This window comes from Arthrobacter sp. CAN_A212, from assembly GCF_015752345.1.
Taxonomy (GTDB): Bacteria; Actinomycetota; Actinomycetes; order Actinomycetales; family Micrococcaceae; genus Arthrobacter_D.
The window spans coordinates 1-56,843 of sequence record NZ_JADOUT010000009.1 but is presented as its reverse complement, the minus strand read 5'-3'; the positions used below and the strand labels follow the sequence as shown (position 1 = coordinate 56,843).

Below are 56,843 nucleotides of genomic sequence, written 5' to 3'. Positions count from 1 at the left end.
ACAGATCGAGGAGCCTCGCGGCGGCGGGCCGGGTGGCCCACTCCTCCACCCAGTGCGACCGGACCACCGCCTTGCTGACGGCCTGCGTGGTGATGCCCAGTTCGGCGGCGATCAGCTTCTGCTGCCCCCGGGCACCGGGAGTCAACAGGTCAAGGACGTTCCACTCGGCGTCGGTCCGCGTGAACACAATCTGACCCAGCAGACGGAGCACTGCCTCTGCCTCCGCCGCAATGCTCGAGTCGGGGCCCTCGACGGCCAGCGGGATCCGCTCGCCGGTCTTCTGCGCCCTGGTCACCGCGCGCCGGGCGTAGACCAGCCCATACCCCTGCGCCTCAAGGATATTTTCCGGGAGCGGCGAGTGCAGCCCCCCGACGCCGATTCCCACATGCCACCGGCGGTAGCGCAGGGCTGTGAGGGCGACGTCAACCGCTGTCGTGGCGCTGTCCACCACGCCCTGCAGTTCATCACCGGTGGAGCGCTGGAAGGGCACCACCGTTTCGACGTTCCGCAGACCACGCAGCAGGTCGGCGACGAGGTCTCCGACCTCGCGGGAGTCCCGCTGATTGATGGTTAAAACGTAGAGCATGGCTTCAGTATGCCTGAAGCCATGCTCTAAAACGCTCTAATCAACCGGAAAAGGTTGTTTTGATGGGGCTAGCGGCCCTGTGGGGTGGCAGTTGCGTTCTCGACGTCGGCGTCGACGTCCCGGCCCTGAGGCTCGTCCTCTTCCCGCTGTTCCCCAAGATCCTGGAACCGCTTCAGCGAGGCTTCCACCTCGGCTTCGGCAGCAGCGCGGTCGGCCCAGTCGGCTGCCTCAACCCATTTGCCGGGCTCCAGGTCCTTGTACCGCTCGAAGAAGTGCTTGATCTCATCGAGCAGGAACGGCGACACATCCGAAAGATCCTTGATGTGGTCAAAGCGCGGGTCGGTGGGCACACACAGCACCTTGGCGTCACCGCCGCCGTCGTCGGTCATGTTGAACACGCCAATCGGGCGGGACTCGACCAGCACGCCGGGAATCAGGTCGAAATCCTGCAGCATCACCATTGCGTCCAGCGGATCGCCGTCCTCACCGAGGGTGTTCTCGAAGTAGCCGTAGTGGGTGGGGTACTGCATTGAGGTGAAGAGGACACGGTCCAGGCGCAACCTGTGCGTGTCGTGATCGATTTCGTACTTGACGCGTGATCCTTTGGGGATCTCGATGGTGACGTCGAGGTTCATGGCACACTCCTGTGGAATCCTTGGGGCAGCGCGCGGCGGGAGGCCCAGGGGCTGCCGCGTCGGTCTAGTCTTAAACATATAGGTTTGGGACGCATCCCGTGGGCTCGAACCAATTCTTTGCTCTCGCCGATTGGGGATTTTCATGGCGCGTAGCGCGCGCATGATCACTGCAGCGCTGCTGGTTGCCGTGTTCGCGGTCCTCGCCGTGCCACTGGGCTTCGCCGCCGTGCCCACGGTGGTGCGGGCGCTGGAAAAGCCCGAGCCCACACCCGCGCCCACCACTCCCGCAATCCAGCTGCCACCGGCCGAGCTGACTCCACCCGCCGTCGTCGGCACGCTGGAACCCACGGCACCGGCACCCGACCACGAACTTCTGGCCGCTGTGCTGGACGCCGAGCTTGTCCTCGACGGCCCCGGCGAGATTTCGGCCATCGTCATGGACGCCGACTCGGGAGAGAGCCTGTTCGAGCGCGGCTCCGACAAACCCCAACTGCCTGCATCAAACCAGAAGCTGCTCACCGCCGCTGCCACGATGAGTACACTCGACCCGGAGCATCGGCTCACCACCGCTGTGGTCGCCGGAGACCGGCCCAACGAGCTGGTGTTGGTGGCCGGTGGGGACGTCCTCCTCACCTCCCGGGCGTCGAACCCCGACGCGGTCGTCGGCCACGCGGGGTTGCAGACCCTCGCCGAGGAAACCGTCGCCACTCTTGACCCCGCCGACTCGCCCTTCACCATCACCGTCGACGACACCCTGTTCGTCGGCCCCACCCTCAACGCCGGCTGGCTCCCCGGTGACATCGCCGCCGGGGAGATCGCTCCGATCTACCCGTTGGCCATCAACTCCTCCTGGGTCGACGAGTCCGCATCCGGGGGCACGCGGTCCCCGGATGCGGCTCTCGCGGGGGCGACCGCCTTCCGCGACGCCCTTGCGCTCGCCGGTGGCGACGCCGGGCTGGAGTTCGCGGCGGAGGTGACCCGTTCCCAGACACCAGCGGAGGGAGGTGAGCAGCTGGCAGCCGTTGAGTCGGCAACTATCGCCGAACAGGTGGAGCACATGCTCCTGACCAGCGACAACTATCTCGCCGAGACCCTCGCCCGCCTGGCGGCACGGGCCAGCGGGCAGCCCGCATCCTTTGGCGGGGCCACCGAAACCATCGACCGGGTGCTGGGCGAGCTGGCGGTGCCCACCGAGTCACTGGTGGTCAGCGACGCCGCAGGTCTTTCACCACGCAACGAGGTCTCCCCAGCCCAGCTCGCCGCGGTCCTGCGGGCCTTGGCGGTCTCCGGTGATCCGGCCCTCACTGCCGTCCTGTCCGGGTTGCCGGTCGCCGGGCTGTCGGGCACCCTGCAGGAGAGGTATGAACCGGATGCACCGACGGCGGCCGGAGCAGGGCTGGTGCGCGCCAAGACAGGGACCTTGAACGCGGTGACCGCGCTCAGCGGGTACGTGGTGACCGCCGAAGGTCGCCTGCTGGTGTTCTCGTTCCTCGCCGGCGGACTGGAGGGGAACACCGGTGAGGCGCGTGCGGCAATTGACCGGGCGACAGCCGCCCTGGCAGGGTGCGGCTGCCGATAGCTGCCGCTTTCCTCACAGACTAGTGTGATCGAATGGTCCCCATGGAGAGCAACCTTTCATCCACCGTCCGACAGCCAGCCCCACAGCTGATCAACTGGGATCTCGCGGCATCCAGTGCAGCGAAGCTCACCCCCGCGGGACCGCAGGTAAGCGCCCGGGAAATCGAGGCAGTGGTCGCGGACCTGAGGGCAGCGGCAGACGCTTCAATCGGGTATGTACACCAGATCACCGGCCTTGACGCGGCCAAGGACCTGGGCGACTCCGACCTGCTGATCGTTGACAGGGCGTCGTGGGCCAAAGCCAACACCCAAAGCTTCCAGGCCCTGATGGCACCGGCACTGGACCACCTGGCACGCACCAGGAAGGACCAGCTCACTACTGCCAGCGCAGCGCTGGGTGGGACAGTCACGGGGGCCCAGTTCGGCGCCATCCTGGCGTTCCTCTCATCCAAGGTGCTCGGCCAGTACGATCCCTTCGGCCCCGCGAGGAACGGCACCGGCGGCCGCCTGATGCTGGTGGCCCCGAACATTCTTGCGATCGAGCGGGAGCTCAACGTTGACCCAGCCGACTTCCGCCTGTGGGTGTGCCTGCATGAGCAGACCCACAGGGTCCAGTTCGCCGCCGCGCCCTGGCTGAAAGACCACATGCTCGCGCATATTTCCGAGCTGACTGAGGGACTCCTCGACAAGGCGGATGGGCTCTCCGAGCGGTTGGCGAAGGCCGCGAAGGGGCTGACCGCCTCCGGTGGATCGGCCGATGCCAGCCCGGCGAAAACCGGTGAGCACGACAACGGAATACTCTCCCTGCTCCAGGACCCCCAGGACAAGGCGAGGATGTCCCACCTCACAGCCGTCATGAGCCTTCTTGAGGGGCATGCGAACGTGGTGATGGACGCCGTCGACGCCAGCATTGTCCCCAGCGTCAAGACCATCCGCCGCCGGTTCAATGCCCGGGGGAAGTCCCGCGGGCCGCTGGAAAAATTCCTGCGGCGGCTCCTGGGGCTCGATGCCAAAATGCGTCAATACAGCGACGGGGCAAGGTTTGTGCGCCGGGTCGTCGACCGGGTGGGGATGGAAGGGTTCAACAGTGTGTGGGCCAGCGCCGACCACCTTCCCACCGAGGAGGAAATCCACGCCCCCGACAAGTGGATTCAGCGGATGGGACTGCGCGGCAGTGATTAGGCGGCCCCGGCTCAGCCCGGTGGTGGCCAATGCGCGGAACCTGCTGAGGCGCGCGCTGGAGGCCAGCAACACACCCCCGGGATCGCTTGTGCTCGTGGCCTGCAGCGGCGGCCCCGACTCGTTGGCGCTCGCGTCGGTTGCCGCCCACCTTGCGAAATCCGGCGAATACCGGGTGGGCGCGGTGGTGGTGGACCACGGACTCCACCCGGAGAGCGCCGACGTTGCCGTTGAGGCCGCGCGGAAACTTACCAGTCTGGGACTCGACCCGGTCACCGTCCGCGCGGTCACGGTCGACCAGCGCGGGATGGGCCCTGAGGCTGCGGCCCGGACGGCCCGGTTTGAGGCGCTCGACACCGCCGCAGAAGAGGCCGGTGCCTTAGCGGTGCTCCTCGGCCACACGCTCGACGACCAGGCGGAACAGGTACTGCTGGGCCTGGCCCGCGGTTCGGGTACCCGATCCCTCGCCGGTATGCCTGCCCAGCGGGGCATCTACCTCCGGCCCTTCCTGGGGCTCCTGAGAGAAGAGACAGTCGAGATTTGCCGGTTCGAGGGGCTCGAACCCTGGCAGGATCCTTCCAATTCCGATCCGTTCTTCGCCCGCTCACGGGTCAGGACCGAGGTATTGCCCTATCTGGAAGACCAGTTGGGCCCCGGCGTGGCACGCGCGCTGTACCGGACGTCCCGGATCCTGGCTCAGGACGCCGACTACCTGGACCGGCTGAGCCTGGAAAGCTTCGAGCAGCTCCAGGTGAGGGACGGCGCCGACCTCCTCCTTCCCGAGGATGCACTGCGGTCCCTTCCCGCGTCCCTGCGGCAACGGATCCTGGCCCTCGCCGCAGTCCGGCTGGGCGGCGAACAGCCCAGTTTCGAGCGGATCCGAGCCGCGGAGACGCTGCTCGAGCGACGCGGCTCCGCCGGGCCGGTGCAGCTGGGTGGCTTTGTCAGCGTGCACCGCCAGGTGCGCGGGAAATCTGTTCCCCAAGGGGACCCAAGCTATGGCAGTCTTGTCTTTAGAAACAACCGCGCGCCCTCCTCAGTCGCAGGCGCCGCCCCATCCAAACCCTCAGGAGCAATTGGTGGATTCACAGGACGTCCAGGACGACCTTAAGCATGTTCTCTACACGAAAGAGGAAATCCAGCAGCGCGTTGCCGAGTTGGCGGCCCAGATCGACAAGGATTACGCCGGCCGTGACCTTCTGATTGTCGGCGTCCTGAAGGGCGCTGTCATGGTGATGGCGGACCTGGCGCGGGCGCTGCACTCCCACGTGACGATGGATTGGATGGCGGTGTCCTCCTACGGCTCGGGCACGCAATCCTCAGGGGTGGTCCGCATCCTCAAGGACCTCGAGACGGACCTCATGGGCAAGCACGTGCTGATCGTCGAAGACATCATCGACTCCGGTCTGACCCTGTCCTGGTTGAAATCCAACCTTCAGTCGCGGGGCCCGGCCTCAGTGGAAATCTGCACGCTGCTGCGGAAACCCGAGGCCGCGAAGGTCAGCATTGACGTGAAGTATGTTGGCTACAACATTCCTAACGAGTTCGTGGTCGGGTACGGCCTGGACTTCGCCGAAAAGTACCGCAACCTTGACTTCATCGGCACCCTCGCCCCGCACGTCTACGAGTAAGCCCACCCGCTGGACGGTTCGGCTACCGGCCAATCTGTCCGCCCATAGGGAACTTATGGGTGATTTGGTGCGTGGTTGAGTGCAGACAGTGTAAAGCTTTGTCTAGCTTTTGTTGCGCCGTTCGCGCGACACCGCAGTGACTGAGCACCGCAGTATTCGAGCACCGCAGGAATTGCTTGTTAGCAGGAGGGACAGGGTCTGCAGCCCTGAGACGAATGAAATTTAAGAACCTTTTCAAGGGGCCCATCTTTTGGATCGTGCTCGCCGTCGCGGCGTTGCTGATCATTTTGCCCAACCTGTTCAGCACCAGCAGCTCACGGGTGGATACCAATGTGGGCCTCGACCTCCTGAATGACAACCAGGTGGAACAGGCGAAGATTTACGACGGCGACCAGCGGGTCGACCTCACCCTGCGTGAGGACTACGAAGACATGGGCCGGAGCGTCCAGTTCTTTTTCAGCACCGCCCGGGCCGAAGACGTGGTGGCAGCAATCAACACCTCCGACGTCGACGGCTTCACCGACCAGCCTGCCGAAAGCAACTGGTTCACCGGTTTCCTCGGCCTGATGCTGCCGCTGCTGATCATCGGTGCCATTTTCTGGTTCCTGCTTTCCCGTATGCAGGGTGGCGGGTCAAAGGTGATGCAGTTCGGCAAGTCCAAGGCGAAACTCGTGTCCAAGGACATGCCCCAGGTCACCTTCAACGATGTTGCCGGTGCCGACGAGGCGGTCGAGGAACTGCACGAGATCAAGGAGTTCCTGCAGGAACCCGCGAAGTTCCAGGCTCTCGGCGCCAAGATCCCGAAGGGCGTCCTCCTGTACGGCCCACCAGGGACCGGCAAGACCCTCCTGGCCCGGGCCGTGGCTGGCGAGGCAGGGGTGCCGTTCTACTCCATCTCCGGCTCCGACTTCGTCGAAATGTTCGTTGGCGTGGGCGCTTCCCGTGTCCGTGACCTGTTTGAACAGGCCAAGGCCAACTCCCCGGCGATCATCTTTGTCGACGAAATCGACGCCGTCGGCCGCCATCGTGGCGCAGGCGTCGGTGGCGGCAACGATGAGCGTGAACAGACACTGAACCAGCTCCTCGTCGAAATGGACGGTTTCGATGCCACCTCCAATGTGATCCTGATTGCCGCCACCAACCGGCCCGACGTCCTGGACCCGGCGCTGCTGCGCCCCGGCAGATTCGACCGGCAGATCGGCGTCGAGGCACCGGACATGCTGGGCCGCGAGCACATTTTGACGGTGCACTCCAAGGGCAAGCCGATGGCGCCCGGAGTGGACCTGAGGTCCGTCGCCAAGAAGACCCCCGGGTTCACGGGCGCCGACCTGGCGAATGTTCTCAACGAGGCTGCCCTGCTGACCGCACGCTCCAACGCGCAGCTGATTGACGATCGAGCCCTCGATGAGTCGATTGACCGGGTGATCGCGGGTCCGCAGAAGCGCAGCCGGGTGATGAAGGAACTCGAACGCAAGATCACCGCCTATCACGAGGGCGGGCACGCACTGGTAGCCGCAGCCCTGCGCAACACGTCGCCGGTCACCAAGGTGACCATCCTGCCGCGTGGACGGGCACTGGGCTACACCATGGTGCTGCCCAGCGACGACAAGTACTCAATCACCCGCAACGAACTGCTGGACCAGTTGGCGTACGCAATGGGTGGGCGGGTTGCCGAGGAGATCGTGTTCCACGACCCGTCGACCGGTGCGTCCAATGACATTGAGAAGGCAACCGCCACCGCCCGGAAGATGGTGACCGAGTACGGAATGAGCGAGCGGATCGGCTCGGTGAAGTTGGGCCAGGGCAGCGGGGAGCCCTTCCTCGGCAGGGACATGGGCCACGAACGGAACTACTCGGACCATATCGCCTACATCGTCGACGAGGAGATCCGCCGCCTGATCGACAACGCCCACGACGAGGCGTACGAGATCCTGACCGAGAACCGGGACGTGCTGGACCGGGTCGCGCTGGAACTGCTGGAGCGGGAAACCCTCAACCAGGCCGAGATCGCCGAGGTCTTCACCGAGATCCGCAAACGCGATATCCGCGACGTCTGGCTGTCCAAGGATTCCCGCCCGGTGCATGCCCTGCCGCCCGTGGTGTCGAAGAAGGAGCGCCAGGAAGCCAGCGAAGCCGGGGAACCAGCCCCGGAGACTGTGGCACCGCAGGATCAGATAGCCGACGCCCAGCTTGTTGGCGACTTTGATGTCCACGGATCAGAGTTGCCTTCCCCCGAGACCGGTGACGCGTCGACCGGTGGGACGGGCGCCGGCGGACCCCGCCCCTAACGGGCGGACCGGGGGCAACGCGTAGGATTACTTCAGTGACAGATTTTGACGATGAAGTATTCTCCGCGGCCCTCGTAGCGGCTGGGTCGCCGGTGGACCAACCGAGAATCGAGCGCGCAGTGCGCGAGATCCTTGCCGCCATCGGTGAAGACCCTGACCGCGACGGCCTGGTGGAAACCCCGAAACGGGTGGCGAAAGCCTATGCGGAGTTCTTCGCCGGGCTGCATCAGGACCCGGCGGAGATCCTTTCCACCACCTTCGAGATCGACCATGAAGAGCTGGTCCTGGTGAAGGACATCCCGTTCTACTCGACCTGCGAACACCACCTCGTTCCGTTCCACGGTTCAGCCCACATCGGGTACATCCCCTCGGCTGAGGGTAGGGTCACCGGGCTGAGCAAGCTCGCCCGGCTGGTGGAGGTGTTTGCCCGGCGCCCCCAGGTGCAGGAGCGGCTCACCACCCAGATCGTCGAGGCACTCATGACGCACCTGCAACCGAAGGGTGCGATTGTGGTGGTGGAATGCGAACACATGTGTATGTCCATGCGCGGCGTGCGTAAACCTGGCGCCAAGACCGTCACGTCGGCGGTCCGCGGCCAGGTGCGGGACCCCGCCACCCGCGCTGAAGCCATGAGCCTGATACTCGGAAGATAGGACCACATACCGATGGATTCACTTGCAGCGGCGCCGGGAACCGGGCCCGCCACCTCCCCCCTTCCCGTCCTGCGGGTCTCGAAGGTAGCGAAAACCTTCAAAGACCTTCCGTCCGGCCGTTCCCTGGTCATGGGGGTCCTGAATGTCACCCCCGACTCCTTCAGCGACGGCGGCCGTTTCGCCAGCACCGACGATGCCATCTCCGAGGGCCTCCGGATGCACTACGCGGGCGCAGACATCATTGACGTGGGCGGCGAATCGACCCGACCCAACGCGGATCAGACGAGCCCCGACGAGGAACAGCAGCGCATCCTGCCGGTGGTCGCTGCACTGGTGAAGGCGGGAGCACTCATCAGCGTGGACACCATGCACGCCTCGACCGCAGCCAGGGCGCTGGACGCCGGGGCCGCCCTGGTCAATGACGTGTCCGGCCTGGACTACGACCCGGCCATGCCCACCCTGATCGCCGAACGCAACGTCCCGTACGTGCTGCTGCACCGTCGAGGCACCGCAGCGACCATGGGTTCACTCGCCCAGTACGGGGAGGTAGTGGACGAGGTTATCGCCGAACTGATGACGGTCCGGGATGCTTTTGTCGAGGCCGGAGTGGATCCCGGGATGATCATCCTCGACCCCGGTCTGGGTTTTGCGAAGAACGAGGAGCACAACTGGGCGATTCTGCGCGCCGTGGACCGGTTCACGGCGCTGGGCCACCGGGTCCTGATCGGGGCGTCTCGCAAACGCTTCCTCGGCACGCTGCTCACCTCGGCTGGAAAGGCCGCAGCACCCCAGGAACGCGATTCGGCGACCGTTGCCGTCTCCGCTCTCGCGGCAGCCGCGGGCGCGTGGGGGGTCCGGGTGCACGACGTCGGCCCCAACCTGGATGCCGTCAAGGTTTCCGCCGCGTGGACCGACTAGGCCGGGCCAATGACAACCGTCCAGCAGGACACCATCACGATCACCGGCATCACTGCGGTCGGTTTCCACGGCGTATTCGATTCCGAGCGCCGGGACGGCCAGCCGTTCGTCGTCGACGTCGTCCTGCACCTGGACCTCCGCGCAGCCGGAACCACCGACAATCTGGAAGCGACCGCCCACTACGGCGACGTGGCCGAGCAGGTGGTTGCAGCGGTCACCGGTGAACCGTTGAACCTCATCGAAGCGCTGGCCGATCGAATCGCGGCCGGCCTGCTCGCCGGGTTCCCGGCAGAATCGGTCCAGGTGACCGTGCACAAGCCAAAGGCCCCCATCCCGGTGCCCTTTGGGGACGTCTCCGTCTCCATTGTGCGCACCCGGATCGGTCAGGGATCGTTGTGACCGACAGGGTGCGGTCAGTGCTGGCGCTGGGGAGCAACCTCGGCGACAGCCATGGCACCCTGTCCCTCGCCGTCGCGGACCTCGTGGACAACCCGCGGGTCCGGCTGCGCGAAGTCTCACCGGTGGTACGGTCCACCGCTGTTGGCGGCCCGGAACAGCCCGACTACCTCAACATGGTGATCGAGGTCGAAACCGACCTCAGCCCCTACGAGTTTCTTGCCCACTGCCAGGCCGTCGAGAATTTACACCGCCGGACCCGGGACGTCCGGTGGGGCCCACGTACGCTCGACGTGGACATCATCACCTTCGGCGACTACACGTCCGACGACGAACTCCTCACCCTCCCTCACCCCAGGGCAGCCGAGCGTGCCTTCGTCCTGCAGCCGTGGGCGTGGATGGACTCCACGGCGCGGCTCGGCGGACGGCTGGTGACCGAACTGGTCGGCGGTACCGCCGACCACGCGGAAATCCGGCCCTACGAGGGGGCCGATACGCCGTGGGCACTGTAAAGTTCAGCTGGCTGGCCGGCTTCGGTGTGGTCGCAGCGATCGCCGGCTGGGTGGTGAACTGGTGGGCCAACCGCAACGGTTTCCCGCCGCCGACCCTCCACCTGAGCTCACTGCTGACGGTCGCGGCCATCCTGACCATCACGCTGATCTTTGGCTTCCGGGTGCTGCGCTGGCGCAACGGCCGACGCGACCGTGTGCTCAACCCGATCCTCGCCGCCCGCACAGTCGTCCTGGCGCAGGCCACCGCCTACGCGGGCGCGCTGAACACGGGGTGGCACCTGGGCATCCTGGTGGACCAGCTCTCACTGGTAGCGGTGCGCGGTGTCACCGGGTCGCTGTGGGGGACCCTCGTGCTGGCTGGTAGCGGTATCGTGATGATCGTCGTCGGTCTGGTGGTGCAGGGATTCTGCCGGCTCCCGCCCGACGACGAAGCGGACGGTCTCGACCGCAACGGTAGGCGGAATGACGAGGGGGAGTATGCGTAAGGAACCAATTGACCCGGATGGGCTGGAGTGGAAGCGGGTATCGCCGAAGTATCTGACGGTCCGGCTGCTCGGCTGGGTGGTTGGCACGGTCATCAACCTCGCGATCTTCAGCATTCCCCTGATCCTGGTCCTCACCGACGTCTGGTGGGGTTTCCCGCCGCTGTGGGTTGCCTGGGCCCTGCCGATCATCACCCTGGTGGTCTCTGTGTGGCGCGGAGTCCTCATTCCCCGCCAGGTCGCCGCGATCGGCTACGCGGAACGCAATGAGGATCTTTTGATCCGCACCGGTGTCTTCTACCAGCGCACCATGGTGGTGCCGTACGGCCGGATGCAGTACGTCGACGTTGCCGTAGGTCCGATCGACCGGGCCTTCGGTCTGTGCAGCCTGAAGCTGCACACCGCCTCCCCGGGCACCAACGCCTCCATTCCGGGGCTGCCAGGCGACGAGGGCGCCCGCCTCCGGGAGCAACTGTCTGCCCGCGGTGAGGCGAAGCTGGCCGGACTGTGACCACCCACGATCAGGCGCCACCGGACGGCCCCGCCGCCCCGGATCCGACCCTCCTGGCAACGTCAGAGGACCAGTGGAGCCGCGTTCACGTCATTTCCCCGCTGGTACGCGGGTGGATTGCCCTGCTGGCCATCGCCTTCTTCGCCGGGCGGGACCTCTTTGAAGGCGCCCTGGTGGGCGAAGAGTCGCCGGGCCTGTCCGACGGCGGCGTCCGGCTGCCCTGGACAATTGCCATTATCGCCGGCGTGGTGGTGTTGGTGGCGGTGGGCTTCATGCTGTCCTGGTATTTCACGCGGTACCAGGTAACCGAACATCATGTGAGGGTTAATTCGGGCGTGGTGTTCCGCCAGAACCGGCAGGCGAGGCTGGACCGGGTACAGGCGATCGACGTCGTCCAGCCGTTCCTCGCGAGGGTGTTCGGACTCGCGGAACTGAAGTTCGAAGTGGCCGACGCCGGGGAGTCCGCGGTCAAGCTGGCCTTCCTGAAACTCAGTGACGCCCAACGTCTTCGTGCAACCATCCTCGCCCGTGCCGCGGGGGTCAGTATCGACCCCGAGCATCCGGAGGACATCCAGGAGGCGCCGGAGCGGGAAGTACTGGCGCTGAAGCCGGGCCGGGTGATCGCCTCAACCCTGCTTTCCGGGACAACCATTTTTCTCATCTTCGGGGTGGCGGCGGTGGTGGTGTTCGCCGTGACCCTCGATGCGGCGGCCCCGCTCGCGGTCATCATCCCGCTGGGCCTTGGTGTAGCGGGTGGCTACTGGAGCAGCATCAAGAACGGGTTCAACTTCCGGGCTGCCATCTCCCCAGACGGTATCCGGGTCCGATACGGCCTGCTCGATACCCGGACCCAGACCGTCCCACCCGGCCGGATCCAGGCCGTGGGAATCAGCCAGTCACCACTGTGGCGTGCCAAGGGCTGGTACCGGATGACCGTGAACGTGGCGGGGTACGGGATTGCCGCCACCGGTGACGCCCAGGCGCGGGCCACGCTGCTGCCGGTCGGAACCCGCCAGGACGTCCTGCAGCTCCTTGCCCTGGTGCTCCCGAATCCTGGTATCGACGAGCCGGTCGAGGTTTTCACCGCCGGGATGGAGGGCAGGGACAGCCTCGCCGGATTCCTGACCACCCCGCGGCGGGCACGCTGGATCGGACCATTTGAATGGCGGCGTAACGGATTTGCCGTCACCGATACAGCGCTCCTGATCCGCTCCGGGTTTTTCTGGCGGAAGCTCGCTGTGGTGCCGCATGAGCGTACCCAGTCCCTGGCCCTGCAACAGGGTCCGGTGTACCGGCGTTTTGGGGTCGCCGACCTTCTGCTCCACACCACTCCTGGACCGGTCAGCCCACGAATCCAGCAGGTTGATGAGGAGACCGCCTGGCGGCTCTTCCACGAACAGGGCATCCGGGCCGCCGAGGCGCGCCGTCGGAGTGTGCCCGAGCAATGGATGAGACCCGTGGAGGTGGCCGAGGCGACGCTCATGCCACGCGCGCCGTCGTACACGGACCCCGACCCCGGGGAAGCCTCCGCTCCTCATCCGGTGGAAGCTCACGATCCTCACCCGGTAGAAGAGCGGCCCGCTCCGGCGGAACGCAGTGGAGACACCCCTGATGGCCAACGCTAGCGGGAGCCGACGTCCAGGCAGGCTCGGGGTCGGGATCATCGGCGCCGGGAAGGTGGGGGCGGTCCTTGGGGCCGCGCTGCGCGCTGCCGAACACGCCGTGATAGGCGTCTCGGCTGTCTCCGAGGCAAGCCTCGAACGCGCAGAGATGTTGCTGCCCGGCGTACCCGTGCTGACCATCCCCGAAATCATCGAACGGTCCGAGCTGGTACTCATCGCTGTCCCGGACGATGCCCTGCCCGACCTGGTGGACGGCCTCGCCAAGCTGGGGGCCTGGCAGCCCGGGCAGCTCGTCGCCCACACCTCCGGCCGGTTCGGTATCTCGGTACTTGAGCCGGCCCGTGGAATGGGTGCCATTCCGCTCGCTCTGCATCCCGCCATGACCTTCACCGGTATGAGCCTCGACCTGGCCCGGCTGCCCGATTGCAGTTTCGGAATTTCGGCACCGTCAGCGGTGCTCCCCGTTGCGCAGGCGCTCGTGGTGGAGATGGGCGCCGAACCGGTGGTGATCGACGAGGCCCACCGGCCGCTCTATCACGCGGCGCTGGCGCACGCCTCGAACCACCTGGTGACGATCACCGCCCAGTCAACGCAGCTCCTCACGGACATCGGGGTCGAGCAGCCGCACCGGATGCTCGGTCCGCTGATGAGGGCGTCGCTGGAAAATGCGCTGTCTGCGGGAGAGGGTGCCCTCACCGGGCCGGTCGCCCGGGGGGACACCGGAACAGTTGAAGCCCACCTCTCAGCGCTTGAAGACCACACGGCGGCGGACATTCGGGCCGCCTACCGTTCACTGGCTATTGCCACGGCGCAGCGCGCGGTGGACCGCGGGCTGCTCAGCGAGGCACAGGGGAGCGCCATCACCCGGGTGCTCGCTCAGTCCCAGGAGGAAACTGATGAGTGAAACCGTGATGCCTCGCGTGGTGAAGACCTCGGCTGACCTGAGGTTGGCCACCTCCGAACTGCTCGGCGGGCACCCGGCGACCAACCATGCCGATCAACAGCGAAGCCTCGGGTTCGTTCCCACGATGGGCGCCCTGCACGAGGGCCATGCGGCGCTGGCGCGGGCTGCCCGGCGGGACAACGAGGTGGTCGTCGCTTCAATCTTCGTGAACCCGCTGCAGTTTGGTGAGCCGTCAGACCTTCAGCGCTACCCGCGGCAGCTGGAAAAGGACCTTGAACTACTGGCTGGCTGCGGGGTCGATCTGGTGTTCGCTCCCTCGGAGGAGGAGATGTACCCGGCCGGCCCACCACTCGTCACGGTGAACTCCGGCGAGCTGGGGCAAAAGTTTGAGGGCGCAGCCCGACCGGGACACTTCGATGGAATGCTCACCGTGGTGGCGAAGTTGCTGCACCGGGTAGCTCCAGGAGTGGAAGCAGCCTATCGGTGCTACTTCGGCCAGAAGGACGCGCAACAGCTGGCACTGATCCGTCGGATGGTCAACGACCTGGATTACCCCGCCGAGATCATCGCGGTTCCCACTGTCAGGACCCCCGCTGGATTGGCCCTCTCCAGTCGGAACCGGTTCCTTGAGGCGGACGAGGAGAACGCCGCCCTGGTGCTGTCCCGTGCCCTCCGCCTGCTTGTCGACCGGGCCCGGCGCCACGAGCCGTTGGATATCGACTCAGCCGTGGCGTTGGTCACTGGCCAGCCAGAAGTCAGCCTGGATTATTTCGAGGTCGTCGACCCGTCGACCCTTGAGCCGTTGGCATTCAACTGCAAGGATAAGCCCTTTACCGGGGAGGCACTTGCCCTTGTTGCGGCCAGGGTGGGTTCGGTCCGGCTGATCGACAACGCTCCCCTGGGGCAGTAGGCCCGGCCGTCAGGCGCCCACCAAATGCGTGCGGCGGAGCCTAGCCGGTACCCTTATATATCGTGACCACAGATAATTCCAGCACCGCAGTAGACTCCGTCGTGAATGATGGCGTGGGCAACGCCGACGAGACCACCGAACAAATGCGCATCCGCATTCAGAAGCGCGAGCGGCTGATTGACCGTGGCGACGAAGCGTATCCGGTCAAGCCGGAGCGGACGCACTCCCTTGCACAGCTGCGGGCCGATTTCGGTCACCTCGAGGCAGAGGAGACCGCCGGTGAGGTTGTCTCGGTGGTAGGACGGGTCGTGTTCGTTCGCAACACCGGAAAGCTCTGCTTTGCCACCCTCCAGGAGGGAGACGGCTCCCGTCTGCAGGCCATGCTCAGTCTTGCCGAAATCGGGGAACAGTCCCTCGCCGACTGGAAAGCTCTGGTGGACCTCGGCGACCACGTCGCGGTTCATGGCGAAGTGATCAGTTCCAAGCGTGGGGAACTATCCGTCATGGCCGACGGGTGGTCGATGGCGTCGAAAGCACTCCGCCCGCTACCGACCCTGCATGCCGGTGTCAACGAAGAGACCCGGGTCAGGCAGCGCTATGTCGACCTGATGGTGCGTGCTGAAGCCCGCGAAATGGTGCGCACACGCGCAGCGATCGTGCGTTCAATCAGGGAAACATTGCACTCACTTGAATATGTTGAAGTGGAAACACCAATACTTCAGCTGGTCCATGGCGGCGCTGCTGCACGACCGTTTGATACCCATCTGAACGCCTTTGACCAGAAAATGACGCTCCGCATTGCGCTTGAGCTGTACTTGAAGCGGGCTGTCGTAGGCGGAATAGATAGGGTCTATGAGATCGGCCGTATTTTCCGGAATGAGGGTGTCGACTCCACCCACAGCCCGGAATTCACCATGCTGGAGTGCTACGAGGCGTACACCGATCAGTTCGGAATGGCGGAGCGGATGAAGGAAATCATTCTGAATTGCGCCGACCTCCTTGGCTCCCGGACCATTGAAACCGAGGCCGGCATCATTGACCTCGACGGCGAGTGGCGGTGGCTAGGGGTGTACCCGGGTCTTTCGGAGGTAGTGGGGCAGGAAATCACGCCGGACACCACTAAGGATGAGTTGCGGGCTATTGCCGAAAAGCATGAGGTGCAGGTTGCGCCGGAATGGGGCAGCGAGAAACTTGTTCTTGAATTGTTTTCGGAATTGGTTGAACCGACCCTGATCCAGCCGACCTTCGTCTATGACTACCCGCCCTCCGCGCAGCCCCTCGCCCGGCCACACCGTGAGGATCCCCAACTCATTGAGGCGTGGGACCTCATCATTGGTGGCATGGAACGCGGGACCGCATTCTCCGAGCTGATCGACCCGGTCATCCAGCGCGAGCGGTTGGTTGAACAATCACGCCAGGCAGCAGCCGGTGACGATGAGGCGATGCAACTGGACGAAGACTTCCTGCGGGCGTTGGAGTACGGGGCTCCGCCCATGGGCGGAATCGGCCTGGGCATTGACCGGCTGGTGATGCTCTTCACCAATGCGGGTATTCGGGAGACCATCCTCTTTCCCATTCTGAAACCGGTTGGAGATAGTCATGCTTGAGTATGTTGCGGTATTGCTCCCGTCGATTGCAGTAGGAGTGATTTTTTTCTTTGTCATGCGTTCAATTTTCAACGCAGATCGCACCGAACGTGAGGCAATGGCCAAGGCTGATGAACAGCATGAGCAGCCGGACTCTGAAGCAAACGCCGCACCCGCTGATGAGGATCGGCCCGAGCCGTCACGGTGATCGCGGTTCTGCCGGTATTCCGACAAAAGTTTGTAAACGTCTTCTTTGTCCTGTGCTTTGACGATTAGTGTGCGACAGGCACATAATTAGGTGGACATAACAATTCACCAAAAAACGCAGGAGCAAACTGTGGCACAAAAAGTAAAGATCCTCCTGATCGATGACCTCGACGGTGGAGAAGCGGATGAAACTGTACGTTTTGGACTTGATGGTGTGCAGTATGAAATTGATCTTTCAAAATCACACGCGAAAGAACTTCGCGGCGCATTGAGCAATTACGTCTCCGGCGCCCGTCGAAGCAGCCAGGTCAAGGCGAGGGTAGCTACGCCAGGCCGGAACCAGGAGGCAGCCCAGGTTCGTGAGTGGGCGCGGGCGAATGGTTACAACGTCTCGGCCCGAGGCCGTGTCAACAGCGAAATCGTCGAAGCGTACCGCGCCGCGCAACGCTAAAGAGTCACCGGGCTGCGTCCCTGAGGGGCGCAGCCTCAGGTGGGTGTGATATCTCGCCTGTGGCGAACACGCTCCAAAAGCCAGTGCAGGACACGTAGCATCGAATTACGCGTTAGCTAGGAGTGTGCCCCATGTTTGAGAGATTTACCGACCGCGCCCGTCGTGTTGTTGTGCTGGCCCAAGAAGAGGCCCGCATGCTCAACCACAATTACATCGGCACCGAGCACATCCTGCTCGGTCTCATCCATGAGGGAGAAGGCGTCGCCGCGAAGGCGCTGGAGTCCCTCAGCATCTCCCTTGGCGCCGTCCGCGAACAGGTCCAGGAGATCATCGGCCAGGGGCAGCAGGCCCCTTCAGGCCACATCCCGTTCACCCCACGGGCGAAGAAAGTCCTCGAGCTTTCCTTGCGTGAAGCCCTGCAGCTCGGCCACAACTACATTGGCACCGAGCACATCCTGCTCGGCCTCATCCGCGAGGGTGAGGGTGTTGCGGCCCAGGTGCTCGTCAAGCTTGGCGCGGACCTGAACCGTGTCCGTCAGCAGGTCATCCAGCTGCTCTCCGGTTACCAGGGCAAGGAGCCGGCTTCGGTCGGCGGCCAGCAGCAGGAAGGAACGCCGGCAGGATCGGTTGTGCTTGACCAGTTCGGCCGTAACCTCACCCAGGCAGCCCGCGAGGGCAAACTCGACCCGGTCATTGGACGCGCCCTGGAAATGGAGCGCGTGATGCAGGTGCTGTCGCGCCGCACCAAGAACAATCCCGTCCTCATCGGTGAGCCAGGTGTCGGCAAGACAGCTGTGGTTGAGGGACTCGCCCAGGCAATTGTCCGCGGAGACGTCCCCGAGACCATCAAGGACAAGCAGCTCTACACCCTTGACCTCGGTTCACTCGTCGCCGGCTCCCGGTACCGCGGTGACTTCGAGGAGCGTCTGAAGAAAGTACTCAAGGAGATCCGCACCCGCGGTGACATCATCCTGTTCATCGACGAGATCCACACCCTCGTCGGGGCAGGGGCCGCCGAGGGAGCCATCGACGCCGCGTCGATCCTGAAGCCCATGCTCGCCCGTGGGGAACTGCAGACCATCGGTGCCACCACCCTCGACGAGTACCGCAAGCACATCGAGAAGGATGCCGCCCTGGAACGTCGGTTTCAGCCCATCCAGGTGCAGGAACCCTCCGTCGCGCACACCATCGAGATCCTCAAGGGCCTGCGGGACCGCTACGAGGCACACCACCGCGTATCGATCACCGACGAGGCGCTGACCTCGGCCGCAACCCTGGCTGAACGCTACATCTCTGACCGGTTCCTGCCGGACAAGGCTATCGACCTGATCGACGAGGCCGGGGCACGCCTGCGCATCCGTCGGATGACCGCGCCCCCGGAGCTGAAGGAAATCGACGATCGGATCGCCGACGTGAAGCGCGAGAAGGAGTCGGCGATCGATGCGCAGGACTTCGAAGGAGCCGCTTCGCTGCGCGACAAGGAGCAGAAACTCCACGATGAGCGGATGGAGAAGGAGCGCCGGTGGAAGTCCGGTGGCCTCGACGACATTGCCGAGGTGGATGAGGAACTCATCGCCGAAGTACTTGCCAACTCCACCGGCATCCCCGTCTTCAAGCTCACGGAAGAGGAATCTTCACGACTGCTCAAGATGGAGGACGAGCTGCACAAGCGGGTCGTCGGCCAGAATGACGCGATTAAGGCCATCTCGCAGGCAATCCGCCGGACGCGGGCAGGCCTGAAGGATCCGAAGCGCCCCGGCGGCTCGTTCATCTTCGCGGGCCCCACCGGCGTCGGCAAGACCGAACTTGCCAAGGCGCTTGCTGAATTCCTGTTCGGCGACGAAGACGCACTGATCACCCTGGATATGTCCGAGTACTCGGAAAAGCACACGGTGTCACGCCTCTTCGGTGCCCCTCCCGGATATGTCGGCTATGAAGAAGGTGGACAGCTCACCGAGAAGGTGCGGCGTCGTCCATTCTCAGTGGTGCTGTTCGATGAGGTAGAGAAGGCCCACGCCGATCTATTCAACTCGCTGCTCCAGATTCTTGAGGATGGCAGGTTGACTGATAGCCAGGGCCGGGTGGTGGACTTCAAGAACACCGTCATCATCATGACCACCAACCTGGGTACCCGGGACATCTCCAAGGGCGTCATGACCGGTTTCCAGTCCGGCACCGACACCACCACCACCTACAACCGGATGAAGGCGAAGGTGACGGAGGAGCTCAAGCAGCACTTCCGCCCAGAGTTCCTCAACCGTGTTGACGACACGGTGGTGTTCCCGCAGCTGACCCAGGACGAGATCGTCGAGATCGTCGACCTGTTCCTGGAACGGCTGGGGAAGCGGATGGCGGACAAGGGTATGAGCATCGAGCTCACACCCGCCGCGAAGGTGCTCCTGGCCACCCGGGGGTACGACCCATCGATGGGTGCTCGGCCGCTACGCCGCACCATCCAGCGCGAGATCGAGGACCAGCTTTCCGAAAAGATCCTCTTCGGGGAACTGAAGTCCGGAGAACTGGTTTCGGTTGACATTGAGGGTGAGGGAGATGAAGCACGCTTCACCTTCGTCGGCCACGGTGCTCCGAAGGAACTCGAGGACGCACCGGCAGCGATTGAGGCCACGGTCCCCGAGTAGGCTCGGGCCCACACGCGAAACGCGATGAAAGCCCCTGGCCGGCACGAGAGTGCCGGCCAGGGGCTTTTTCGTTGCCAGGAACACCCGCACCCATCCAGACTTGTGTGCCTGAAGCAACCTATTACTCTCTCAGAGAATTTCCTGTGAACCACACCACAAGCGGTGGTACAGATAGGTCCATGACTTCCGAATCGGCTCCGAACACCACCGCTTTGCCCGAGACCCCCTTCCACGATCTGGATCACTTCATCGCGATCCCCCGGCTGGGAGGATTGGCTATCAGTCCCGACGGCTCCCGGCTGGTGACGACCGTCGCGACGCTGAACCACAAGAAGACCGAGTACAAGACGGCGCTGTGGGAGCTCGACCCGACCAGTGAAAAGCCCGCCCGGCGCCTGACCCGCAGCAGCAAAGGCGAGTCGGGGGCAGCGTTCCTGGCCAGCGGAGATCTCCTGTTCACCTCCACCCGACCCGACCCGGACAGCAGCGCTTCGGACGCCGGCAAGGACGCCACCAATGCGCTCTGGCGGCTCCCTGCGGCCGGTGGGGAGGCGCGGGTGGTGCTGTCACGTCCGGGTGGCGTCAGCGGCATCCTCACGCCCCGGCACGCCGAGGGGGCGGTCATCATCGCCGACGTTCTGGCGGGCTCAACCGACGAAACGGACGACGGCGAACGCCGGACCGTCCGCAAGGACGCTTCGGTAGCAGCCATCCTCCACTCCGGCTATCCGGTCCGCTACTGGGACGCCGACCTGGGACCCGCCGAGCCGCGCTATTTCGCCCTCGAGGCTGACGCTTCGAACGAGCGCCTTCCCTCAACCGTCGACGCCAGCGCTCAGGCCCGGCTGCGCGACCTCACGCCCGCTGCGGGGCAGGCGCTCCGTAACGCCGCCCAGGTGGTCAGCCCGGATGGGTCAGTCGTGATCACCTCCCTCAGTGTCCCCACGGGGCTCGGCAGCCTCCGCAGCGTCCTGGCACGCATCGAGGTCCGGACCGGCGAACGAGCTATCATCCTCGATGATCCCGGCTACGATTTCTCCCCTGGACCGATCAGCCCCGACGGGACCACGCTGGTGGTCCACCGTGCCCGGCGGACCACCGCCAGCGTGTCGGCGCAGCAGACCCTTGGCCTGCTTCCCGTTGCGGGTGGAGAGCTCACCGACCTAGCCGCCGACTGGGACCGCTGGCCAGCCCCCGCAGCCTGGCTGCCGGACGGCAGCGCGCTGCTCGCCACCGCAGACGAGGAGGGCGCGTCACCCGTGTTCAGGATCGCTGTTGATTCCGGCGAGGTGACCCGGGTGACCGGTGATAACGCCTCCTACACCAACGTGGTCCTGTCGCCCGACGGCGGTACGGCCTACGCGCTGCGCAGCTCCTATGAGTTCCCCGCCGAGGTTGTCAGGATCGACCTCTCCAGCTCGACGGTAGTGGCACTGAGCGGACCGGTGGAGCGGCCAGCGCTCCCAGGGCGGCTGGAACGGGTGGAGACGACCGCCGAAGACGGCCAGAAAATCGGATCCTGGCTGGTCCTCCCGGAGGACGCCAGCGCAGCCACACCAGCGCCGCTGCTGCTCTGGATCCATGGCGGCCCGCTCGGCTCCTGGAACGCCTGGACCTGGCGTTGGTCCCCGTGGCTGCTCGCAGCCCAGGGCTACGCCGTGCTTCTCCCCGACCCCGCCCTGTCGACCGGGTACGGACAGCACATGATCGACCGGGGCTGGGGTCAGTGGGGCAAGGCGCCCTACACCGACCTGATGGCCGCCACCGACGACGTCGTATCCCGTCCCGACATCGACGAGACCCGCACCGCGGCGATGGGTGGATCCTTTGGCGGCTATATGGCCAACTGGATTGCCGGGCACACCGACAGGTTCACCGCGATCGTCACCCACGCCAGCCTGTGGGCGCTCGACCAGTTCGGACCGACCACTGACGCGTCCTACTACTGGGAGAAAGAAATGACGCCCAGGATGGCGTCGGAGAACTCACCCCACCACCACGTCGACCGCATCGCCACGCCCATGCTCGTGATTCACGGCGACAAAGACTACCGGGTTCCCATTGGGGAGGGCCTGCGGCTCTGGTATGAGCTGCTGTCCAAATCCCAGCTGGCGGTCGACGAGGAAGGCAGGACCGAACACCGCTTCCTGTACTTCCCCGACGAAAACCACTGGATCCTCAAACCGCAGCACGCGAAGGTCTGGTACGGCGTCGTTGAGCACTTCCTGGCGCACCATTTACTGGGCAGGGATCTGCAACTGCCGCGGGAGCTCGGTCTGTAGCAGTACCGGCGCCGCTAGACTTCGGTAGTGAATTCTTCCTTCAGGATCCGGCCCGCCCGCACCGCCGACGTCCCAGCGATCAAGGCACTGGTGGCGCCGCTGGCCGACAACCGGGTGCTGATGGCCAAGGAGACGGTCGCCTATTACGAGGGTCTGCAGGAATTCCGCATTGCCGAGGACGACGACGGCGTCCTCGGCTGCGGCGCACTGCACGTCATGTGGGAGGACCTGGCGGAGATCCGCACCCTCGCCACGTCGCGCGCCGCACAGGGCCGCGGTGTCGGCACCGCGCTGGTGGAGTGGCTGCTCGCCGATGCCCGCGACCTCGGCGTCGAACGTGTCTTCTGCCTGACCTTCGAAGTGAAGTTCTTCCAACGCCAGGGATTCCAGGTGATGGCGGATCAATCAGCGGTGGACCCCACGGTCTATTCGGAGCTCCTCCGCTCCCACGACGAGGGCGTGGCGGAGTTCCTCGACCTCGCCAGGGTTAAACCCAACACCCTTGGCAACACGCGGATGATCCGTCAGCTCGGGAATCAACCGGCGGCAAAGGTGGCATCCCGGCCCGTGGATAGATAAGCTAAGGGGGCTTGGCATCTATGACGATGCGACAAGCGGATCCCGAAACCGGGGTCCAACCGAGCGAAAGTAGGTCACACTATGGGTGCAGACGACAAGGCAGCAAACTCCGGCGAGAAGCTGGGCGGCAAGATCAAAGAAGGCGTTGGCAAGCTCACCGGCAACGAAAAGATGGAAGCCGACGGTCACAAAGACCAGGCCTCGGGCGACATCAAGAATGCTGGCGAGAACGTCAAGGACGTTTTCAAGGGTGACAACCGCTAGTTCTGGTCCGCGCCGGTATCCGCAAGACTATTAATTGTCGGCGGAAGCCAAATCGAGGATTCTCCCTGTGGGAGGGGCCGAGCTGTTTCAGCTCGGGGCCCCTCCCACAGTCAGTTAAACGTCCAGGTACCTGCGCCGGCACGCCAGTGCCTTCACCTGAGCTGGACCAGTAGTTGCCCCTATAGGCAAGGGGTTGGGCTGAGGGTAGGGTTCAGACAAGCCCAGCAGGTCCGGCGGGCCCGTCAAACCCAAGATATCCATGCCCGTTCACCGAGGAGCCGCCATGAAAAAGCTAATCAACGATCCCAGACAGGTGGTCACTGAGTCAGTGGAAGGGTTCGGGGCTGCGCACGCGGACCTGGTCAGGGTCCACCCGGATCCCCTGTTTATCACCCGCCGTGACGCGCCCCGTCAGGGAAAGGTGGGACTGGTCTCGGGTGGTGGCAGCGGCCACGAACCCCTGCATGCCGGGTATGTGGGGATGGGCATGCTCGATGCCGCGGTGCCGGGCGCGATGTTTACCTCCCCGACACCCGACCAGATCCTCCCCGCCACCACGGCCGTCGATGGTGGGGCGGGAGTGCTGCACATCGTCAAGAACTACACCGGCGACGTCCTCAATTTCGAGACTGCAGCGGAACTGGCGGAAGCCGAGGGAGTCACGGTCCGGTCCGTCCTGGTGAACGACGACGTCGCCGTTGAGGACTCGCTGTACACCGCGGGCCGTCGTGGGGTTGGCGGCACGGTACTGGTCGAGCGAATTGCCGGTGGCGCAGCGGAACGGGGCGACACCCTCGACGCTGTAACTGCGGTGGCCCAGCGGGTCATCGACAATGTCAGGTCAATGGGGGTGGCCCTGGCCGCCTGCACCGTCCCGCACGCCGGTCAGCCGAGCTTCGAGCTCACGGACGAGGAGATCGAGATCGGGATTGGCATCCACGGGGAACCGGGCCGGCACCGGATCGCGATGGAGCCCGCCGACGGGATCACCGGGCGGCTGATGGAGCCGATTCTCTCAGACCTCGGGGTGGGCAGCGGTGAGCGCGTCCTGCTGTTCGTCAACGGGATGGGGGGCACTCCGGCGAGCGAGCTGTACATCGTCTACCGCCGGGCCCGCCAGTTGCTCGAGGAACGCGGGATCGTCGTCGAACGCTCACTGGTGGGCAACTACATCACGGCACTGGAAATGCAGGGCGCCTCCATCAGCGTGCTGCGCCTGGACGACGAGATGGTCGAGCTGTGGGACTCCCCGGTCCGGACCGCCGCACTCCGCTGGGGGGTCTAGGGTGGCCGAAGGAGCTGCCACCCTCACTACGGTATGGGTGGTGGATTGGCTGCGGGAAAGTGCGCGGGTGATCGGCGAACACCGCCAGGAGCTCATCGACCTGGACCGTGCGATCGGCGACGCTGATCACGGAGAAAATCTGGATCGCGGCTTTTCTGCCGTTCTGGCGAAGCTTGACGGGGCCGACCCCGGTACCCCGGCGGCCATGCTGAAGCTGGCCGCGATGACCCTGATGTCCTCGGTCGGCGGTGCCGCCGGCCCGCTGTACGGGACGGCGTTCCTGCGAGCCGCCACCTCACTGGGAGATACCGAGCAGATCGGGCCCGACGACGTCGTCGGGCTGTTGACCGCCGCCAGGGACGGGGTGGTAGCCCGCGGGAAGGCTGAGCCAGGCGACAAGACGATGGTTGATGCGTGGACTCCCGCCGTGGAGGCGGCGGGAACAGCGGCGATGGCCGGAGCGTCAGTGGTCGAGGTGCTAGCGGCGGCAGCCAACGCAGCCAACGCCGGTGCCACCGCCACCGAACCACTGATCGCCCGGAAAGGGCGGGCAAGCTACCTGGGCGAACGCAGCGCCGGGCATCTTGATCCCGGCGCGGTCTCCACCGGGTTGATCCTGCAGGCTGCAGTCGATGCTGCGGGAGGGCAGCCGTGAACGTCGGCCTGGTCATCGTGTCGCATAGCTCGAAGATCGCTGAGGGGGTGTGTGATCTGTCCCGGCAGATGGCATCCGACGTCGAACTGGTACCTGCAGGAGGGGTCGAGGACGCTGAAGGGAAGTCGCGGATCGGGACCAGTTTTGAGAAGGTGCTGGCAGCGATTTCAGCCGCGGACAGCGGTGCAGGGGTCGTGGTGCTGACTGACCTGGGGTCAGCAGTGATGACCGCTGAGATGGTACTGGAGTTTATCGACAATGACCAACGGGGGAGGGTACGGCTGGCCCGCGCCGCCCTGGTCGAGGGGGCGGTCGCCGCGGCCGTCGAAGCCCAGACCGGTGCCGACGCCGATCAGGTGGTCCGTGCGGCCGAGGCAGCAGTGGTGGCCCTGGATCCGGTTGCCCTTGAGCCTTTCGTCAGCCATGCAGCCGCTGCCCCGGGGGACGTGCAGGCGGGTTCGGCCGTCACCGAGGGGGAGCCCGTTGAAGGGTCCTGGGAGCTGCCGAACCCCATGGGGCTCCACGCACGGCCGGCTGCCACCCTCGCCCGAATGATGAGCGAACTGGACGCTGAGGTGAGTGTGAACGGCGTCGACGCGAAATCGGTGATGCTCCTGATGAGCCTGGGGCTGGGGCAGGGCAAGGTCCTGACCGCGTCTGCGGCCGGTCCGGACGCGCAGAAGGCGATCGACCAGATCGGCAGCGAAGTCACCAGCGGATTCGGTGAACTGGCCGCAGGGTAGGGCACAGCTAGCGGGGGAGCGCGATCCCCTCAGGAGTTTCACGCGCCAGGCCGTCCTTCACCAGGCCGGTCAGCGACCTTTCCAGCTGGTCCGTGGGCGCGTTCAGCCGGTGCAGTTTCAGCAGCGGTGACACGGGGACACCGGGTCCCGCATTGAGGGTCAGGTCCACGGGCTCAGCGACGAGTAACTCCCGGATCACCGGTCCGGCCGCGTCCCGGAGCACCCCCATCATCGCCCCCCGCACCTGGCGGTCGGTACCTGCCCACGCCTGACCCTTGGGCACATACAGCGGTTCCGGGCGGCCAGCTGCCACCCACGCACAGCTCTCAAGCACCGGGCACTGTTCGCATTTCGGGGACCGGGCGGTGCACACCAGCGCACCGAGTTCCATCACCGCGGCGTTCCAGCGCACGGAACGGGCGTCGTCGTCGGGCATTAGTCCTGCGGCACGCCGCATTTCGGCGGCCGTAAGGGCTGGCGCAGGTAACGCTTCGCCGCCTATCAGGCGGGCGTGCACCCGGCGGATGTTGGTGTCCACCACGGTCTCCCGTTTCCCGAAGGCAAATGCCGCGATCGCTGCCGCGGTGTAGGTGCCAACCCCGGGGAGGGTCAGCAACTCGTCATAGGTATCGGGGACCTCACCGTGATGGCGCTCCACGATTGTGTGGGCGGCTCCATGCAGGCGGAGAGCCCGCCGTGGATAACCCAGCCTGCCCCAGTTCCGTACTGCCTCGCCAGGGCCCGCCGCCGAAAGATCAGCAGGGGTGGGCCACCGGGACATCCACTCGGTAAAGACCGGCAGTACCCGCACCACGGGCGTCTGCTGCAGCATGAATTCGCTCACCATGACGGCCCACGGGGTGCGGGTGGGCCCGCGCCAGGGCAGGTTTCGGGCTTCGGCATCGAACCACTCGATGATGCGCTGATGCAGCCGGGCAGGTGACACCGGATCCATTAACCCTCCTGTTAGTCGACCATCAATACTGTACTGACCGGCGTGGTGTGACAGGTATCCGGGTCCGGGGTCCCTAGCCTTAAGGCATGGATTCGCAGGGGGATACTTCGCGGGACGGCACGCCACGGGTCAGCCCCCGGGTTTATCACCGGCGCAGAATCGCCGTGCTGATCCTGGCCCTCCTGGTGGTTGGCGCCCTGGTGTGGGCCGGAATCGTGATCGCCGGGCTGATCGGCGGCGACCAGAACGGCGAAGCTGCACCCGCCCCCACAGCTGCCCCGTCCGCTGCGCCCGCAACCCCTACCCCGGCGGCAGCCGAGTCGACCGGGCCCGCCGAGACTTCCGAGCCGACCGAAGAGCCATCCGCGTCCCCCTCCCCGACGGAGGACGCCTGCGCGGAAGCCCAGGTGGAGGTCGCTGCGTCCACTGATGCTGAGGCCTACGAGCCGGAGCGGAACCCAGTACTCACGCTGACGGTTTCCAACACCGGGGACGAGGCCTGCCCGGTTAATGTGGGCACCTCGCAGATGGAATTCCTGGTCACCAGCGGAGAGAACCGGGTTTTCTCCTCAGCCGACTGCCAGGAGGGTGCGGAGGATCTCATCCGCGAGATACCGGCCGGCGGTTCGGAAGAGGCGAACTTCACCTGGGAACGGATCCGCAGCTTACCCGGCTGTGAGACGGTCGAAGCGACCCCCGCCCCGGGTTCCTATGACCTGACGGTATCCCTCGGAGACAGGACCAGCGACGCGTCGACCTTCGAACTGCAGTAGCGTCCCCACCGCGGTCTCTAACGAACCGGTCGCCTGAACGCCGATTGGCTTGACGAACCGGCTGCCTACATAAAGCGGTCGAGCAGGCTCGTCTCGGCGATCCGGGAGAGCCCTTCCCGGACCGTGCGCGCCCGCTGCTCGCCGATGCCATCCACGGCCATCAGGTCCTCGATGTTCGCGGCCATCAGGTTCTGCAGGCCCCCGAAATGGTCGACCAGCCGGTTGGCGACGGCAGGCGGGACAGCCTTGATTCCCGAGACCAGCCGGAAACCCCTGGGCTGTACCACCGCGTCGAGTGAGTCGATCGAGGGGTTGAACCCGACGACGCTGGCGATCGTGCCCAGGTCGATCAATTCCGTCGAGCTGAACCCCCGCAGCGTGGCGAGCTGTTCCTCCACGACCGGCGTCGCCACCCCTATGTCCAGGTAGTCCCTGAGCACCAGTTCGCTGCCTGGTCCGAGCCCGGTCGTCAGCTCCTCGACCTGCAGGGTAAGCAGCCGGCCGTCCACACCGAGCTCGAGCACATACTGCGAGATTTCCTCGGAAATTCGTCTGACCATTTCCTGGCGCTGCAGTGTCACCGCCACATCGCGCACCGTGACCATCGCCTCGATCTCCAGCGCCGACAGGGACCCGGTGACCTGGTCCAGGCGGGCACGGTAACGCTCGAGGGTGGCGAGGGCCTGGTTGGCGCGTGCGAGGACCGGTTCTGAGCCTTCCAGCACGTGCCGGAGGCCGTTGATGTACAGGGCAATAATCTGCATTGACTGGCTGACGGAAATCACCGGGAGCCCGGTTTGGATCGCCACCCGCTCGGCGGTCCGGTGCCGCGTCCCCGACTCCTGGGTGTCGATGGTGTGGTCCGGGACCAGTTGCACGGCGGCCCGCAGGATGTTGCTCGCGTCCTTGTCGCAGACGATCGCGCCGTCCATCTTCGCGAGCTCCCGCAGCCTGGTGGGGGAGAAAGTGATCCCGATGTCGAACCCGCCGGAACAGATCGAATCCACCGTCCGGTCAAAGCCGAGCACAATCAGTGCCCCGGTGCGCCCACGAAGGATACGCTCCAGTCCGTCCCGCAGTGCGGTGCCGGGCGCAACGCGCGCCAGGGTGGCCTTCAACGCGTCCTCTGGACTGCGAACCATTGCCACTTCCTTCCGGCTACCGGCATTGCCAGCCGGAATCCGGATGCGCAAGGCCCTGCCGCGCAGACACCAGCGCAGCCGTTCCAATCCTAGTGGGAACGCTGCCTAAACCCGGATACCGGTTAGCTGCGCAAATTCGTAACGGTTGGTCGGTCTGGGCTTCTCTAAAACAACAACTCGAGGGCCTGAGTCAGGGTTGAGACCTCGTGGACCGTGAAACCGGCGGGCACCCTGCCTGGCCCGTTGGGGGATGCTGGCACCACCGCGTGGGTGAAGCCGAGCCGCTCCGCCTCCTGCACCCGCTGGGCGATCCCTGGCACCGGCCGGACCTCACCGGCAAGCCCCACCTCGCCGAACGCGATCAGCCGTGCGGCAAGCGGCTGGTTCGTCTTCGCGGACGCGATCGCCAACGCAACCGCCAGATCGGTGGCCGGCTCACTGAGTTTGACCCCGCCGACCGTCGCCACATAGCTGTCATCCTTATGCAGGCTTAGCGACGCGCGCCGCTGCAGCACCGCCAGCAGCATCGCAACGCGCGAACTGTCGAGCCCGCTGGTGGCGCGTCGGGGTTGTGAGTTTGAGGACTCGGCAAGCAGGGCCTGCACCTCGGCCAGCAACGGCCGGCGTCCCTCGAGGGTCACCGTAATGCAGGTGCCGGAAACCGGGTCCTTGGTGCGTGAGACAAACAGGCCGCTGGGGTCGGCGAGGCCCTCGACCCCGGTCTCGGTGAGGTCGAAACACCCCACCTCGTCGGTGGGCCCGTAACGGTTCTTGATGGCCCGCATCAGCCGGAGCCGCGAATGGCGGTCGCCCTCAAACTGGCACACCACATCCACCAGGTGTTCCAGCAGGCGCGGGCCCGCGATCGAGCCGTCCTTGGTGACATGGCCCACCAGGATGGTGGTCATGCCCCGGGTCTTCGCGGCGGCAATCAACGACGCCGCCACCTCCCGGACCTGGGTCACGCCACCGGCGGTGCCGTCCACCGCTGAACTGCTCAGGGTCTGAACGGAGTCGACGATCAGCAGGGACGGCGACAACCGCTCCACCTGACCGAGGGCCTGGCCGAGGTCGGACTCGGCGGTCAGGTACAGGGTTTCGGCAAGGGCTCCGATCCGCTCAGCCCGCAGTTTCACCTGGGCTGAGGACTCCTCGCCCGTAATGTAGAGGACATCTTTGCCAAGTCGTGCAACCCGAGCCGCTACGTCGAGCACCAGAGTGGACTTGCCCACCCCGGGTTCCCCGGCGAGGAGGATTACCGCCCCAGGCACGAGGCCGCCACCGAGCACCCGGTCCAGCTCGCCGATCTGGGTGGGCTGGTAGGAGGCAGCGCTGGCATCGATCTCCGCGATTTTCAGGGCGGGGGAGGCAACCGTGACTGCCGCCGTCGTCCGTGCCACTACCTGGCCGGTCTCCTCGACCGTGCCCCAGGCCTGGCATTCCCCGCACCGGCCAACCCATTTGGCGGTGGTCCACCCGCATTCACCGCACCGGTAGGCGGGAGCAGAGGTGCGTGCCGGGCGTGCTGTCTTTGTTGCCATGGTCTCTAACGTACCGGCGGGCGACGACAGTGACCGGCACAAACACTGCGGCTGGCCGTCGCTTTGATCAGGCTCACAGCCGGGGCAGGTACCCGGCGGCCTCGTCGTGGGGCAGACCGGTCGCTTCCAGCAGGTCGACGATCAGCGGGCGGAACAGCAGGACCAGCCCCTCGCCTTCGAGCCGCTGGATGCTCAGCAGCTTCGGGTGCAGCATGGTGGCGACGGCTGCAAGGTCTTCCCTCGCCTGCCGGAGGGACAGCTCACGTTCCTGCGCACCGGACGCGGAGAGGGCACGCCCCAGCACGTCAACGGCGTCGGCGGTGTCCTCGATGACCTGCGACAGTTCCTGCACTGCCTCATCGGTGAGTGCCGCATGGTTGATGACTGAGGTCAGCCGCCGGGTGAACACGCGACTATTCCGGACGGCAAGGTCAATCGATTCGATCGACCCTCTGAGTTCGCCCAGCTCAAGGCGGTGCCGACGGTAGGCGGGGGACAGCCGCGCCACCTCCTGGGCCGCACCCATGCTCCCGGACAGCCCCTCCATCAGAGGCTGGCAGTTCCGTGCCTTGATCAGGGCATGCCAGGCGAGTGTCGGGTCGCTGCGGGTCAGTGCCGTCGCGGATTCCCGCAGCACGTCCGAGAGCTCACCCAGCAGCTCCCGCACATTGGTCTTGGGCTCCTTCCTCGGATCCTTCGGGGCCAGCACCACTATCACCAGGGCGAAAAGGCCCCCGACGATCGCGTCGACGCTGCGCGTGAACGGACCGCCGTCGGGCGCCGGCAACAGCACCACCAGCAGCGACTGCAGGCCCAGCTGTGTGGTGAAAATGGTGCCGCTGTCCAGGAACCGTGCCAGCAGGATCGAAATGAAGAGTACGACGGCGGCCTGCCAGATCCCGGTGCCGAACAAAGCCAGCAGCACATCACCCAGGGCAATGCCGAGGGTGCAGCCCACTCCCACTTCAAGCACGCGACGCAGGCGCGGGTCGCGGGTGAAGCCGAGCGCGATCATCGACGAGGTTGCTGCGAACAGCGGACCGTCGTGCCCGAGCACCCGCTCAGCGAACACGTACGCACCAACCGCGCAGACCGTCATCTGAATGGCCGGGATCAGTGAGTTGGCGCTGCGCCGGAAACCCACCCGCGTCCGATTGCGAAGAAAGGAGCGGGCTCGCGAGGTGAGTGGGGGCCGCGACATGGAACCCAGCCTAGCCCCGTTCCCCGGGTGCGGGGCTCCGACCCGGGAAGAGGATCCACACAGCATCGGAGGCGCTTTGGCAATACCACCGGGCGGCCAGATCGTAACTGTACGTTTCCCGTTCACCCTCCGTTCACTTTCGTCAGTCAGTCTCTTTACCTGGGGCGCCTAGCTTGAATCAGGTACGCACACCGGACTGTCCAACTTTCCGGCCTCAATGGTGCTTCACGGCATCGATTTTCGACTCCCTGGAAGGGGCAACATCAAGTGAAGGTTCTTCGCTTTGGCCGCGCAGCGGCAGTAATCTCCGTCGCCGCGCTCGCATTGACCGCCTGCGGCACCGACAGTGCAACCGATGCGCCGGCAGAGACCACCGGGGACAACGGCTCGGTGGAGAGCACAGTGACCGGCACGCTGACCGGCTCGGGCGCTTCCTCCCAGGGTGCGGCGATGACCGCATGGCAGTCCGGTTTCACGACCGCTAACCCTGACGCAACTGTCCAGTATTCACCCGATGGATCAGGCGCTGGCCGTGAGGCATTCCTTGGCGGCGGTGTGCAGTTCGCTGGTTCGGATGCCTACCTCGACGAGGAAGAACACGCTACAGCCCAGGAAGTGTGCGGGCCAGAGGGCGCGTTCAACGTCCCTGCCTACATTGCCCCAATTGCTGTGGCCTTCAACCTGCCCGGCGTTGATGAGCTGAACATGGACGCCGAGACCATCGCCTCGGTATTCCGCGGTGACATCGCCAATTGGAATGATGAGGCAATCGCCTCCCAGAACGAGGGAGTGGAACTTCCCGATCTGGCCATCACTGTTGTTCACCGCAGCGACGAGTCGGGTACCACTGAGAACTTTGTGGACTACCTTTCTGTTGCAGCGCCTGACGTGTGGACCGATGAGGTCTCGGGTGAATGGCCTGCCGAGATCGTTGCCGAGAACGCCCAGGGCACCAACGGTGTAGTTTCCACCACGTCGGGCACCGAAGGCGCAATCACCTACACCGATGCTTCGGCAGTCGGCGACCTGGGTCAGGTCCTGGTCCAGGTGGGCGAAGAGTATGTTGCGCTCACCCCGGAGGCGGCGTCACGTGCTGTTGAGGTTGCCGAACCAGCCGAGGTGGAGGGCGCTCCCGAGGTCGACATGTCCTACAACCTCACCAGGGATACAACTGAGTCCGGTGCGTACCCCATCGTGCTGATCTCCTACCACGTCTACTGCGCTACCTACGAAGACCAGGAGACAGTCGACCTCGTCAAGGCCTTTGGCTCCTATGTGATCAGCGAAGACGGCCAGGCCGACTCCGCCGATTCGGCTGGAAACGCCCCAATCTCCGAGGGACTGCGCGAGCAGGCCCAGGCCGCTATCGACTCGATCGCGGTTGCTTCCTAGCATGCTCCGGTTGCCCCGCCCGGTCTTCAATAGACCGGGCGGGGCTGTCCTTTGCACTCGGCCGTTAGGCTAATGTGCAGATATCTCCACCGCTGACGACGCCCGCTTCCGGCAACCCCAGCAGGAATTACCCGTACCAGCACTGAAGGGTTCACTAGTGTCCACGAAGACGGTGTCTCCGAACACGTTGCGCAGAGAAGGCGACAGCGGTCAATCGGGGGACAAAATATTCTCCACAGCAAGCCTCGTGGCTGGCTGTCTTATTCTGGCAGTGCTGTTTGGTGTGGCAATATTCCTGCTAGCCCAGGCACTCCCCACCTTCATGGCTGACCCATCTGATATCTCGGGTGGTAACGGTTTCTTCTCCTATATCTGGCCGATCGTCATCGGCACGGTAATCGCCGCGACCATCGCACTGATTCTCGCGACCCCGATCGGTATTGGGGTCGCCCTCTTCATCTCCCACTACGCGCCGCGGCGGCTATCCCAGGGATTCGGCTACCTGATCGACCTTCTCGCAGCTATCCCGTCGGTGGTGTACGGCGCGTGGGGCTACGCGGTTTTGGCGCCTCAGCTTGCGGTGGCTTACGACTGGCTTGCCACCAACCTGGGCTGGATCCCCATCTTCGAGGGTCCGGCCAGCAACACCGGCCGGACCATACTCACTGCCGGGATAGTCCTCGCGGTAATGGTCCTGCCCATCATCACCTCGCTCAGCCGCGAGATCTTCCTTCAGACCCCGAAACTCCACGAGGAAGCGTCACTGGCCCTCGGCGCCACCCGGTGGGAAATGATCAAGATGTCGGTGCTGCCCTTCGCGCGTGCTGGCATCATCAGTGCCGCGATGCTCGGGCTCGGGCGAGCGCTCGGCGAGACCATGGCCGTGGCCCTTGTCCTCTCTGGCGGAGCACTCACAGCCAGCCTGATCCAGACCGGAAACCAGACCATCGCAGCCGAGATCGCCCTCAACTTCCCTGAGGCCTTCGGCCTGCGCCTCAGCGAACTCATTGCAGCGGGACTGGTGCTCTTTGTCATCACCCTTGCCGTGAACATCATCGCCCGGTGGATCATCAGCCGCCACAAGGAATTCTCAGGTGCCAACTAATGAGTAATGCAACCATGACCCGGCGTCCGTCCCAGTTCACCAAGAACAAGCTTCCCAAGTGGTCCATCTGGGCTGTCCTAGCCGGCGCAATAATTCTCGGAGCAGCTTTCTCAGCACTGCTTGGCTTCAGCCCTATCGCGATGGCAATTTTCACCGCCGTTTTCTTCGTGGTCGGCGGTACCGTGGTGTCGGCAGTGGTGGAAGGCGGACGTAAAGCACGTGACCGGCTTGCCACCTACCTCATCTACGGCGCGTTCATCATCGCGGTGCTGCCCCTGATCTCGGTGATCTGGACTGTGCTGGAACGTGGCATGCCGGGATTGACCTACAACTTCCTCTTCCGTTCGATGAACGGGCTGACGGGCGCCATAGACAACCAGACAGTGATCGATGGAACCCCCGTGTTGGGCGGCGCTTATCACGCGATCCTCGGCACCCTGCAGATCACCCTCTGGGCGACGATCATCTCGGTACCCGTGGGCCTGCTGGCGGCCATCTACCTGGTCGAGTACTCCACTGGCGGTCCGCTCAGCCGAGCAATCACCTTCTTCGTCGACGTGATGACCGGCATCCCGTCGATCGTGGCCGGCCTGTTCGCGGCGGCCCTGTTCGGGCTGATCTTCGGTCCGGGTACCCGGACCGGATTTGTGGCGGCGGCCGCACTGTCCGTGCTGATGATCCCCGTGGTGGTCCGAGCTACCGAAGAAATGTTGAAGATCGTTCCCAACGAGCTTCGTGAAGCTTCCTTCGCCCTCGGGGTGCGGAAGTGGCGGACCATCACCAAGGTGGTCATTCCCACGGCCATCTCCGGTATCGCGTCGGGAGTAACCCTCGCGATCGCACGGGTGATCGGCGAAACGGCCCCCATTCTTGTCACCGCTGGATTCGCGCGTGGAGTGAACCTTGATGTGTTCGGTGGGTGGATGAGCACGCTCCCCACCTACATTTACTACCAGATCATCACGCCAACCTCGCCGACCAGCACTGACCCAAGTACCCAGCGAGCCTGGGCGGCCGCATTGGTCCTGATCATTCTCGTGATGCTACTGAACCTTATAGCCCGCCTCATTGCTCGGATGTTTGCCCCCAAAACCAGCCGCTAATTAGCGCTGCAGAACTTAAGGATTTAGATGTCAAAGCGTATCGACGTCAAGGATTTGAACGTCTACTACAGCAAGTTCCTTGCTGTCGAGGATGTCAATGTAACCATTGAAGCCAGCTCGGTCACCGCGTTCATCGGCCCATCTGGCTGTGGCAAATCGACCTTTTTGCGCACCCTTAACCGGATGCACGAGGTGATCCCCGGTGCCCGGGTCGAGGGCGAGGTACTGCTCGACGGCGACGATCTGTACGACGACGCAGTAGACCCCGTGCACGTGCGCAGCCAGATCGGCATGGTCTTCCAGCGACCCAACCCGTTTCCCACCATGTCGATCCGCGACAACGTGCTCGCGGGTGTGAAGCTGAACAGCAAGCGCATCAGCAAGTCTGACGCCGATGCTCTGGTGGAGAAGTCACTGCGCGGTGCCAACCTGTGGAACGAGGTCAAAGATCGTCTTGACCGGCCGGGTTCAGGACTGTCTGGCGGCCAGCAGCAGCGTCTATGCATTGCCCGCGCCATCGCTGTGTCTCCTGAAGTGATCCTGATGGATGAGCCTTGCTCGGCTCTGGATCCGATCTCGACCCTGGCGATCGAGGATCTGATCAACGAGCTTAAAACCGACTACACCGTGGCGATCGTCACCCACAACATGCAGCAGGCCGCCCGGGTATCCGACAAGACCGCTTTCTTCAACATTGCCGCAACAGGTAAGCCGGGGAAACTGATTGAATTCGGGAACACCACAGACATCTTCAACAACCCCAAGGAGAAGTCCACCGAGGATTACGTGTCGGGTCGTTTCGGCTGACCCGTCCGGAGTGTCGGGTCTGCTCGTCACAGAAGCGGCCCTGAGGGCAAGGTTTGCCGGTTGCAACCGGCGGGTCTGAGCTCCGGGGCCGCTTCTGCTTGTTTCGGGCCCCTAGAGCAGCGGGCTCATCGCCAGAAAGAGGATTCCGCCGATCAGGGCGGTCACGATTGCCGTCGAGAACCAGACGAGTAGCACCTTGACCACCTCGCGGCCGCGCACTGTCGGGAATCGCTGGTTGGCGCCGGCTCCGAGAATGGCCGAGGTCATCGTGTGGGTGCTTGAGAGTGGCATCGACAGGGAGATGGAGCCAACAAAGAGCATCGCCGAAGAGACTCCCTGCGCGGTCATGCCGCGCAGCGGGTCGACCCGGACCAGCCGGTGCGACAGGGTGTGTGTGATCCGCCACCCCCCGAACAGGGACCCGGTGGCCAGCAGAACGGCGGCGAAGATCTGTACCCACAGGGGAATGTCCGAGCCGGTTGCGACGCCGCTGCCCACCAGGGCCAGCACCACTACCACCATGGTGCGCTGCCCGTCCTGCAGTCCGTGTCCCAGGGCAAACACGCCGGCCAGCACTGACTGTGCCATCCGGCTACCCGAGTTCACCTTTCGCGGCGGGCTGTACCGCAGGAGCCAGATCGCAGGGAACACCGCGAGATAGGCCAGTAGGTATGCCACCAGCGGGGAGAGGAGCAGCGGGAGCGCGATCTGCAGCAGGAACACCCGTTCGGAGTCGGCTATCGATTCCCCTCCCAACAGAGCTGACGCTCCACCGGAGCCGATCAGTCCGCCAATGAGGGCGTGGGTGGACGACGACGGCTTGCCCCGGTACCAGGTGAAAAGGCCCCAGCTCAGGGCCGCGATCAGGGCGGCGATGAGGATTCCGAGACCAACCCTGCCGGGGGGCAATCGGATGGCGTCACCCGTGAAGAGGAGAGCAACGCCGGTGCCAAGCAGAGCGCCGACCAGGTTGAACAGTGCCACCAGGAGCACCGCGACGCTCGGGGTGAGGGCACGGGTGCGCACGGCGGTTGCCACCGAGTTGGATACGTCGTGGAACCCGTTCAGGAAAGCGAAGCCGCCGGCCAGTACCACGACGATGCCCAGGAGGAACAGCTCCACCTACGATTCCTTGACGAGGATACTGCCCACGTGTGTCGCCACCTTGCGGATGTCCTTGGTGACATCGACCAACTGATTGGCGACGTCGCGGTGGCGGGCGTAAACCAGGGGTTTGTGGTCATTGAGGAGTTCGGAGCACCAGATCCTGTGGGTGCGCTCGGCGCGCTTGGCGAGCCGGAGGATCTCGATCCAGTACTCCTCGAGTTCATCCATCGAGTTGAGCCGCTTCATCGCCGCCGCAGTCAGTTCTGCCTGCCGGTTGATGACCTCAAGCTGCTCCGTGGCCCGACGACTCAGTTTTCTGAGCTGGTACAGGGCGATGAGCTCCGCAGCCCCATCCAGTTTTTCGATTGCCTCGTTCAGCAGCCGGGACAGCGCATACAGATCCTCGCGGGGGAGCGGGTTGACGAAGCTGCTGCGCATGGAGGTGAGGAGGGCGAAATGCAGGTCGGTCGAGTTGGCTTCGTGCTGGTGCAGTTCCTCGGCCAAGAGATCGTAGTCCCGCGTGGCCGCCCCCAGAATCCCTGACATGGTGCGAACGCCCAGCACGAGCTGCTGCGCCATGTCGGAAAGCAGCACCAGTCCGGCGTCCTCCTGGGGGAAGAGGCGAAGCTTCACGTGGGCTACCTAACCTAGCGGGGCATCATGATGATCGGTCTGCTGCCCAAGGACGATGGGTTGCTGCCTAAGAATAACCGACAGCCCAGCCGCGGCTTATTTTCGCCCGGAGTGGCGGCCATCACCGCCGATCAGATTGGGCGATGATGCAAATAGGGCGCAAAAATGGTGTCGAACCGGGAGCGCCTCTCGGCGGAAGGCCGCTCGAAGCGGCTAAATGTTGAAGCCCGGGGGTTCCACGGTCCGACACCACTTTCAGTTTTCTCCTCCGGGGCGCTCCTGTCAACATTGGCGTCCCGGGAGCTGCCCTAGTCCAGCTCACCCCGCCGCCAGGACGCGGCAGCGTACTCAAGATCCTCGGCCGTCTTGATCAGTTGTTGGGAGTTGCGGGTCAACTTTGCGGCGTGGACCTCGTTGGTGGGTTCGGCGTCGTCGGCGTGATGGGTCTGGCCGAGCGCGATGACCCGGCAGAAGGCGGCAAAGCGTTCCAGTGCTACATCGAACTGGCCCTCAAACGCGCCGGAAAGAATCGTGTCCGCCATTGACTGGACTTCCTCAGCGCCGGGGGGCTCGGCCACGCCAGCGATCACCTTGGAGACCTGGGCTACGTCCTTGCCCGATTTGAAGTAGGAGGCGATGCGTTCGGGGTTCTGCTGGGTGGCGGCCCGCAGGGCGTAGAGCCTCCAGAGGGCGCCGGGAAGTGAGCGGGCTGGGCTTTCGGCCCACATCTCGGCGATGGCCTCGAGCCCCTGCTGATCAGCGAGTTCAACCAGGCGTTGGGTCACATCCGGGTCCTCGGATAGCCTGCCATGGTGAACGAGGGCACGCGCCGAGAGGTGGGCGGCTTCCGACACCCGGGAGGGGTCGGCACCGCCGGCGAAAACCTCAAAGTCCAGCGGCGCGAAGGGCTTGGGCTTGTGGTGCCTGGGACTCTGGTTCCTGTAGTTACCGCTCATGAACTGAGGATACTCCTGACATTTCCCTCCATGCCAGCATCCCCTGGGAGGGAGCCTTCCGGCTCCGCTGCCCGGGCAAGGTGACGCACATTATTCGTGCCATTTCACCGCGAAGATCAGTATCGATAGTTCAGCGAGTGGGGAGACAATGGGGTATGAGTACTCCTTCCACACCTGGTCGGTATCCGCGGCTCAAAATTCTGTGGTCATTCATCCGCCCACATCGACGGGTGCTGGCGCTCGGTCTGGTCCTGGGGCTGATCACCACAGCCACTGCCCTGGCTACTCCGATGGTGACCAAATGGGTTCTGGACTCGGTAGGCACGTCGGTGTCGCTGAGGGAACCGATCGGAGTCTTGCTGGGGCTCCTGGTGGTTGGCTCGGTGGTCGGATTATGGCAGTGGATTCTGCTCGGCACACTCGCGGAACGGGTTGTGCTGGACGCGCGCGAATCGATGGTGCGCCGGTTCTTCCAGGCCAAGGTCGCAGAACTGACCGGGCGTCCTACGGGGGAAATTGTCACCAGGGTCACCTCGGACACGGTCCTGCTCAGGGAAGCCGCCTCGTCAAGTGCGGTCAGCCTGGTCAACGGGACGGTCGCACTTTTCGGAACCCTGATCCTGATGGGTGTGCTGGACCTCGTCCTACTGACAACCACCCTGACCGCCATCGTCATTATCGGGGTCCTGTTTGCTCTGTTGATGCCCCGCATCGCCCAGGCCGAGGAACAGGCCCAGGAGTCCGTGGGAAACCTGGGGGGTGTGCTGGAGGGCGCGCTCCGCGCGGTCCGCACCGTCAAAGCGAGCCGCGCCGAGGACAGGCAGAGCGAACGCATCGTCACCCAGGCCAGGGAGTCAGCGAGGCACAGCGTGCGCGCCGTGCGCACACAGGCTGTTGCCTGGACGATCGCCGGCGGTGGGATCCAGTTGGCGATCATCGTGATCCTGGGGGTCGGCGCCTGGCGGGTGGACCTGGGGGTGCTTGAGGTATCCAGTCTCATCGCGTTCCTGCTCTACGCATTTGGAATCATGGGGCCGATCACCGAGCTCACCCAGAACATCACCGCCGTCCAGTCGGGAATCGCTGCCGCGTCGCGGATCTCCCAGGTGCAGCAGATGGAGGTTGAGGAGGATCTGGCCGACGTCGCCCAGTCCCAGGTCAGCGACCGGGGGACTGGCGCGGTCCTCGAGTTCCGCCAGGTGCGGGCTGCCTACGGTCCAGACGTCAAGCCGGCGGTCGACGGCGTGACCGTCAGCATCCCGCGGCTCGGGCATACCGCCGTCGTCGGCCCATCGGGCGCGGGTAAAACCACCCTCTTCTCGCTGCTCCTGCGATTCATCGAACCGCAGGATGGGGAGATTCTCCTGGAGGGGAAGCCTTACTCGAGCTACACCCACTCCGAGATCCGCGCGCAGCTGGCGTACGTGGAGCAGGAGACACCCATCGTTCCCGGCACCATCCGGGATAACCTGCTGTTCACTCACCCGGACGCCACCGACGACGAGGTCTGGGATGCCCTCCGGGCGGTGAAATTGGAGGAGAAGGTGATGTCGCTGCCTGACGGCCTGGAGACGGAGTTATCCAGCACAGCAGTCTCCGGTGGGCAACGTCAGCGGATAGCGCTCGCGAGGGCCATTCTGCGGACCCCTGCAGTCCTCCTGCTCGATGAAGCCACCGCGCAGGTCGACGGTCTCACCGAGGCCGCAATTCACGACTGTATCTGCGACCGCGCCAGCACAGGTGCGGTCCTGACCATCGCCCACCGGCTCTCCACGGTGATCGACGCAGACACCATTCTTGTCATGGAGGACGGCCGAATCAGGGCAACCGGCACCCATGGCGAACTGCTGGCCAGCGACGACCTGTACCGGCGGCTGGTCGAAGCACTGAGAATCGTCGAGCCTGTGGTGGGTTGATGCCGGAATTAGGGCCCCGTTCTGCACTCCGGTACAGGATGCGATAATGTAGGCAGGTCATTTCGACCACTTCGGTGGTCGGTGGTGATGAGGGCCTTTAGCTCAGATGGTAGAGCATCGGACTTTTAATCCGTGGGTCGAGGGTTCGAGCCCCTCAGGGCCCACAATCGTGGGATACCCGAACTGGAGTCCCCGCCGATCCTCGGATCGGCGGGGACTCCAGTTCGTTAACGGGACCTGCTCGGCCACGAAAAGGCAAAAGGATTGACTCCGGCGCCGGAACCGTCTGCAATAGAGAGTAGGCAACTCCACCAGGGCTCAACGTTCACGGCCCACCCGGTCCGTTTACCTGTTGGCCCCGCCGAGAGGAAGACCCATGGATCCTGCCAGTTTCGTGCTTCAAGCGTCGATCGCTGTTGCCGTGGTGGGGATCCTGACGGCACTGACCGCGATGGCACTCGCCGCCAGCCTGAAACGGGACAACGACGTCGATTCCCTGTTCTGGTACGGATTCTCCGGATTATCAGCCGTCTTATTCGCCATCGTTGGAGCCGCGGCCACCATCCCGGGCAGTGGGGGGCTGGTCACCGCCGGGGCGCTGGTCTGTGCCGGAGTAGCAGCGGGATGGCTCTGGCGTGGGGAGCATGAACGCAGGATCAGGCTCGTCGACGAGGCACTTCGCCGCGAGCGGGAGACGCTCAAGGGCCGGCACGAACGCGTCCTCCAGCAGTGGGTGAGCTACGAGCTGGACCCTGCCGCGGCGATCGACTTCCCATCCATGACCGACCTTTCGCGGAGCGACACTTCCCGGCTGATCCGCTCGATGCGCACTGCAGCGTTGCTGCGCGAACGGTTCGATGTGGGCGACGCCGGATCCGCAGAGTATTCGGCCGCATTGACTGGCCTGGAGGAAGCGCTGACGGCTGCGGAAGTCGCAGCGGGCGTCATTCGGGACGCCGCCGTCACTACCCGGTCGACCCTCGGTGACAGGGTGGTGGACTGAAATCTCCCGACGTCGGGCTCTGGCCGACCCGCTGGGTGTCGTGTACGTTTAGTCGCATGAGAACACTAATTTTCGAGTAGTCCGTCGGGACCGCCCTTCCTATCGAAAACATCGCTCGTTGAGGTATGCCTCCGAGCGGAGCTTCTTATTCACCCATTGCTTGCTGAGCGGATGTTTGGCAACCGAATTTAAGGATCACCATGACCAACCACGCCAAGAAACAGGACAACACCCAGGGCGACTCCCAGCCCGAGGACCAGATCACAGCGCACCTGTCCGATTCGGCAGCCAAGAAGCTTCAGGATGACCCGAGGGCGAAGCTCGCCCTCGCCAAAAAGAATCCCGACTTCGGCAAACTGGACGGCGCCCGCAGCACGGGCCCAAACCACCAGCCTGTGCACCGCAGTGGTAAGCAGGGCAAGACCGAAAAGAAGGCTCGCTGGTAACAGCCGAACTTTTGGAGAGTTAAAATGAAACTGGCTCCGCGTTCTGCGTATGGGGGAATCGCAGAATGGGGAGCCAGCGATTTAAGTATACTTCAAACCGAGCGTTATAAGTCCAGTTAAGGGGTGGTAATGGCCGTCACAGCCAAATCCTTTCAGCTGTGGCGTTCCCAGATCGCACCCAATGACACAGTTTCTGACCTGTGCCGCAAAGCCGGAATCAAACGTTCCACCCTGGGACAGCAGCTGGTGCGCGGAAAGGTTGCGGTCGTCACGATCGTGAGCATAGCCCGCGCCTACGGCCTGCACCCGGTGGAGGCTCTCGGCAACTTCGAGGGGTACCGTGACCTCCCCGGGGGAATGCGGGGGCCAACCGATGCGGAGCTGATCAGCCAGGTGTCGCACATCGACATTCTTCGGCTGGTGGTGGCCCGCAGCAGGGACGAGGAGGCGATGGGGCACCCCGTAAAGCTGGATCTGGTGCCGTTCCCGCACCAGACGTCGGTGCGGGCCTGGGTCGACGCAGTCGATACGGGGGACCTGCGGCAGGCGCTGGCCCGGAAAACAGGGGTGGCACCACAGAATCTGTCGGCTCAGCTTACCGCTGGCCGCCTCACCCCGGAACTCGCGTTGGAGGCGGCACGGCTGGCGGGGGTGTCCCTCGCCAGCGGTCTCGTTGTGACAAATCTGATCACCCCGTCGGAGGGCGGTTGGCCGGTGGAGGGGAGGCATCAGGCGTTGGGTCGGAAGTCGGATGCCGGCCTTGTGCTGTTGGCGAGGGACAGGTTGGACGTGCTGGGCAAAGCATTGAAGAAGCTCGAGCAAGCGAACAGCCGTGAGCAGGACCTATGGGAGAACCTCGGATGACTGAGCATCTAATCCAGTGGATCGTACTTGCGTCATGCATCGCCTTCGCACTGCTGCGGCTTCCCGATGCGGTCCGGGGACGCGGTCGGTCGGTTTTCACTGCGATGGTGCTCCTGGTGGTTGCAGTGGGGCTCAGCCTGCCGCAGATCTATTTACCCATCGACGGGTTCCTGGGTGGGATGAACATTGCGAACCTTCTCATCAGGCTTTCACTGTTCGCAATCTTCGTCCTGCTGGGAATCAGGATTGCTGGGGCCTTCAGATCGCCCCGCACACGCTGGCTGATCGTCGGCCCTTTGGGACTGGCGGTGCTCGGCGCGGTGGTGCTGGTTACCGTGGTGTTCTTTCTGGTCAGTGATCTTCCAGAGAGTTCGACGGGCCTGGCGGCTTTCCGGGATCAGGACACAGTCCGACTCTACGCGGAGGCCGGGCGGCTCTATCCAGGATACGTTGCGGCCTGCCTGGTACTGCCGGCGTGGAAGGGCATGCTGGATCCTGCCGGGCGGTTGGCGTACCGGAGTGCTTCGGCGTTGCTCGCCATCGGGTTCAGTGCCGTGGTGGTGTTCGCTGTGGTCAGACTGTTGGTGGGGAAGCACCTGGGAGCGTGGGAAATCATTCTCCCGTTCGGATCAATACTGTTGGTAGTTAGTGGTCTGACAGTCATCTGGGCCTCCCGGCGCCGAACCGAACTGACCCCACCGGGTAATAGCCTTGCGTGAAATGTGACGTTTTAGTGATTGAAGGCGTCAAACCTATTCACACTTTCATCATCGTGTGCAAAAATAATGATTATGTAACTCTGCTTGCCATGGGGGACGGCGGAGCTACGTACAGTGCGGGGTGGGGCGTCCATTAGAACGGGTGGACGCACCTACCCGTTCTTGTTTGCTCAGCCGGTCCAGGCGTAGCGCTTCTCCGGCCGACCCGCGGCTCCATATCGTGGCGTGATCTTGGCCTGCTCCCGGGCGACCAGGTACTCCAGGTATCGCCGGGCGCTGACCCGTGCCAGACCGAGCCTTAGCGCAACCTCCGACGCTGAGGAGCCCTCCGGGTTGGAGCGCAGGTCCCCGATCACTGCCTCCAGGGTCGGCACCGATAGGCCCTTCGGCAGTGAGGCCTGGACTTTCATCCCGGCGCCAGCGCGGTGCTCCTGAGTCGGCACCAGGAGCCGGTCAATCACCGCCTGGTCCAGCGCCGGAGAGTTTCCTGCGCTGTGCTCGAGAATGTGCCGGCGATGGGTAACGTACTGATCAAGACGCTCGAGGAGAACCTTGGAGTTGAACGGCTTGACCAGATAGTGCAGTACCCCGCCGGCCATTGCTGCGCGGACAGTTTCCAGTTCGCGGGCCGCAGTGATGGCGATGATGTCCACCGGGTCGCCGGTGAGATTGCGGGCAGCACGAAGGACCTCGATTCCCGACAGGTCAGGCAAGTGAATGTCGAGCAACACCAGTTCCGGGCGGCGGCTGGAAATGAGTTCGAGTCCGTCGGCACCTGTGTAGGCGACGCCCACCACCTCAAAGCCGCCGTGTGCCATCAGGAACCCGGTGTGCACCCCTGCGACTTCGCGGTCGTCGTCGATGACGGCCGTACGGATCAACTGGGTCACTGCTGTTTCACACCGCCTACCGCGACGGGCCGCGGGACCGCAGCGAGCCTGACCCGGAATTCGGCTCCACCGAGCGGGGAGGTGCCCACCTCGATCCGCCCATGACGGCGTTGCGCCACCCGAAGGAGGAGGGAAAGCCCGAACCCGCGCGCGGCGGAGGGTCCCTCAGCCTTGGTCGTGACACCGCTTTCGAAGATACGCTCCCGCAGCCCGTCGGGTACGCCGGGGCCGTCGTCGGACACCGTGATCACGCACCCTGAGTCGTCAGCGGCGGTGGAAACGTGGATGGTTCCATTAGAGCCGACCGCCTCCATTGCGTTATCGATCAGGTTCCCCAGGATGGTCACCTGGTCGGTGGTTCCGTCCGGGTGGAGCGTCGAACTACCGTCGATGATCACCTGAATGTTCTTTTCCTCACCGATCGTACTCTTCGCCATCAGGAGACTGGCGGCATCGGGGTCGGTGATTCCCGGGCAGAGATCGCCGGAGACCACCGAACCGCCGTGGCCGGAACGGGTGATGAAGTCAACCGCCTGCTCGGTCCGGCCAAGCTCCAGCAGCCCCGAGATGACGTGCATCTTGTTGGAGAATTCGTGTGCCTGCACCCGTAGCGCCTGGGTGACATCGCGCGCGCCATCCAGATCCTGCAGCAGCTGGTGAAGCTCGGTGCGGTCGCGGAGGATGAGCACGCTGCCCACCCGCCGCCCGTCCACCACGGCCCGGTTAGCCTGCGCGAGCAGCACCCGCTCACCGACCAGCACCGTGGTCTCGACGGCCCCTTCGGAATCGAGCATCCCCGCAAGGGTGGGGTCGAGGACGTCGACGACGGGGCGGCCGACGGCGGCGTCGTCGAGGCCAAGGAGGCGGCGCGCCTCGTCGTTGAGCAGCGCCATTCTCCCCCGTTCATCGACCGCCACCACTCCCTCTCCGATTCCGTGCAGCATGGCGTCCCTGGTCTCAAGCAGGGTGGCGATTTCCTCGGGCTCCAGCTTGTAGATGCGGCGCCACACCAGGCGGGATACGTAGATAGCCCCCGCCGATCCCAGCAGGGCGGCCGCGATCAGCCACAGCAGCAGCTGAGGGAGGTCCTCCTGGAGGTCCTGGCTGAGCCGGGATTCGAGAATGCCCACTGAGGCGGTGCCGATCACTGAGCCGTCGTCGTCGAAAATGGGGACCTTCACCCGCCATGATTCCCCAAGGGTGCCGGTCTGGGTTCCCACGAATGTGTCCCCCGACAAGGGCACCGACGGATCAGTGGAAACCATCGATCCGATCATCTCCGGGTTCGGGTGGGAATAGCGGATCCCCGCGTCGTCGGTCACCACCACATAGGTGACATTGGTTGACTGGGCGATGAGAGCGGCGATCGGTTGGATGGTGTCACTGGGACGGGCGTCGTCGAACGCCTCCACAATGGTGGGTAACTGGGCGACCGACTGGGCGACTCCAACCATCCGCGTCTCGTAGGCGTCACGGATCTGCTGCTCCTGCATCCGGATCGCGACCGACCCGGCGATCAGGACAATGATCAACACGATGGACAGCTGCAAAAGAAAGAGCTGTGACCTCAGCGACAATGACCTGATCATGACCCTATCTTGGCATGTCAGCGGCTCTCTGACCCTGTTCCCGTCATGACCGTAATGACCAATACGTGCGTTATGTCCGTATTCTTCCCCGCCCGGTGGGAGGTCCCTACGATGAACCGGACGGCCTGGTGATCTGCATCACGCCAAAGAAAGGAAATCTCATCATGAAGCTTAATCGCCCAATGAAGCGCCATTCAGCTTTGGTCGCTGTCGCAGCAGTCTCGGCACTGGCCCTATCCGCCTGCGGCGACAGCGGCGCCGAGACCCCCGAGGGCGGAATCGACCGCCTGAATATCGTTGTACCGGCAGACCCGGGCGGCGGCTGGGACCAGACGGGCCGCGCCATTCAGACCGATCTCGAAGAAAACGATCTTGTGGGCAGCGCCTCGGTGGAGAACGTCGGCGGTGCCGGCGGCACGAACGGCTTGACCCGCCTGGCGACCGAACAGGATCCCAACACGCTGATGGTGATGGGCTACGTCATGGTTGGTGCGGTTGAGACCAACGCGGCCGAGACCCGCATCGAGGACACCACGCCGATCGCGCGGCTCACCGACGAGCCGCTGGTCGTCGTCGTACCCGCCGAATCGCCGTACCAGACCATCGAGGATCTGGTCGCCGATATCGAAGAGAACGGCCAGGCTGTCTCAGTTACCGGCGGCTCCGCCGGCGGCGCCGACCACATCCTCGCAGGCATGATCCTCGAGGCCGAGGGCGTGGCCCCCGACAAACTGAACTACATCCCGTACTCCGGCGGCGGTGAGTCGTTGGCTGCCCTCCTGGGCAACCAGGTATCTGCGGGTATCTCGGGTGTCGGCGAATACGCCGAGCAGGTCAAGGCGGGCACAGTGCGTGCCCTTGCAGTGTCCGGTGAGGAACCAGCAGGCCAGATCCCCGAGGTCGAGACCTTGACCGACCAGGGCATCGATGTGGTCCTGACCAACTGGCGCGGCGTCGTCGCCCCGGGCTCGATCGACGAGGAGCAGGCTGCAGCGCTGACCGACCTGATCACTGAGCTGCACGAGACGGAGTCGTGGCAGGAAACCCTCACCGAGAACAACTGGGCGGACGCCTTCCTCACCGGCGAGGAGTTCGCCACCTTCCTCGAAGAGGACATCGAAACGGTCAAGACGACCCTGACAGACATCGGCCTGCTGTAGCCGCCATGAGTACCCACCCACCAGAGGCACAGGCCAGCGGCGCGCGGACCGCCGCTGGCCGGCCCATCGGAGAGATCATTTTCGCAGCAGGGATCCTGAGTCTCGGCATTTTCGGTTTTGTGGCCGGCGCCGATATCCGGACGCCCCCGTCGGCAACCGGGATTGGCCCACGGGAGTTCCCGTTCATCGTGTCCGGTCTGCTCGTGGTCCTCGGGGCCGCGATCATCGTTCAGTTGTTGCGTGGCCATCGCGGCGCTCCTGAAGAGGGCGAGGATGTCGACCTCAACGTGAAGACCGACTGGCTGACCGTTGCCAAGCTTGTCGGGTTCGTGGCGCTGCACATCCTGCTCATCGTCCCGACGGGTTGGCCCGTTGCCGCTGCGGTGCTCTTTTTCGGTGCAAGCTGGACGCTCGGCGCCCTGTCCTGGTGGAAGAGCGCGGTCATCGCCATCGTGATGGCCCTGGTGCTGCAGTTCGTGTTTGCCGGTCTGTTGGGCGTCTCCCTCCCCGCCGGGTTCCTCCTGGAAGGGGTTGAAATCTTCAATGGATAACTTTATGGCCCTCATGGAGGGTTTCTCGGTTGCCATGCAGCCGATGTACCTGCTGTTCGCACTGGGCGGGGTACTGGTCGGAACAGCCGTGGGTGTGCTGCCGGGCATCGGCCCGGCCATGGCCATCGCGCTGCTGATGCCCATCACCTACAGCCTTGATCCGACGGCGGCGATCATCGTTTTCGCCGGGATCTACTATGGCGGCATGTATGGCGGTTCCACCACCTCCATCCTGCTGAATACACCCGGTGAATCGGCGTCGGTCGTTACGGCGCTTGAGGGCAACAAGATGGCCAAGGCGGGACGCGGAGCGGCCGCTCTGGCCACCGCCGCGCTCGGCTCGTTCGTCGCCGGCACCGTCGCCACAGTCCTGCTGACCTTCCTTGCCCCGATGCTCGCCGAATTTGCTGTGCAGATTGGCCCGGTCGAGTATGTGGCGCTGATGGTCGTCGCCTTCCTCACTGTCGGGGCACTCCTGGGTGCGTCGGTGCTGCGGGGACTGGCGTCCCTGTGCATCGGACTGTTCCTCGCGTTCGTGGGGGTCGACGCCCTGACGGCTCAGCAGCGTTACACATTCGGCAGCCCGTTCCTCGCGGACGGCATCGACGTCGTCCTGGTGGCTGTGGCCCTGTTCGCTATGGGTGAGGCGCTGTACATCGCGTCGCGGATGCGTCACGGGTCGGTGGCGGTAATCCCGGTCAGCGGCAACTGGCGCAAGTGGATGAAGCGCGACGACTGGCGCCGGTCCTGGAAGCCCTGGCTGCGCGGCACGTTCATCGGGTTCCCGATCGGCACCATTCCGGCCGGCGGTGCGGACGTTGCGACCTTCGTCTCCTACGCAACCGAACGCAAGCTCGCCAAAGGCGAGAACAAGGCGCAGTTCGGCAACGGAGCCATTGAGGGTGTCGCGGGTCCGGAATCCGCCAACAACGCAGCTGCCGCAGGCGTGCTGGTGCCGCTGCTGACCCTCGGTATCCCCACTACCGCGACGGCGGCGATCATGCTGGTTGCCTTCCAGCGGTACCAGATCCAGCCCGGTCCGCTGCTGTTCGAGGTGGAAGGTGCCCTGGTCTGGGCGCTGATCGCCAGCCTGTACGTCGGCAACCTGATGCTGCTGGTTTTGAACCTGCCGCTGGTGGGGCTGTGGGTGAAGATCCTTCAGATCCCTCGCCCCTACCTGTACGCGGGCATCCTGGTCTTTGCAGCCCTCGGCGCGTTCTCGATCAACTTCACGCCGGTGGATGTGTGGATCCTACTGATCATCGGTCTGCTCGGGTTCTTCATGCGCCGATACGGCTACCCGATCGCACCGATGGTGGTGGGCCTGATCCTCGGTCCAATCTTTGAGGATCAGCTCCGCCGCTCCATGGCCATCTCGCAGGGAGACCCCTCGGCACTGATCACTTCACCGATCGCCGCGGTAATCTACGCAACCCTTGCGCTGATTTTCGTGCTGTCGTTCTGGATGAAGAAGCGTCAGAAGGCTATGGAAGCCTCCCTCGCCAGCACCTCAGTGAGTGCGAGCGAGGGAGACCAAACCCGCGCCTAGGTGTACTCAGTCAGTAGGTTGGTTGCACCTGCTGACTGAGTACACCTAGGCGCGGGACAGCTAGGCGTCGTGGTCAGTTTCCAGGATCTTCGCCAGGGACTCGAGGGCCTCCTCGGCACCGTCGCCGTCTGCACGAAGCACGACGACGTCGCCGTGGGAGGCCCCGAGCCCCATCAGGGACAGGATGCTCGATGCGTCCATCGCGTCCTCTGCCGGTTCGCCGTCCAGGGCAATGGTGACCTCCAGGGGAAGCTCACCCGCCGCCTCGGCGAAGATGGCTGCGGGGCGGGCGTGCAGGCCAACCCGGCTTGCGACTGTGGCTTTGCGTTCTGACATAGGGTTCCTCCTTGGTTGGGGCTCTTACTGGCCCAAGGTTTCCAGAATGGGGAGCCGTTCACGGACCATGCTGCGTCCCTGTTCGGCGGTGGTCGCGGCGAGGGCCAGGGCGGCAAGTTCCTGAGCTTCGTGGCGGGTCACCGAGGCCAGCACCGCAGCGACAGTGGGCAGCGCCCTCGCTGACATGGAGAGGGTCGACACCCCCAGCCCTACGAGTACGACGGCGAGGGCCGGATCCGCTGCAGCCTCGCCGCACACACCCACCGGCTTCTCGGTGGCTGCGCTGGCGGCGGCCGATTCGGCCCCCGCAACGGTGTGTTTGACGAGCTGTAAAACAGCTGGTTGCCAGGAATCGTTCAGTGCGGCGAGCTGGCCCAGCAGGCGGTCGGCCGCCATGGTGTACTGGGTGAGGTCATTGGTTCCCAGTGAGGCAAACCCGACGTGCTGGAGGATGGCTTCGGAGGTCAGCGCGGCTGACGGCACCTCGACCATCACGCCAGGGCGGTTCAGCCCCTCGGCGAGGCACATCTCCCCGAACGCCTGGGCCTCGGCGGCCGTCGAAATCATTGGTGCCATCACCCACACTTCGGCCTCTGAGTCAGCAGCTGCCCGGGCGATCGCCTTTAGCTGGCGGGTGAGCACGCCGGGGCTGACCGATCCGGTCCGGTAGCCCCGTACACCGAGCGCCGGATTGGGTTCCGTTGCGTCGGTGAGGAACGGCAGCGGCTTGTCCGCGCCGGCGTCGAGCGTCCTGACCACCACTTTGCTGCCGGGGAACGCGTCGAAAACCTCCTGGTAGGCTGCCGCCTGCTCGTCGGGGCTCGGCTCGGTCTCCCGGTCCAGGAAACAGAACTCGGTGCGCAGCAGGCCGACACCTTCGGCGCCGGCCGCGGCCGCCGCCCGGGCATCCTTGCCGGAACCCACGTTCGCCAGCAGCGGCACAGGATGCCCATCGGCGGTGGCGCCCGTACCGTTGAACGTGCCCAGCGCAGCTGACTGCTCCACCCACCTGGCTGCCAGAGCGCGCTCCTCATCGCCGGGGTCGGTGCTGATGCTGCCGGCCGCGCCGTCCACGTACACCTCGGTTCCGGCCTCGATGGCCTCGGCACCTGAGGCAGCCACGACGGCCGGCAGCCCCAGCGCACGGGCCAGGATTGCCGTATGCGACTGTGGGCCGCCGCTGCTGGTGATCAGCGCCAGTACCTTGGTCGCATCGAGAGTTGCGGTATCAGCCGGGGCAAGGTCTTCTGCAGCGAGGATGAACGGCCTATCCGAGGTGGGAATGCCGGGGGCCGGTAGCCCGCGAAGTTCGGCTACCAGCCGGGCACGCACGTCGTGGACGTCCTGGGTACGCTCGGCCATGTAGCCGCCGAGACTGAGCAGCATCTCGGCGACCGCTGAACCGGCTTCCCATACCGCCCGCTCCGCTGAGGTGCCCGCATTGATGAGCTTGGTTGCCGACTTCAGCAACATGGGGTCGGCCGCCATCATGGCGGTGGCCTCCAGCACCGCGCTTGCGTCCTTCGATGCGGCGTCGGCGCGGCGCTTCAACTCGGCCTGGACCGCCTTGGACGCCGCCTTCAGACGCACAGTCTCGGCCTCGGCCGTGGTGTCCGCCCCCCAGGTTTCGCCCTGGAGTGGCTCCCGGGCCCTGCCTGGCATCTGCAGGACCGGCCCGATTACGCGGCCGGGGCTAACCCCGACTCCGGTAAGTTTCGTCATTGAAAGACCCTCCCGGGTTCGGTTAGGCGGCGACCGTCTCGGCAACAGGAGCGTCTTCGGTTTTCCGCGTGGCGAAGCGTTTCAGGGCTACCACCGTGAGTGCCGAGATAATCGTGCCCGCAATGACAGCCACCACAAACATAGCGACATTCCCGATGGCAAAGAAGACGAAGATGCCACCGTGCGGTGCCTGTGAGGTGACCCCGGAGCGCATGATGATGGCGCCAGTCACTGCTGAGCCCAGCATGCTGGCGGGAATGACACGCAGCGGATCGACCGCTGCAAAGGGAATCGCGCCTTCGGAGATGAACGCGGCACCCAGCAACCAGGCAGCCTTTCCATTCTCCCGTTCAGCCACCGAGAAGCGACGGCGGTCCAGCACGGTGGCGAGTGCCATGGCCAGCGGTGGGACCATTCCAGCAGCCATGACTGCTGCCATGATCTGCCATGGGGCCTGGTTGGCAATAGCCCCGGCGCCCAGTCCGGCGACGGCGAAGGAGTAGGCGACCTTGTTGATTGGTCCGCCCAGGTCGATGGCCATCATGAGGCCGAGAATCACTCCTAGAAGGACTGCTGCTGCGCCGGTCATTCCGGAGAGCCAGTCATTCAGGGCGGTGGTGAGTGAAGCGATTGGCCCGCCGAGGACGAGGATCATCAGCCCTGACGCGGCGATGGAGGCCAGGAGCGGGATGATCACCACGGGCATCAGGCTGCGGAGCCAGCGTGGTACCTTGATCCGGCCGATCATCATGGCGATGTAGCCGGCGAGCAGGCCGCCGACGATACCGCCGAGGAAACCTGCCCCCATGAACCCAGCCACTGCACCGGCAACAAAGCCGGGAGCGATACCTGGCCGGTCAGCCAGCGCATAGGCTATGTAACCGGCGAGTGCCGGGATGAGGAAGCCCATCGACAGGCCACCGATTTTGAAGAAGACCGCACCGAGGAAGGCGGCGAGGCCCTCCGGCGGCAGATTGAGCAGGGTGTACTGGGTCAGCATTGCATCGGCATTACCGACACCATCGGCGTTCGACAGGGCAATTTCGTAGCCAGCCAGCAGGAAGCCAAGCGCGATCAGGAGACCGCCACCGGCCACGAAGGGAATCATGTAGCTGACACCGGTGAGGAGTGCGCGCTTAAGCTGGCGTCCGACGCCTTCGCCGCCGCCGTCGTCGGTCTGCTGTGACTGGGCGTCGGTGTTTCCCTGGACGCGTCGTGCGTTTGGGTTGTCGGCGGCGGCCAGCGCCTCGTCGACCATCATTCCGGGCTCGTCAATTCCCCGTTTGACGGGGGATGTGATGACGGGCTTTCCCGCGAAACGGTTCCGGTCGCGCACGTCCACGTCGACGGCGAAGATCACGGCATCTGCCGCGGCGATTACGTCCGCCGGCAGCGGAGTGGCACCGGAGGAGCCCTGGGTTTCGACCTGAAGGTCCACCCCGCGTTCCTTTGCGGCGGCAACCAGTGAATCGGCTGCCATGTAGGTGTGGGCGATGCCGGTGGGGCAGGCGGTGACAGCGACGATCCGGCGGGGCTTCGACTGGGTGGCAGGTTCGCCAGCTCCGGATGAGGTTGGTGCTGCCGAGGCTGCCTGTGTTGACTGGCTGCTTTGCCGGGGACCGGCGTCGAGCGCACCCTGGACGAGGTCAACCACGTCCTGTTCAGTGTCCGCGGAACGCAGTGCCGCTGTGAAGTCCTTCTTGATGAGGGAGCGGGCCAGTTTCGAGAGCAACTTCAGGTGCTCCTGGTCCGCGCCGTCGGGTGCCGCTATGAAGAAGATCAGGTCTGCCGGGCCGTCCTTGGCGCCGAAGTCCACGGCCGGATTCAACCGGGCCATCGCGAGTGTTGGCTCGGTGACTGAGGTGGACCGGCAGTGCGGGATGGCGATGCCGCCCGGAATGCCGGTGGCGGTCTTCTCTTCCCGGGCAAGCGCGTCGGCGTAGAGGCCGTCCGCGCCGGTCGCCCGGCCCGTGGCGGCAACCTGATCGGCGAGCCGACGGATCACCTGCGAACGGTCAGAGCCCAGGTCCTGATCCAGTGAGACGAGCTCAGTTGTAATCAGCTGTGCCATTGATCCTCCTCCTTTGGAAGTGGTGCATCGAGCGGGGTGTGGGTTGAGGTGGTGATGTGTGGAAGGCGCTGGGTAACGACGGCGCCCGGTGTGGTCTGGTGCAGAGCTGGAACTGTCGAGCCGGGCAGTGCGGCCGCCGCGGAACCGTGGGCGACCGCCTGCTTCAGGCAGTCCTCGGGGGACTGGCCGGCGGTGTGTGCCAGCAAATACCCGGCGAGGGCGGAATCCCCGGCGCCAACGGTGGACCGGGCCGCGACCGGCGGGTGCGTCGCCTGCCACGATTCGGTGCCGGTGACCAGGAGTGCCCCGCGGGCCCCGAGCGTCGCCAGGACCGCTCCGACGCCGGTACCCACCAGCGCGGTGGCAGCTGTTGCGGCCAGGGCCGGGTCGGCCTCAAGCGCTTCGCCGTCCGCCACGCCGCTCAGCTCGGCGAGTTCCTCGGCGTTGGGTTTCAGGAGATCCGGTGTGATCCCGGTGGCCAGGCTATCGGTGAGCGGTGCACCCGACGAGTCGATGGCGATCAGCGGCGAGAGGTCGCCGAACCGGGTGCGCACGGTGTCGATCACCGTGGCGTAGAACGTGCTGGGAACACCGGGTGGGAGGGAGCCGGCGAGCACCAGCCAGGAGGCCCCCGCACACTCGGTCACCACCATTTCCAGGAGGTCGTCGAGTTGGGTGCGGGAGAGGTGAGGCCCGGGTTCGTTGACCTTTGTCGTGGTTCCGTCGGGCTCGGTCAAGGTGATGTTGCTGCGCAGGGGAGTCCCGATCGGAAGGCTGCGGAAAGACACACCCGCCGCCCGGAGTCCTGCGAGCACCGGGTCATCGGTGTCTCCCGGAAGGACGGCGGTTGAGGCCACGCCAGAGACCGTCAGTGCCCGGCACACATTGACACCCTTCCCGCCGGATTCCTGGTGGGCCGCGGTAGCGCGCTGCACCTCGCCGCGGGTGAGGATCTGGGACAGCTCAACTGTCCGGTCGAGGCTTGGATTAACCGTCAGGGTGATGATCACGCGAGAACCACCTCGACGTCGGCGTCGGCCAGGGCCGCAGCCAGAGTGGGCGGCGGTTCCTGGTCGGTGACCAGCGTGTCGATGTCGGTCAGTGACGCGAACCCGACCAGCGTTTCCTGTTCCAGTTTCGAGGCGTCCACGACAGCGATGACCCGGCGGGCAGACCGTACGATCGCCGTCTTGACTGACGCCTCATCCGGGTCCGGCGTGCTGAGCCCGAAGGTTGAGTGAACCCCATTGGCTCCAATGAAGGCAATGTCGGGGCGGTAGCCGTTGAACCGGTCGATGGTGTGGCTTCCGACGGCCGCACTGGTCAGTCCGCGTACGCGTCCACCAACGAGTTCGAGGTGCAGTGAAGATGCAGCGATCGCGAAGGCGACCGGTACGGCGTGCGTAATAACCACCAGGTCGTCACGGGTCTCGCAGGCAAGGAGTTCGGCCAGGTGGCCGGTGGTGGTGCCGGCGTCGAGCACGATGGAGCCGGCATCCGGGATCATGGCGAGGGCGGCCTTGGCGATCCGCGCCTTCTCCGGCTGGTGCTGGCTCTCCCGGCTGTTCAAGCTCAGCTCGCTGGTGCTGTTGTTCGCACCGCTTACCGCCCCACCGTGGACACGGCGCAGGACTCCCGCGTCCTCAAGGAGTGCGAGGTCCCGTCTGACTGTTTCCTTGGTGATATTGAATCGTTCCGAGAGTTCGGTGACACTGACCCGTCCCTCGTCAGCCACGAGGGTGGCGATCCTGCTGTGGCGTTCTTCGGCGAACACTGCGGCCTCCTTGCGTGGTGACTACCATCACAGTAAATGTCTGATTTAGTGACTATATCTGTGTTTATGTTTGATTGTCAACGGTTTTGCAGCAAAACAAAAAAGCGCCACCCCCCAGCTGGTGGGGAGTGGCGCACGGCGGGTGCGGGGCGGCCGTTAGATGCCGCCGTCGCGTGTCTCATTGCGGGTAACGGTCTCGCCCGTGTTCGGATCTTGAACGGATCGGGATTCGGAGACCCGCCGTTGGCTGCGCGGAGCGTTCATCACCAATGAAATGATGAGGCCAAGCACTCCGACACCCATCAGGATGTAGCCCACCAGGGCGAGGTCGACGAAGTCAACGCCATCCGCGACAGCAAAAGCAAGAATTGCACCCAGTGCAATAAGGACGATTGACGAACCGATTCTCATTTTGTCTACTACTCCTTCGATATAACGCGGACGGCGGCTGAATTGGCCGGCCGGGCGAATCCGTTGATCCGCCCGGTGTATCAGTGTGACGTAGTCGTCACCTTACTGTGCTTCCGGTTTATGGTCGTTAACTGGGCAGTTTTTGGGGCGCGCGCCCCGGCTACCAAAACGGCTAAGTGTTATCAAATCAATACCGGCGTGGCCTATTGAAAAACCCGACCACGGGGGTTTAATGAACTCAGCACCGCTCTAATTGAAAGCTAAGCACGCTGATGAAGTAGGATGGTTGAAAGCTTGTGTAGGGACATCCTGCATTACAGCACTTTTGTTATACGTATCACTCGTAGACAAGACTCGATTATAAGGAGTACTCCATGGGTTTCTTCGCATTCCTTCTTCTAGGCCTCATCGCTGGCGCAATCGCCAAGCTCATCCTTCCCGGCAAGCAGGCCGGTGGCTGGATCATCACCCTCATCCTAGGTGTCGTCGGTGCACTGCTCGGCGGCTGGATCGGCAGCGCACTGTTCGGTGCCGACATGAACGAATTCTTCTCGCTTGAGTCATGGCTGCTGGCCATCGGCGGCGCCTTGATCGTGCTCGTCGTTTACGGTGCCATCACCGGCCGCAACAACAAGTCACGCGCCTAATTTCAGACGTGCAAAGAACGCCGTCGGGGCAACCCGGCGGCGTTTTTTGTGCAGTTTTCCCTACGGCGCATCGACTGCGCGCAACTGAAGGACCCAGTAAATGAAACTGCCCAACCTAAATCCCGCCTCGAAACTGGCCAATGATGCCCTCTACGACAAAGAGGGAAAGCCCAAGCCGGGTATCCAGCGGACCATTGAACGGGCCATTGAGGTGCAGCGTCCACTGGTGCTGGCGAATCTTCGCCGCATGTACGCCAAGAACCCGGATGCCACCGCCGAGGAGATCAGTTCGGCCCTGGAGCGCAGCTACCTCGCGGTCATCACAGTCACCGGTGCGGGGGTGGGAGCGACTGCGGTTGTACCTGCCATTGGCACGATTGCGTCGCTGGGCCTGTCGGCCGCCGCCACTATTGGGTTCCTTGAGGCCACGGCACTGTATGCGCAGTCCGTTGCGGAACTCCACGGAGTGCAGACCGATGATCCGGAGCGGGCGCGGACCCTCGTGATGGCCATCCTGATGGGTGAGGAGGGCAATGCCCTGATCCAGTCAGTGCTGCGCGGTTCGGGAGGCGGCGCTACCGAACACTGGGGGACGGTGGTGGGGAGCTCCGTGTCATCGCCGATCGTGCGAACCATCGGGAACAGCATCAGGAGGCGGTTTGTCCGCAAGATGCTGGCCAAGCAGGGCGGCGCCCTCCTGGGGCGTGCGTTGCCCTTCGGTGTGGGTGCTGTGGTTGGTGGTGCTGGCAACCACATGATGGGCCGCGCGGTTATTGCCGCCACCACACAGGCTTTCGGCCCGGCGCCAAGGGTGGTCCCGGGCCAGTTGGTCAAGGACCTCGATCGCTGACCCGATTACCTCGCCTTATTCCGGCCAACGCTCCCGACCCCCCGTTACCTTTCTTATAGCCCCTAAACGAGCAAGAATCGGGGTTGCTGGCCTGTCGGTCCTGGCATGATTGAGTCCCCCAGTCGAATGTATGA

The 56,843-nt window shown here is 64.5% G+C and carries 56 protein-coding genes and 1 tRNA gene (1 of these 57 running past the window's edge); 40 read left to right on the top strand and 17 right to left on the bottom strand.

Annotation, left to right across the window (positions count from 1 at the left end):
• Positions 1–586 carry the 5' portion of a hypothetical protein gene (locus IWX64_RS08775; protein ID WP_196866751.1) on the bottom strand. 62 nt of this gene lie to the left of the window's left edge, so 586 of the gene's 648 nt are visible here — the first part of the coding sequence; it begins with the start codon at positions 584–586; its stop codon lies off the left edge, out of view.
• Positions 587–654: 68 nt separating this feature from the next.
• Positions 655–1,221 carry an inorganic diphosphatase gene (locus IWX64_RS08770; RefSeq protein WP_196866750.1) on the bottom strand — a complete coding sequence of 189 codons (567 nt, stop codon included), beginning with the start codon at positions 1,219–1,221 and terminating at the stop codon, positions 655–657.
• Between the two features lie 142 nt (positions 1,222–1,363).
• On the opposite strand from IWX64_RS08770, the gene dacB reads away from it, so the two are divergent.
• From dacB to dhaM, 24 genes are all read left to right on the top strand, one after another.
• Positions 1,364–2,800: a D-alanyl-D-alanine carboxypeptidase/D-alanyl-D-alanine endopeptidase gene (dacB, locus tag IWX64_RS08765; RefSeq protein WP_196866749.1), complete on the top strand. Its 1,437-nt coding sequence runs from the start codon at positions 1,364–1,366 to the stop codon at positions 2,798–2,800.
• Between the two features lie 41 nt (positions 2,801–2,841).
• Positions 2,842–3,981, top strand: a complete 1,140-nt coding sequence (locus IWX64_RS08760) for a zinc-dependent metalloprotease (protein ID WP_196866748.1) — start codon at positions 2,842–2,844, stop codon at positions 3,979–3,981.
• The gene (gene tilS / locus IWX64_RS08755; protein ID WP_395939855.1) at positions 3,974–5,089 is read left to right on the top strand and encodes a tRNA lysidine(34) synthetase TilS; all 1,116 of its coding nucleotides are present in this window, start codon (positions 3,974–3,976) and stop codon (positions 5,087–5,089) included. Before IWX64_RS08760 ends, tilS begins: the two co-directional genes overlap by 8 nt.
• Entirely contained in the window at positions 5,058–5,609 is a 552-nt protein-coding gene (hpt, locus tag IWX64_RS08750) for a hypoxanthine phosphoribosyltransferase (protein ID WP_171584959.1), read from the top strand. The genes tilS and hpt overlap by 32 nt, the downstream gene beginning before the upstream one ends.
• A 215-nt stretch (positions 5,610–5,824) precedes the next feature.
• Positions 5,825–7,897, top strand: a complete 2,073-nt coding sequence (gene ftsH / locus IWX64_RS08745) for an ATP-dependent zinc metalloprotease FtsH (RefSeq protein WP_196866747.1) — start codon at positions 5,825–5,827, stop codon at positions 7,895–7,897.
• A gap of 35 nt (positions 7,898–7,932) precedes the next feature.
• On the top strand, positions 7,933–8,550 hold the full coding sequence (gene folE, locus IWX64_RS08740; RefSeq protein ID WP_196866746.1) for a GTP cyclohydrolase I FolE: 618 nt from the start codon (positions 7,933–7,935) through the stop codon (positions 8,548–8,550).
• A 12-nt stretch (positions 8,551–8,562) separates the two neighbouring features.
• Positions 8,563–9,468 carry a dihydropteroate synthase gene (folP, locus tag IWX64_RS08735; protein WP_196866745.1) on the top strand — a complete coding sequence of 302 codons (906 nt, stop codon included), beginning with the start codon at positions 8,563–8,565 and terminating at the stop codon, positions 9,466–9,468.
• A 9-nt stretch (positions 9,469–9,477) separates the two neighbouring features.
• On the top strand, positions 9,478–9,867 hold the full coding sequence (gene folB / locus IWX64_RS08730) for a dihydroneopterin aldolase (RefSeq protein ID WP_196866744.1): 390 nt from the start codon (positions 9,478–9,480) through the stop codon (positions 9,865–9,867).
• Positions 9,864–10,376 (top strand): 2-amino-4-hydroxy-6-hydroxymethyldihydropteridine diphosphokinase, encoded by a 513-nt coding sequence (folK, locus tag IWX64_RS08725; RefSeq protein WP_196866743.1) that lies wholly within the window; start codon positions 9,864–9,866, stop codon positions 10,374–10,376. Before folB ends, folK begins: the two co-directional genes overlap by 4 nt.
• Positions 10,364–10,861 (top strand): DUF3180 domain-containing protein, encoded by a 498-nt coding sequence (locus IWX64_RS08720; RefSeq protein WP_196866742.1) that lies wholly within the window; start codon positions 10,364–10,366, stop codon positions 10,859–10,861. Before folK ends, IWX64_RS08720 begins: the two co-directional genes overlap by 13 nt.
• Complete coding sequence (locus tag IWX64_RS08715; RefSeq protein WP_196866741.1) at positions 10,854–11,369, top strand: PH domain-containing protein; 516 nt, start codon at positions 10,854–10,856, stop codon at positions 11,367–11,369. The genes IWX64_RS08720 and IWX64_RS08715 overlap by 8 nt, the downstream gene beginning before the upstream one ends.
• Positions 11,366–12,994: a PH domain-containing protein gene (locus IWX64_RS08710; RefSeq protein WP_196866740.1), complete on the top strand. Its 1,629-nt coding sequence runs from the start codon at positions 11,366–11,368 to the stop codon at positions 12,992–12,994. Before IWX64_RS08715 ends, IWX64_RS08710 begins: the two co-directional genes overlap by 4 nt.
• On the top strand, positions 12,981–13,895 hold the full coding sequence (locus tag IWX64_RS08705) for a Rossmann-like and DUF2520 domain-containing protein (protein ID WP_196866739.1): 915 nt from the start codon (positions 12,981–12,983) through the stop codon (positions 13,893–13,895). Before IWX64_RS08710 ends, IWX64_RS08705 begins: the two co-directional genes overlap by 14 nt.
• On the top strand, positions 13,888–14,805 hold the full coding sequence (gene panC / locus IWX64_RS08700) for a pantoate--beta-alanine ligase (protein WP_334683221.1): 918 nt from the start codon (positions 13,888–13,890) through the stop codon (positions 14,803–14,805). Before IWX64_RS08705 ends, panC begins: the two co-directional genes overlap by 8 nt.
• Positions 14,806–14,948: 143 nt before the next feature.
• Complete coding sequence (gene lysS / locus IWX64_RS08695; RefSeq protein WP_196866813.1) at positions 14,949–16,412, top strand: lysine--tRNA ligase; 1,464 nt, start codon at positions 14,949–14,951, stop codon at positions 16,410–16,412.
• Complete coding sequence (locus IWX64_RS08690) at positions 16,405–16,599, top strand: hypothetical protein (protein WP_196866738.1); 195 nt, start codon at positions 16,405–16,407, stop codon at positions 16,597–16,599. Before lysS ends, IWX64_RS08690 begins: the two co-directional genes overlap by 8 nt.
• 129 nt (positions 16,600–16,728) lie before the next feature.
• Entirely contained in the window at positions 16,729–17,049 is a 321-nt protein-coding gene (locus IWX64_RS08685) for a histone-like nucleoid-structuring protein Lsr2 (RefSeq protein ID WP_171584970.1), read from the top strand.
• A gap of 131 nt (positions 17,050–17,180) precedes the next feature.
• Entirely contained in the window at positions 17,181–19,688 is a 2,508-nt protein-coding gene (locus IWX64_RS08680) for an ATP-dependent Clp protease ATP-binding subunit (protein ID WP_196866737.1), read from the top strand.
• A gap of 179 nt (positions 19,689–19,867) precedes the next feature.
• Positions 19,868–21,970, top strand: coding sequence for a S9 family peptidase (locus tag IWX64_RS08675; protein WP_196866736.1), 2,103 nt, complete (start codon positions 19,868–19,870; stop codon positions 21,968–21,970).
• A 27-nt stretch (positions 21,971–21,997) separates the two neighbouring features.
• Positions 21,998–22,549: an amino-acid N-acetyltransferase gene (locus IWX64_RS08670; protein WP_196866735.1), complete on the top strand. Its 552-nt coding sequence runs from the start codon at positions 21,998–22,000 to the stop codon at positions 22,547–22,549.
• 81 nt (positions 22,550–22,630) lie between these two features.
• The gene (locus IWX64_RS08665; RefSeq protein ID WP_196866734.1) at positions 22,631–22,813 is read left to right on the top strand and encodes a CsbD family protein; all 183 of its coding nucleotides are present in this window, start codon (positions 22,631–22,633) and stop codon (positions 22,811–22,813) included.
• Between the two features lie 283 nt (positions 22,814–23,096).
• On the top strand, positions 23,097–24,098 hold the full coding sequence (gene dhaK / locus IWX64_RS08660; RefSeq protein ID WP_196866733.1) for a dihydroxyacetone kinase subunit DhaK: 1,002 nt from the start codon (positions 23,097–23,099) through the stop codon (positions 24,096–24,098).
• 1 nt (position 24,099) lies between these two features.
• Positions 24,100–24,753: a dihydroxyacetone kinase subunit DhaL gene (dhaL, locus tag IWX64_RS08655; RefSeq protein WP_196866732.1), complete on the top strand. Its 654-nt coding sequence runs from the start codon at positions 24,100–24,102 to the stop codon at positions 24,751–24,753.
• Positions 24,750–25,496, top strand: coding sequence for a dihydroxyacetone kinase phosphoryl donor subunit DhaM (dhaM, locus tag IWX64_RS08650; RefSeq protein WP_196866731.1), 747 nt, complete (start codon positions 24,750–24,752; stop codon positions 25,494–25,496). Before dhaL ends, dhaM begins: the two co-directional genes overlap by 4 nt.
• A 7-nt stretch (positions 25,497–25,503) precedes the next feature.
• Here dhaM and IWX64_RS08645 read toward each other — a convergent pair whose 3' ends face one another.
• Positions 25,504–26,451, bottom strand: coding sequence for an A/G-specific adenine glycosylase (locus tag IWX64_RS08645; protein WP_196866730.1), 948 nt, complete (start codon positions 26,449–26,451; stop codon positions 25,504–25,506).
• An 86-nt stretch (positions 26,452–26,537) separates the two neighbouring features.
• Between IWX64_RS08645 and IWX64_RS08640 the strand changes: the two genes are divergently transcribed.
• Positions 26,538–27,224, top strand: a complete 687-nt coding sequence (locus IWX64_RS08640; RefSeq protein WP_196866729.1) for a hypothetical protein — start codon at positions 26,538–26,540, stop codon at positions 27,222–27,224.
• 65 nt (positions 27,225–27,289) lie between these two features.
• Here IWX64_RS08640 and disA read toward each other — a convergent pair whose 3' ends face one another.
• The 3 genes from disA to IWX64_RS08625 form a co-directional block, all read right to left on the bottom strand.
• A complete protein-coding gene (disA, locus tag IWX64_RS08635; RefSeq protein WP_196866728.1) occupies positions 27,290–28,366 on the bottom strand; it encodes a DNA integrity scanning diadenylate cyclase DisA in 1,077 nt (358 codons plus the stop codon).
• Between the two features lie 164 nt (positions 28,367–28,530).
• Entirely contained in the window at positions 28,531–29,907 is a 1,377-nt protein-coding gene (gene radA / locus IWX64_RS08630) for a DNA repair protein RadA (protein WP_196866727.1), read from the bottom strand.
• 73 nt (positions 29,908–29,980) lie between these two features.
• A complete protein-coding gene (locus tag IWX64_RS08625; RefSeq protein ID WP_196866726.1) occupies positions 29,981–31,108 on the bottom strand; it encodes an FUSC family protein in 1,128 nt (375 codons plus the stop codon).
• 267 nt (positions 31,109–31,375) lie between these two features.
• On the opposite strand from IWX64_RS08625, the gene pstS reads away from it, so the two are divergent.
• From pstS to pstB, 4 genes are all read left to right on the top strand, one after another.
• Positions 31,376–32,500: a phosphate ABC transporter substrate-binding protein PstS gene (gene pstS / locus IWX64_RS08620; protein ID WP_196866725.1), complete on the top strand. Its 1,125-nt coding sequence runs from the start codon at positions 31,376–31,378 to the stop codon at positions 32,498–32,500.
• 172 nt (positions 32,501–32,672) lie between these two features.
• On the top strand, positions 32,673–33,605 hold the full coding sequence (pstC, locus tag IWX64_RS08615) for a phosphate ABC transporter permease subunit PstC (protein ID WP_395939882.1): 933 nt from the start codon (positions 32,673–32,675) through the stop codon (positions 33,603–33,605).
• Complete coding sequence (pstA, locus tag IWX64_RS08610; RefSeq protein ID WP_196866724.1) at positions 33,605–34,708, top strand: phosphate ABC transporter permease PstA; 1,104 nt, start codon at positions 33,605–33,607, stop codon at positions 34,706–34,708. Before pstC ends, pstA begins: the two co-directional genes overlap by 1 nt.
• Before the next feature lie 27 nt (positions 34,709–34,735).
• Positions 34,736–35,515, top strand: coding sequence for a phosphate ABC transporter ATP-binding protein PstB (gene pstB, locus IWX64_RS08605; protein ID WP_196866723.1), 780 nt, complete (start codon positions 34,736–34,738; stop codon positions 35,513–35,515).
• A 111-nt stretch (positions 35,516–35,626) separates the two neighbouring features.
• Here the strand turns inward: pstB and IWX64_RS08600 are convergent, their stop codons facing one another.
• The 3 genes from IWX64_RS08600 to IWX64_RS08590 all read right to left on the bottom strand — a co-directional run bounded on the left by IWX64_RS08600 (position 35,627) and on the right by IWX64_RS08590 (position 38,211).
• Entirely contained in the window at positions 35,627–36,637 is a 1,011-nt protein-coding gene (locus IWX64_RS08600) for an inorganic phosphate transporter (RefSeq protein WP_196866722.1), read from the bottom strand.
• The gene (locus IWX64_RS08595) at positions 36,638–37,255 is read right to left on the bottom strand and encodes a DUF47 domain-containing protein (protein WP_196866721.1); all 618 of its coding nucleotides are present in this window, start codon (positions 37,253–37,255) and stop codon (positions 36,638–36,640) included.
• Positions 37,256–37,563: 308 nt separating this feature from the next.
• Complete coding sequence (locus IWX64_RS08590; protein ID WP_196866720.1) at positions 37,564–38,211, bottom strand: hypothetical protein; 648 nt, start codon at positions 38,209–38,211, stop codon at positions 37,564–37,566.
• 155 nt (positions 38,212–38,366) lie between these two features.
• Here IWX64_RS08590 and IWX64_RS08585 point away from each other — a divergent pair, with 155 nt between their 5' ends.
• The 6 genes from IWX64_RS08585 to IWX64_RS08560 all read left to right on the top strand — a co-directional run bounded on the left by IWX64_RS08585 (position 38,367) and on the right by IWX64_RS08560 (position 43,159).
• The gene (locus IWX64_RS08585; RefSeq protein WP_196866719.1) at positions 38,367–40,127 is read left to right on the top strand and encodes an ABC transporter ATP-binding protein; all 1,761 of its coding nucleotides are present in this window, start codon (positions 38,367–38,369) and stop codon (positions 40,125–40,127) included.
• A 91-nt stretch (positions 40,128–40,218) separates the two neighbouring features.
• A tRNA-Lys gene (locus IWX64_RS08580) sits at positions 40,219–40,291 on the top strand.
• A 212-nt stretch (positions 40,292–40,503) separates the two neighbouring features.
• On the top strand, positions 40,504–41,130 hold the full coding sequence (locus tag IWX64_RS08575) for a hypothetical protein (protein WP_196866718.1): 627 nt from the start codon (positions 40,504–40,506) through the stop codon (positions 41,128–41,130).
• 200 nt (positions 41,131–41,330) lie between these two features.
• On the top strand, positions 41,331–41,576 hold the full coding sequence (locus tag IWX64_RS08570) for a hypothetical protein (RefSeq protein WP_196866717.1): 246 nt from the start codon (positions 41,331–41,333) through the stop codon (positions 41,574–41,576).
• A gap of 129 nt (positions 41,577–41,705) precedes the next feature.
• Positions 41,706–42,440: a hypothetical protein gene (locus IWX64_RS08565; RefSeq protein ID WP_196866716.1), complete on the top strand. Its 735-nt coding sequence runs from the start codon at positions 41,706–41,708 to the stop codon at positions 42,438–42,440.
• Positions 42,437–43,159 (top strand): hypothetical protein, encoded by a 723-nt coding sequence (locus IWX64_RS08560; protein ID WP_196866715.1) that lies wholly within the window; start codon positions 42,437–42,439, stop codon positions 43,157–43,159. Before IWX64_RS08565 ends, IWX64_RS08560 begins: the two co-directional genes overlap by 4 nt.
• A 170-nt stretch (positions 43,160–43,329) precedes the next feature.
• Here IWX64_RS08560 and IWX64_RS08555 read toward each other — a convergent pair whose 3' ends face one another.
• Both IWX64_RS08555 and IWX64_RS08550 read right to left on the bottom strand, forming a co-directional pair.
• On the bottom strand, positions 43,330–44,049 hold the full coding sequence (locus tag IWX64_RS08555; protein WP_196866714.1) for a response regulator: 720 nt from the start codon (positions 44,047–44,049) through the stop codon (positions 43,330–43,332).
• On the bottom strand, positions 44,046–45,638 hold the full coding sequence (locus tag IWX64_RS08550) for an ATP-binding protein (RefSeq protein ID WP_196866713.1): 1,593 nt from the start codon (positions 45,636–45,638) through the stop codon (positions 44,046–44,048). The genes IWX64_RS08555 and IWX64_RS08550 overlap by 4 nt, the downstream gene beginning before the upstream one ends.
• Positions 45,639–45,802: 164 nt before the next feature.
• Here IWX64_RS08550 and IWX64_RS08545 point away from each other — a divergent pair, with 164 nt between their 5' ends.
• From IWX64_RS08545 to IWX64_RS08535, 3 genes are read left to right on the top strand one after another with little or no spacing between them, the layout of a single operon-like run.
• On the top strand, positions 45,803–46,798 hold the full coding sequence (locus IWX64_RS08545; RefSeq protein WP_196866712.1) for a Bug family tripartite tricarboxylate transporter substrate binding protein: 996 nt from the start codon (positions 45,803–45,805) through the stop codon (positions 46,796–46,798).
• 5 nt (positions 46,799–46,803) lie between these two features.
• Entirely contained in the window at positions 46,804–47,349 is a 546-nt protein-coding gene (locus IWX64_RS08540) for a tripartite tricarboxylate transporter TctB family protein (RefSeq protein ID WP_196866711.1), read from the top strand.
• A complete protein-coding gene (locus IWX64_RS08535) occupies positions 47,342–48,898 on the top strand; it encodes a tripartite tricarboxylate transporter permease (protein ID WP_196866710.1) in 1,557 nt (518 codons plus the stop codon). Before IWX64_RS08540 ends, IWX64_RS08535 begins: the two co-directional genes overlap by 8 nt.
• A gap of 60 nt (positions 48,899–48,958) precedes the next feature.
• Here IWX64_RS08535 and IWX64_RS08530 read toward each other — a convergent pair whose 3' ends face one another.
• The 6 genes from IWX64_RS08530 to IWX64_RS08505 form a co-directional block, all read right to left on the bottom strand.
• Complete coding sequence (locus IWX64_RS08530; protein WP_196866709.1) at positions 48,959–49,234, bottom strand: HPr family phosphocarrier protein; 276 nt, start codon at positions 49,232–49,234, stop codon at positions 48,959–48,961.
• 24 nt (positions 49,235–49,258) lie between these two features.
• Complete coding sequence (ptsP, locus tag IWX64_RS08525) at positions 49,259–50,956, bottom strand: phosphoenolpyruvate--protein phosphotransferase (protein WP_196866708.1); 1,698 nt, start codon at positions 50,954–50,956, stop codon at positions 49,259–49,261.
• Between the two features lie 22 nt (positions 50,957–50,978).
• Positions 50,979–53,027 carry a PTS fructose transporter subunit IIABC gene (locus IWX64_RS08520; RefSeq protein ID WP_196866707.1) on the bottom strand — a complete coding sequence of 683 codons (2,049 nt, stop codon included), beginning with the start codon at positions 53,025–53,027 and terminating at the stop codon, positions 50,979–50,981.
• Positions 53,015–54,037 carry a 1-phosphofructokinase family hexose kinase gene (locus IWX64_RS08515; protein WP_196866706.1) on the bottom strand — a complete coding sequence of 341 codons (1,023 nt, stop codon included), beginning with the start codon at positions 54,035–54,037 and terminating at the stop codon, positions 53,015–53,017. Before IWX64_RS08515 ends, IWX64_RS08520 begins: the two co-directional genes overlap by 13 nt.
• Positions 54,034–54,801: a DeoR/GlpR family DNA-binding transcription regulator gene (locus IWX64_RS08510; RefSeq protein ID WP_196866705.1), complete on the bottom strand. Its 768-nt coding sequence runs from the start codon at positions 54,799–54,801 to the stop codon at positions 54,034–54,036. Before IWX64_RS08510 ends, IWX64_RS08515 begins: the two co-directional genes overlap by 4 nt.
• Before the next feature lie 156 nt (positions 54,802–54,957).
• Positions 54,958–55,212: a DUF6458 family protein gene (locus IWX64_RS08505; protein WP_196866704.1), complete on the bottom strand. Its 255-nt coding sequence runs from the start codon at positions 55,210–55,212 to the stop codon at positions 54,958–54,960.
• A gap of 374 nt (positions 55,213–55,586) precedes the next feature.
• Between IWX64_RS08505 and IWX64_RS08500 the strand changes: the two genes are divergently transcribed.
• Together IWX64_RS08500 and IWX64_RS08495 are read left to right on the top strand one after the other, a co-directional pair.
• Positions 55,587–55,859: a GlsB/YeaQ/YmgE family stress response membrane protein gene (locus tag IWX64_RS08500; RefSeq protein ID WP_196866703.1), complete on the top strand. Its 273-nt coding sequence runs from the start codon at positions 55,587–55,589 to the stop codon at positions 55,857–55,859.
• Positions 55,860–55,959: 100 nt separating this feature from the next.
• Positions 55,960–56,709 carry a hypothetical protein gene (locus IWX64_RS08495; RefSeq protein WP_196866702.1) on the top strand — a complete coding sequence of 250 codons (750 nt, stop codon included), beginning with the start codon at positions 55,960–55,962 and terminating at the stop codon, positions 56,707–56,709.
• Positions 56,710–56,843: the final 134 nt, after the last annotated feature.

What these genes read in the sequence shown, in the direction of transcription:
- IWX64_RS08570 (WP_196866717.1), top strand. Translation starts at nt 41,331, where the DNA reads ATGACCAACCACGCCAAGAAACAGGACAACACCCAGGGCGACTCCCAG.
- folB (WP_196866744.1), top strand. Translation starts at nt 9,478, where the DNA reads ATGACAACCGTCCAGCAGGACACCATCACGATCACCGGCATCACTGCG.
- IWX64_RS08675 (WP_196866736.1), top strand. Translation starts at nt 19,868, where the DNA reads ATGACTTCCGAATCGGCTCCGAACACCACCGCTTTGCCCGAGACCCCC.
- pstB (WP_196866723.1), top strand. Translation starts at nt 34,736, where the DNA reads ATGTCAAAGCGTATCGACGTCAAGGATTTGAACGTCTACTACAGCAAG.
- IWX64_RS08590 (WP_196866720.1), bottom strand. Translation starts at nt 38,211, where the DNA reads ATGAGCGGTAACTACAGGAACCAGAGTCCCAGGCACCACAAGCCCAAG.
- dacB (WP_196866749.1), top strand. Translation starts at nt 1,364, where the DNA reads ATGGCGCGTAGCGCGCGCATGATCACTGCAGCGCTGCTGGTTGCCGTG.
- IWX64_RS08640 (WP_196866729.1), top strand. Translation starts at nt 26,538, where the DNA reads ATGGATTCGCAGGGGGATACTTCGCGGGACGGCACGCCACGGGTCAGC.
- ftsH (WP_196866747.1), top strand. Translation starts at nt 5,825, where the DNA reads ATGAAATTTAAGAACCTTTTCAAGGGGCCCATCTTTTGGATCGTGCTC.
- lysS (WP_196866813.1), top strand. Translation starts at nt 14,949, where the DNA reads ATGCGCATCCGCATTCAGAAGCGCGAGCGGCTGATTGACCGTGGCGAC.
- IWX64_RS08530 (WP_196866709.1), bottom strand. Translation starts at nt 49,234, where the DNA reads ATGTCAGAACGCAAAGCCACAGTCGCAAGCCGGGTTGGCCTGCACGCC.
- IWX64_RS08680 (WP_196866737.1), top strand. Translation starts at nt 17,181, where the DNA reads ATGTTTGAGAGATTTACCGACCGCGCCCGTCGTGTTGTTGTGCTGGCC.
- disA (WP_196866728.1), bottom strand. Translation starts at nt 28,366, where the DNA reads ATGGTTCGCAGTCCAGAGGACGCGTTGAAGGCCACCCTGGCGCGCGTT.
- IWX64_RS08690 (WP_196866738.1), top strand. Translation starts at nt 16,405, where the DNA reads ATGCTTGAGTATGTTGCGGTATTGCTCCCGTCGATTGCAGTAGGAGTG.
- radA (WP_196866727.1), bottom strand. Translation starts at nt 29,907, where the DNA reads ATGGCAACAAAGACAGCACGCCCGGCACGCACCTCTGCTCCCGCCTAC.
- IWX64_RS08645 (WP_196866730.1), bottom strand. Translation starts at nt 26,451, where the DNA reads ATGGATCCGGTGTCACCTGCCCGGCTGCATCAGCGCATCATCGAGTGG.
- IWX64_RS08565 (WP_196866716.1), top strand. Translation starts at nt 41,706, where the DNA reads ATGGCCGTCACAGCCAAATCCTTTCAGCTGTGGCGTTCCCAGATCGCA.
- IWX64_RS08540 (WP_196866711.1), top strand. Translation starts at nt 46,804, where the DNA reads ATGAGTACCCACCCACCAGAGGCACAGGCCAGCGGCGCGCGGACCGCC.
- IWX64_RS08495 (WP_196866702.1), top strand. Translation starts at nt 55,960, where the DNA reads ATGAAACTGCCCAACCTAAATCCCGCCTCGAAACTGGCCAATGATGCC.
- panC (WP_334683221.1), top strand. Translation starts at nt 13,888, where the DNA reads ATGAGTGAAACCGTGATGCCTCGCGTGGTGAAGACCTCGGCTGACCTG.
- IWX64_RS08545 (WP_196866712.1), top strand. Translation starts at nt 45,803, where the DNA reads ATGAAGCTTAATCGCCCAATGAAGCGCCATTCAGCTTTGGTCGCTGTC.
- IWX64_RS08575 (WP_196866718.1), top strand. Translation starts at nt 40,504, where the DNA reads ATGGATCCTGCCAGTTTCGTGCTTCAAGCGTCGATCGCTGTTGCCGTG.
- ptsP (WP_196866708.1), bottom strand. Translation starts at nt 50,956, where the DNA reads ATGACGAAACTTACCGGAGTCGGGGTTAGCCCCGGCCGCGTAATCGGG.
- IWX64_RS08705 (WP_196866739.1), top strand. Translation starts at nt 12,981, where the DNA reads ATGGCCAACGCTAGCGGGAGCCGACGTCCAGGCAGGCTCGGGGTCGGG.
- folP (WP_196866745.1), top strand. Translation starts at nt 8,563, where the DNA reads ATGGATTCACTTGCAGCGGCGCCGGGAACCGGGCCCGCCACCTCCCCC.
- IWX64_RS08625 (WP_196866726.1), bottom strand. Translation starts at nt 31,108, where the DNA reads ATGTCGCGGCCCCCACTCACCTCGCGAGCCCGCTCCTTTCTTCGCAAT.
- IWX64_RS08535 (WP_196866710.1), top strand. Translation starts at nt 47,342, where the DNA reads ATGGATAACTTTATGGCCCTCATGGAGGGTTTCTCGGTTGCCATGCAG.
- IWX64_RS08520 (WP_196866707.1), bottom strand. Translation starts at nt 53,027, where the DNA reads ATGGCACAGCTGATTACAACTGAGCTCGTCTCACTGGATCAGGACCTG.
- IWX64_RS08770 (WP_196866750.1), bottom strand. Translation starts at nt 1,221, where the DNA reads ATGAACCTCGACGTCACCATCGAGATCCCCAAAGGATCACGCGTCAAG.
- dhaK (WP_196866733.1), top strand. Translation starts at nt 23,097, where the DNA reads ATGAAAAAGCTAATCAACGATCCCAGACAGGTGGTCACTGAGTCAGTG.
- IWX64_RS08560 (WP_196866715.1), top strand. Translation starts at nt 42,437, where the DNA reads ATGACTGAGCATCTAATCCAGTGGATCGTACTTGCGTCATGCATCGCC.
- IWX64_RS08505 (WP_196866704.1), bottom strand. Translation starts at nt 55,212, where the DNA reads ATGAGAATCGGTTCGTCAATCGTCCTTATTGCACTGGGTGCAATTCTT.
- pstA (WP_196866724.1), top strand. Translation starts at nt 33,605, where the DNA reads ATGAGTAATGCAACCATGACCCGGCGTCCGTCCCAGTTCACCAAGAAC.
- IWX64_RS08665 (WP_196866734.1), top strand. Translation starts at nt 22,631, where the DNA reads ATGGGTGCAGACGACAAGGCAGCAAACTCCGGCGAGAAGCTGGGCGGC.
- IWX64_RS08585 (WP_196866719.1), top strand. Translation starts at nt 38,367, where the DNA reads ATGAGTACTCCTTCCACACCTGGTCGGTATCCGCGGCTCAAAATTCTG.
- IWX64_RS08715 (WP_196866741.1), top strand. Translation starts at nt 10,854, where the DNA reads ATGCGTAAGGAACCAATTGACCCGGATGGGCTGGAGTGGAAGCGGGTA.
- IWX64_RS08760 (WP_196866748.1), top strand. Translation starts at nt 2,842, where the DNA reads ATGGAGAGCAACCTTTCATCCACCGTCCGACAGCCAGCCCCACAGCTG.
- IWX64_RS08550 (WP_196866713.1), bottom strand. Translation starts at nt 45,638, where the DNA reads ATGATCAGGTCATTGTCGCTGAGGTCACAGCTCTTTCTTTTGCAGCTG.
- IWX64_RS08500 (WP_196866703.1), top strand. Translation starts at nt 55,587, where the DNA reads ATGGGTTTCTTCGCATTCCTTCTTCTAGGCCTCATCGCTGGCGCAATC.